This window comes from Hyphobacterium lacteum (genome assembly GCF_036330345.1).
GTDB classification, from domain to species: Bacteria; Pseudomonadota; Alphaproteobacteria; order Caulobacterales; family Maricaulaceae; genus Hyphobacterium; species Hyphobacterium lacteum.
On the sequence record NZ_JAZDRP010000001.1, the window covers coordinates 228,239 to 285,909 of the forward strand.

A 57,671-nucleotide genomic window follows, 5' to 3' on the forward strand; every position below is an offset into this window, starting at 1 on the left:
GACAGGGCAGGGCTGGAATTGCGCAAATCCTATCTGCTGACCGCGGACCGGGACAATATCTTCTCCAATCTGCATGTCGCAGCCTGGCGGATCGGAATTCTCTATTCCGGCTTCGCAGCGGTAACCTGCCTCCTGCTCATGGCCATGAGCGTTCCCGCATTTGAAGCGATCTGCCTGGGTTTGTCGGCGATATCCACCAGTGGATATGAGGTTTCGTCGGGACCGCTCAACCATCTGTTGGGTAATTGGGCGATCGCTATTCTCGCGCTGGCCTGCTTCCTGGGTGCCACCAATATCGCTTTTATCCGGGCCATTGTGGTCGAGCGCGAATTGCCGGCCGAGACGGACGTCCTGGCAATGATCCTCATGGTATTGGGGCTTGCTGTGCTTTTCCTGATCGGAACCGGCGGCCAGACAGGCCCGCTGACCCTGATCGCGGACTCAGTCTTTATCGTTTCGACTAGTGGCTACACCGTCGATAATGCTGCAGGGCATGTTCCCTTGGCGGCGGTCCTGGCGGCGATTATCGGTGGCGCTGCGACATCGACGGCTGGTGGCCTGAAGATTTCCCGCCTCGTCATTCTCTCAAAAAGTGCTCTCGTGGAACTGGCGCGCATGGCGCACCCATCCGGCGTGGTGAGCGTAAAGCACCGGGGAAGGACGGCTGACAACACGGCGATGCTGGCCTTGTGGGCGACGGTCCTCGGTTATATCGGCCTCATTGCCATTGCCGTGGTCGCTTTTGCACTGGCGGGCGAGCCATTTGAAGCGGCATGGAGCGCCGCCGCGACGTCCCTGTCGAATTCCGGCCCGCTGCATGATCAATTATCACCGTCACACCTGTGGTCGGACCTTTCGCCGGTCTCGAAAACGATCACCATATTCCTGATGGTACTGGGACGGCTTGAAGTCCTGGCTGGGCTGGCGGCCATCGCCGCACTTTTCCGGAGGTTCTGACCCGATGTCACGACTGGCCTACGTCAATGGCAGTTTTGTTCCACACGCGCATGCGGTCATCCATATCGAGGATCGGGGCAATCAATTCTCCGACGCTGTTTACGAGGTCTGGGGCGTGATTGATGGGGAACTCACGGATTTTGACGGGCATCTGAAACGTCTGGACCGCTCGCTTTCCGAGCTGCGTATCCGGCGGCCCATGACGGACAAGGCGCTGGCCAGCATCCTGTTCAGAATGGTCGAAGTGAACCGGATCCGGAACGGGCTGATCTATCTGCAGATCTCGCGCGGCACAGCGCGTCGCGATCATGTCTTTCCCACGGACACGGTGCCGCCGAGCATAATGATCACGGCCAAATCCATGTCGCCCGAAAAAGCCGAGGCGAGGGCACAAAAAGGAATTGCCGTCATCACCCAGAAGGATATCCGCTGGGGCCGGCGGGACATCAAGACGGTGTCGTTGTTGCCGAATGCGCTGGCCAAACAGGCAGCCAAGGAGGCCGGTGCGGCAGAATGCTGGATGATTGATCCGGACGGCTTCATTACCGAAGGCTCGGCCGCGAATGCGTGGATTGTCACGAAGGACGGCGTTCTGGTGACCCGGCCTGCGACCAATGACATTCTGAATGGCATTACGAGGCGGATCATTTTCGATCTCGCATCACGTGAAGGCCTGACCTTCGAGGAGCGGGCTTTCACGCGCGATGAAGCTCTGGCCGCGCGCGAGGCCTTCATCACTTCGGCCACATCATTCCTCACGCCCGTGGTGGAAATAGATGGCAATCCGGTTGGTAACGGGCATCCGGGCAGTTTGTCCTTGCAGCTGCGCAAGAGTTATGTTGCAACGGCGAAAGAGCGTTCCCGGAAACGTGAAAAGCGCGGGTCGATCTGGCTGGTTGCGCGTTAAGCCGAACGCCCTTTAGACTGTCGATACGGTTCGGTTCAGAAGAAGAACAAAAATTGGAGCAGGCCATGTCGGGCGACCGCAAAAGCAATAATCTGCAAGACGTCTTTCTCAACTCAGTCCGCAAGACCAAGACACCGCTCACCATCTTTCTGGTGAATGGTGTGAAGCTGCAGGGCGTCGTGACCTGGTTTGACAATTTCTGCCTGCTCCTGCGGCGTGATGGTCAATCCCAGCTTGTCTACAAGCATGCCATCTCGACGATCATGCCGTCGGCTCCGGTTTCCCTGTTCGAGGAAGAACAGGACAGTGGAGACGATTCGGATTGATCGAAACCGAAACGCCCGCAGACAAGGTCCTGGTAATCAGGGCGAGGCTGGGCGCAGACGATCCTGAGGAAATCGCACGACTGGAAGAAGCGACCGGCTTGGCCGAAGCGCTCGGCCTTGATGTGCTCGATTCTCTTTTCGCTCCGGTCCGGAAAATCGACCCCGGCCGCTTTTTCGGCAAGGGAAAGCTGGACGAGCTGGGCGCCCAGATCGCCGCGCTGGAAGCGAATGTGGTGGTCGTGGATGCGGCCTTGTCGCCTGTCCAGCAGCGCAACCTCGAGAAAGCCTGGAAGGTGAAGGTGATCGACCGTACCGGTCTGATCCTCGAGATTTTCGGATTGCGTGCGCGCACCAAGGAAGGCCGGTTACAGGTCGAACTGGCGCGGCTCGCCTATGAACGCTCGCGCCTTGTGCGGACATGGACCCACCTTGAGCGCCAGCGCGGTGGTGTCGGTGTGATGGGCGGTCCCGGTGAAACCCAGATCGAGGCTGACCGCCGGATTCTGGCCGACAAGATTGCCAAGCTGCGCCGGGAACTGGATGAAGTCCGCCGGACGCGCGCCCTGCATCGCAAGACCCGCAAGGCAGCGCCTTTCCCCATGGTTGCGATTGTTGGCTACACCAATGCTGGCAAGTCCACCCTGTTTAACAAGATCACCGGGGCAGGGGTGTTCGCCAAGGATATGCCGTTTGCCACGCTGGATACGACGATCCGAGGCTTCATAACGCCTGCAGGAACGCAATTGCTCCTGTCAGACACGGTCGGCTTCATCACCGATCTACCAACCGAACTGGTAGCCGCCTTCCGCGCCACGCTGGAGGAGGTGCGCGAAGCCGATATCATTGTCCATGTCCTGGACGTATCAGCCGCGGATTTCGACGTGCGGCGGCGTGAGGTTGAGGCCATCCTCGATGCACTGGATGCCGGTGCGGAACACGGTCAGCCCGTGATCGAGGTCTTCAACAAGATCGATCTCTGGAAGGACGAGTTTGACCCCGCTGATCTCGCTGATCTGCCTCGAAAGAGCGATGAAGCACTTGCAGCCATTACAGTATCTGCGCAGACGGGAGAGGGGATCGATCGGCTTTTGGCGGCCATCGACGAGGCTCTGGCCAAGAAATCCGTCGTGCTGACCGTGAAGGCGACCGCTTCACAACACCGGGCGATAGCCTGGCTGCACGAGCATGGGGCGGTCATATCCGAAAAAGTCGACGAACACGGCACCACAACAGCGCGGACACGGCTGTCACCCGAGGCTGCCGGTCGATTTTCCGCTCAATTCCCCGATCTGGCACCGGATCTCGAAGATGCAATCTGATTATTCGTGGCTTTTGGCCTCGACCCAGAGAGCTTCCATCTCTTCCAGACCGGTTTCGCGAATATCCTGTTGGCGGGCTTTCAATGTCTCTTCGATATATCGAAAACGCCGTTCAAACTTGGCGTTTGCGCGCCGCAAAGCCGCCTCGCTATCCACTTTCGTTTTTCGCGCCAAATTAGCGCAAACAAACAATAAATCGCCAATTTCATCCTCGATCTCATCGCTATCACCACTGGCGATGGCCTCACGGACCTCGGACACTTCCTCGTCCAGCTTTTCCAGGACCCGCGCGGCATCCGGCCAGTCAAAGCCTACTGTACCGGCGCGCTTCTGAAGCTTGTGTGCCCGTTTCAGGCCGGGAAGGGCGAGGGGTATATCGTCCAGCAGCCCGTCAGAGCCTGTCTTTTCCTTGCGTTCTTCTGCCTTCAGCTCTTCCCAGCCCTGGATCTGGGCTTCGCTGTCGGCATAGCGGTGATCGCCGAACACATGCGGGTGACGACGCACCATCTTGTCGGAGATCGCATTGGCCACATCGTCGAGGTCAAAGAGGCCGGCTTCCTCGGCCATGCGCGAATGGAAGACGACCTGGAGGAGGAGGTCGCCCAGCTCGCTCTTCAGCTCGTCCATATCGCCGCGGCGGATAGCATCGTCGACTTCGTAGGCTTCCTCGATCGTGTACGGCGCGATGGTTTCGAAGCTCTGCTCTACATCCCAGGGGCAGCCGGTCTCCGGATCCCGCAATTGTTCCATGATCGTGCGCAGGCGCTGGAGGGGAGTCGGCTGGGTCATTTGGCATGATCCCGCTGGTCGTCTGATATATTATACGCATAATGTATATTATGAGACATATTATATATCATTGTTATCATTGTTGATATTTCGGCTATCGACCGTCATCCCGTCATATGCCGGTGTCACAATCTCAGGAAGCCGTTCCGACAATGCTGCGTAATCCAGATCAACATGCAGATTGGTCAGGATGCCCTTCCCGGCCATTGACCGTTCCAGCCAGTCCAGAGCGTCGCTGACACTGGCATGAGTCGGATGCGGCGTCTCACGCAGTGCATCCACGATCCAGCACGGAATATTCCTGACCAATGCAAAGCTGGCATCCGGAATGCCGCTGACATCCGGCGAATACGCAAACGGACCGAAGCGATACCCGGCCGCAATGATACCGCCATGCTCCAGTCGCGCCATTTGCACCGGCATATCACCACCGGGACCCGGAATATGGAAATCCTGGTGTTCTGCATCCACCAGTGTCAGATCGAGAATGGCCGGATAAGGCGAGCCTTCGCGCGCCGTGAAGATATATTTGAAGCGTTTGGTCAGGCTGCTGGCGGTTTCCGGGAGCATCCAGACCGGCATACGCTTCCGCGCGCGTAGGACATAAGGCCTCAGATCATCAATTCCGTGCGTCTGATCGGCGTGATCATGCGTGAAAATCACGCCATCAAGCCGTTTAACGCCAGCCGACAGCATCTGTTCACGAAAATCGGGAGATGTATCAACGACAATCCTCGTGCGTTCTCCGGTATCGAATTGCGCATCGGTGTCGGCATATTCGACCAATATGCTGCAGCGCCGGCGCCGGTTTTTCGGATTCCCGGGATCACACGCGCCCCAGTCGCCATCCGGACGTGGAACGCCGCCAGACGAGCCACAGCCGAGGATTGTTACCTTCCAGACGGGCTCCGGACTCATGACGGACGCTCCGCTTTGGAAAACAGCCGGAAGAAGGCCTCGGTGGTTTTTGCTTCGCCTTCATCTGGCGTCCAGCCCAGCGTTTCACAGACGCCGGTCAGAACGTCTGGCAGATAAGATGGCTCATTGCGTCGCCCGCGGTGTGGAACGGGCGCCAGATATGGGCAATCGGTCTCGATGATGATGCGGTCTTCCGGAATGTCATTCCTGAAAACCTGTCGGACATCCTCTGCCTTCTTGAAGGTAATAATGCCCGACGCGGCAAAATAGGCGCCGAGTTTGGCGGCCCGTTTGGCCAGTGCGCTGCCACCCGTATAGCAATGCAACAGAGCCCGGAAGGCCCCCTGCTCCATCTCGGATTCAAGGAAATCCGCCATTTCGTCATCGGCATCGCGTGTATGCAGGATCAGTGGCAGATCGATGCGCCGCGCCGCTTCAACATGGGCTCTGAGGCTCCGGAATTGCTCTTCCCGGGGTGAATAGCCGTAATGAAAGTCCAGTCCCGTCTCGCCAATCCCGATTACCTTGGGATGCCTCGCAATCTCGACCAGCTCGTCTGGCGTGATGTCTGGCCGGTCCTTGGCATGGTGGGGATGCGCGCCGATTGTGCACCAGATATTGTCATAGCGCTCGGCAATCGCCGAAACCTCTTCGAAGTCAGACAGCCGGCAGCAGATCGCAATCATGCCCGAAACATTGGCCTCGCGCGCCCGTTCGATGACCGCATCAAGGTCTTCGGCATAGGTCTCGCCATGAAGATTGGTATGGCTGTCTATCAGCATGATTTACCGGGCTGCGGCCCGGCCCGCCTGTTCGATTTCGGATAAGGCCGCAAGGGCCGCCTGCTTTGGATCGAGATAGATCGCATCGGCCTCTCGGGAAAGCCCCTGCAGGCGGCGCCAGGCATCCAGCCAGGGCTCGGGGGCTCGACCCTCCTCCACTGCCGATCGCGCTTGGGCAGCCGAACGCCGGATCAGCGAGGCGTAAAAATGCGGCCGAAGGCTTTCTCCGGCTTTGACGGACAGCTTCGCTGCCAGCCGCCGAGAGGCCTTTTCATCCCATTGCGGCAAGCGATCGATCAGCCCGGCTATATCCTTTTCCAGCCCCAGAGCCCCCGAACGCTCCAGCGCCAGGGCCCGGCCGGGTGCACCATCGGCCATGGCGATCGCGATATCGGCATCGGCCGCGCTGACACTGTGTGTCGCGGTCAGCCAGGTGCGGGTTTCATCGGTCGGTGGGACCCGCAGATCCAGACGCCGGCACCGGGATCGGATGGTCGGCAGCAACCGGCCCGGAGAATGGGTCACCAGAAACAGGATTCCCTTGTCCGGCGGCTCTTCAAGAGTTTTCAATAACCCATTGGCTGAATTGATGTTTAATTCATCCAGGGAATCGATAATGGCGATCCGCCACCCAATTTCGCCAGCTTTGCGCGAGAAGAAATCCGGAACCCTGCGGATCTCATCCATTGTGATCTCGCCGCGCCATTTCTTGCGCTTATCATCCCAGGGACGGCGGATCACCAGAAGATTCGGATGCGATTGGGCGCGGATCCGGGAATAGGCGCCCTCTCCCAGCAGATGACCAGCCAGAAGATAGGCGAGACTCGCCTTCCCGACACCCTTTGGGCCCGTCAGCATCCAAGCATGGTGCAAGCGCCCCGCCCTGTGAAGCGCGTCGAACGAGGCGATCGCCTCATCATGGCCGATCAGCTGCTCGATCTCTCTCGGTGGCGGACACCCCGCTTCGCAATCCGGTTCGAGCTCGGCTTCACTCATTCCGCCAGCGTCCTCTCGATTGCGGATATTGCGATTTCGGCGAGCTCGTCCGGCGGCAATTCACCGTCCAGTACGCAGAAACGGTCAGGTTCGGACGCAGACAGTTCCTTGTAGGCTGCGCGCAATCGCTTGTGAAACGCCAGCGCTTTTGATTCAAACCGCGCCTCGGAACCGTCGCGCTCTTGCGTCCGCGCCAGGCCTGCATCCGGATCGAGATCGATCAACAGAGTCAAATCAGGCTTGAAATCGCCCAGCACCAGTGCGTGAAGCTGCTTCAGCTCGTCGAGCGGCACCCCGCCAGCCGCGCCCTGATAGGCCATGGTTGAATCCGAAAAGCGGTCACAGATCACAATCTGCCCTGCCTCGATGGCCGGGCGGATCACCTTTTCTACGTGGTCAGTCCGAGCCGCATAGAACAACAAGGCCTCGGTCTTCGCCGACCATCGGCTGGCATCCCCGCAGACCAGTAATTGGCGAATCTGTTCGGCACCGGGCGTACCCCCGGGCTCGCGCGTCATGACAACGCTGTGCCCGGCCGCGCTCAGGGCCTCGTCCAGCGCCCGGGCGAGTGTGGACTTCCCGGACCCCTCCCCGCCTTCCAGCGTGACAAACAGGCCGCTCGCCATCTCAGTTGAAACCGAACAGGCTGCCCAGCCCCGCCAGCGCCCGGCCCATCAGGCCCTGCCGATCCACATCTTCTGCGGCTTCCAGTTCATAGCGCCGCGTTTCAACGCCCGGAGCTGAAACTTCCAGCATGGCGATGACATCGCCTTCCGAGATTGGCGATGGCAGCGGGCCGTCATAGACCACGACAGCTTCGATATCATCGCGTGCATTGACGTGAAGCCCCAGGCGCACATCGCTGTTCAGGCGCAGCGCGACGGTTTCTGCTTGCCCGAGGAAAACTTCGGCCTCGCCCACCACATCACCCGCTTCTGCCAGATCAATAACGTCAAAATCTGTCAGGGCCGCTCGCATCAAGCGCTCGCCTTCATTGGCCCGCGCACGTTCGCTTTCCATGCCATTGTAAACGACGATCCGGCGCGTGCCGTTCCGCACTCCTGATGCCACCAGCCCGTATCCGCTTTCCTGAGTATGGCCGGTCTTCAATCCGTCAACGCCATCGACCGTGGATAACAGCGGATTGCGGTTGAACTGGCGTATGCCGTTATACGTGAACTCGCGCTCGGCAAAGAGTTCGTAGAGTTCCGGATGGTCGCGAATAATGATGGCTGCAATCCGCGCCAGATCGGCTGCGCTGATTTGCTGCCCCGGATCCGGCCAGCCGGTCGAATTGGCAAAGCTGGCGGATGTCAGACCCAGCTCTCGCGCCCTTGCGGTCATGTCGGCCGCAAAGGCCGCTTCAGAGCCTGACAGGGCTTCAGCGATGACAATACAGGCATCATTGCCCGACTGGATGATGATCCCCCGCAGCAGGTCCTCGACCCGGGCACGTGAATTTACCTCAAGGAACATGGTCGACGATCCGGAGGCCGCACCACCCGTCCGCCAGGCATATTCGGAAACCGGCAATTCATCGTCCAGAGACAAGGCGCCACGATCGATAGCTTCGAAGGCCATCAGGATGGTCATCAGCTTGGACATGGATGCGGGCGGCATCGGAACGCCGCCATTCTGATCGAACAGGATTTCTCCTGTCTCGTAATCCAGGATCACGGCATGGGTCGCAGTGGTCTGGAAATCCTGCGCATTGGCAAAAGGCGCAGCGTAAATCAGGAATAAAAGGGCGATTATGCGCACGCGCATCTCTCCATCACGGAATCAGACAGCCATCAGGACGTGAGATGAATTGAAACGCGTGGGCGGTCTGCCCGCAAGCCCGCAATCAGTTCAGGGCCACAACCGTTGCATCATGCACGCCATAGCGTGACAGGCGGCGGCTCATCCGGTCGGCCTCGCTGCGGGTCATGTCATCCCCGACAAACACCCGGAAGATGCGGCGCCCGTTGACGTTCACAGTCTGGATCTCGGCATACCCTTCATCGGCCACACGCCGGCGCAGGGCTTCGGCATTCTCGCGCCGCGAAAAGGCACCAACCTGGACGCGGAAGCGGCCGTTTGACTGGCTCACAGTGCGAATTTGACTGTCTGCAACAGTCCCGGCAGGCGCCACGCCATCGGGCGGGCCCAGATAGCGCACACGGACCTGTGTCGTGCCCTGCTCCAGGAAGCCGAGCTCGACAGCGGCGGCGCGGCTGACATCAAGAATACGGTCATGGGCAAATGGGCCGCGATCATTCAGCCGCAACACTGCCGTACGGCCATTTTCCAGATTAGTCACTTCGATCATGGCCGGAATGGGCAATGTCGGATGCGCGGCGGTCATCAGATTTTGATCGAACAGTTCGCCATTCGCCGTCTGGCGCCCATGAAAGTTGGGGCCATACCAGGACGAAATGCCGACCTCGTCATAATCATCGTCGCGCGCCGGGACGTAGGTCCGGCCATTGATGGTATAGGGACGTCCGATCTTCTGCTCACCGCTGCCGCCCGACCAGGCTGAACTGCTGCTCGTGGACCGCGTTGTCACCGGTGATGACGTGTCGATTCCCCGGACAATATAGGCAGATGGCGACGAGCAAGCCCCAAGCAGGGCCGAACAGGCGAGCGCTGCGATCACAATTGATCTCCGGCGAAGTGCTCTCACGGGTTTGCTCCATTCAGAATGAACCGGCAAGGATTTGTAGTTAAAAACTGTGAAACAAGCGTAAGCAGCGCCCGGCTTGCCTAATGCGGTCCGTCACCGCTATGTGGGCAAACCATCTGCGGAGGAGTGGCAGAGTGGTCGATTGCGGCGGTCTTGAAAACCGTTGAACCGCGAGGTTCCGGGGGTTCGAATCCCTCCTCCTCCGCCAGATCGTTTTTGCTTTCCACGCAAAAACAGTAGCATGGCTTTCCCGAGCATTATTCGGCCCACATCCGGCAGCGGAAAATGATGGAAAGCCATGCACCTGACACATGATCCTGCTTCACATTCCGCGGAAGAAACCGAATTCGACACCTTCCTGAAGGTCGATGTACGCGCCGGCCGGATCGTGCGAGCGGAAGCTTTCCCCGAAGCACGTAATCCGGCCTACAAGCTGTGGATCGATTTCGGACCCGGAATTGGCGAGAAGAAGAGCGCAGCCCAGATCACCGAGCATTATGCGCTTGACGATTTACCCGGCCAAACAGTCATGGCCGTGGTTAATTTCCCGCCGCGCCAGATCGGCCCGGTGCGATCGGAAGTCCTGGTATTGGGCTTCGCCGATCAAGACGGCGCTATCCGCCTGGCCCGGCCTGATGGCGATGTGCCGCTGGGCGCGCGCCTTTCCTGACTATACGGCTTGTGCGGCCCGCCGCTCTCCGGCCTCGATGGCGCGCAAGGCTTTTGAGTCGGAAGACAGGCCCTTCCACAGGCTGAAACAGCAAACGATCAGCACAATCGTGAAAGGCAGACCGGCCGCAACGGTACCGGCTTGCAGGGCCTGAAGTGCCTGCGCGCCACCGCCGTACAAAAGAACGGCTGCCACTAATCCCTCAATCGTCGCCCAGAATATCCGCTGCGGTATCGGGGCGTGCAGCTTGCCGCCCGCAGTGATGCTGTCGACGACCAGCGAACCGGAATCCGACGAGGTCACGAAGAAAACAAGCACCAGAATGATCGCCACAAAGGACATAATTGATGCCAGCGGCAGGCTTTCAAGCAGGTGGAAAAGGACCAGCGAGACCTCGTCCACGCCATTGGCCAGCTGGCCGACGCCGTTCTCATTCTGCAGCAGGGCCACTTCGCCGAATGTGGTGAACCAGATGACAGTGATGATCAGCGGCACGAAGATCACGGCAAACAGGAATTCACGTACCGTCCGCCCCTTCGAAACCCGGGCTATGAACATGCCGACGAAGGGCGACCAGGAAATCCACCACGCCCAGTAGAAAATCGTCCAGCCGTGGAACCATTCCGTGTCTTCCCGGCCGATCCAGTTGGAGAGCGGCAGGAAGTCCCGCGCATAATTCAGCGTGTTCTCGAAAAAGCCGGTGGCAATCATCAGGGTTGGGCCAACGGCAAACACGAACAACAGGAAAAGCCCTGCCATCACCATATTGATATTGGACAGGACTTTAACGCCGCCATCGAGCCCGCGGACAACCGAGACAATCGCGATCGATGTGATGAAGGCGATGATGCCGATCTGCAGATAGACGCTGGCATCCAGTCCGAACAGGTAATGCAGGCCACTGGCGACTTGCTGTGCCCCGAGCCCCAGAGATGTCGCCAGACCGAACAGGGTGGCGATGACGGCCAGAATGTCGATGACATGGCCCGGCCAGCCCCATATCCGTTCGCCCAGCAAGGGATAGAAGGCCGAGCGTATGGTCAGAGGCAAGCCCTTGGAGAAGGTGAAGTAGGCCAGTGCCAGCCCGATCACCGCATAGATCGACCAGGCATTGATCCCCCAGTGAAACATGGTCGCGCTGAGCGCCAGACGCCTCGCCTCTTCACTGCCCGATTCGGCATTCAGAGGTGTACCGAACCAGTTGGTGAAATAGGCCAGCGGTTCAGCGGCTCCCCAGAACATCAGCCCGATGCCGATGCCGGCGGAAAACAGCATGGCAAGCCAGGATTTGGTCGAGAATTCCGGCCTTGCATCGCGGCCGCCAATCCGTAACCGGCCCAAGGGTGAAATCATGACGAACAGGCAGAACAGGAAAACGAAATTCACCGAGACGACGAACAGCCAGTCAAAAGTATTGATCACCCAGCTGCGCGCGGCGCCGAGAAGTGCACTGGCGCTTTCCGGGAAGATCAGGGTCAGCGCGATGAAGGCGATAACGGACACTGCGGCGATGAAGAAGACAGGATTGTGCACGTCGAGCCCGAGTATCTCGACATTGTGCTCACCGGTCCTGTGGTCCGTTTTATAAAGCCTTCGGGGCATGAAGCGTCCTTACGTTTTTGCGAGTTCCGGTCCCAGTGCCGCCTTGAGCGGATCGAGCCAGGGTTCAAAATGGCGCCATTGCTCGACGCCGTCCTTGTAGATGGGCTGGCGCACCTGCTCGGAAGAAGCGGTGCGTACGGCGCGCTGTGTCTTGTGAAAGTCGATACAGGCCTGTTCGAACGGCAGGTCGCAGAAATCGAGAATGCGGTGAACCTGTGTTTCAAGGTCGTCGACGACATCCTCGTGGCGCACGCGGAGGATTTCACCGGGCAGCACGCTGTCCCAATGCTCCATCAGCTCGACATAGCCCCTGTAATAGCGGCCGATCTCGTCGAGCCCATAGGTGAATTCCTGGCCCTCGGCGAAAAGCTGTTTGAAGCCGGAAAAACAGCACGCCATGGCGCCGCGCCGCGCATCGATGATTTTCGCATTCGGCAGGATCAGCTTGATCAGGCCGATATGCCGGAAATTATTGGGCATCTTGTCCGTGAAGAAAGCCGCGCCCTGCCGGTGGATCCGGGTGTTTTCGATATAATCCTCACCCAGCTCGCGCAGCTTTCCGGCATCCAGATCACGCAGGATACGCGGATAATGGGTGCGGTCGCTGACCCGTTTCCGGCCGCGCAATCGGTGAGACAGGGCGAGAATATTCGGGAGCTCCAGCGTACCGTCGACCTGGCTATGGGATGCGAGAATCTGCTCGACAAGTGTCGAGCCCGCCCGCGGCAGGCCAAGGATGAAGATCGGATCGGGGGCCGGGCACCCTTTCCCGGACTGCTTTTCAAAAAGCTCACGCGTACAGATGGCAGCCTGCGCCTGTAACTCCTCTTCCATCTGATCGGATTTGTAGCGCGTCTGTGCCCGCTTCAGATCATTACCGCGTTCATAGAAGCGGAAGGCATTTTCATAGTCCTTGCGATCCTCGTAGGCCTTGCCGAGTGCAAAGCAGAGATAGATCCGGTCCTGAAAGCCGAGATCGCTGCCCGCCTCCTGTTCGCGCATGGCCAACAATTCATCATCGCCAAACCGGTAGGTCTTCAGATTGGCCAGCGCATACCAGGCATCACCATGATCCGGCTTTGCCGTCACAGCCGCATGATAGGAGTGCACCGCCCTCTCCTGCTCGCCCAGCGTCTTTAATGCGTGTCCTCTGGAGGTCAGCGTGGCGGCATCCTCGGGAACCGCCGAAAGCACGGTCTCGAAGAGTTCCAGTGCCCGGTCATAATCGCCGGTCTGCATGGACTCGATAGCCAGATGGGACTGGAAGAGCGGATTTTCCGGTTCGCGCTCATAAAGCGCCTTCGCCTGTTCAAGAGCCGCTTCGAATTTCTGGCGCTTTCGCAGAATCTGGATGAAATCGAGCCGGAGCTGGATGTTTTCGGGATCCAGCTCGATCGCTGTCTCCAGCAGAAAGTCGGCATCTTCCAGCACGCCGAAACGATTGCCGATCTCGGCCAGCAGACGCATGCCTTCAACATCGCGCGGATGCTTTTGCATATAGGCGCGGCAAAGCTGCTCGGCCTTCAACAGCTTGCCTTCGTAAAGAAGGTGCGTCACCGCAATCAGCTCTTTTGGCAATGTCTGGAGGCGATTGGCCTGGGCAGTCGCTTGCTGCGCCTCGGCAACCCTGCCCGCTGCATTCAGCAGTTCGGCCTGCGCTTGCCAGCTGGCGATCAGCGCCGGGTTGAACTGACATGCGCGCTGGTAAGCCTGGATAGCCCGCTGGGCATCCCCCAGGGCTTTGAAAAGGTGCCCTTCTTCCTGATAGGCCCGGCCAAATTCCGGGGCGATCCGTTTAAGGTCCTGCAGATCAGCCAGCGCCGCACCGCTATCCTTCTGATAGCGATGACAGACCGCGCGCAGATAGAGTGCGTCAACTGATTCCGGCTCTTCTTTCAGTGCAGCATTGATCAGCGATAGCGCAGCGGAAAAATCACCGGCATACATCAGTGGCTGAACGCGCTGCCCGAGATCGGCCTGGCTTTCATTGCTGTCGGGCAAAACCTGTATCCTCGAAATAAAGTGAGCGCTCTGCCGAAAACAGAGCGCCCACCTTAAGGATCATAAGAGTTGAGCCAAGAGCGGGATCAGTAAGTGACCCTCACCCGGAAGCCCCAGGTCCGAGGACGCGCAACTGTCACGCGCTCACGGTCGTAGACGAAGTTATTGGACAGCTCGGCCCGTTCATCGGTGAGATTGTCGACGAAGGCCTCGACCATCCAGTTGTCCCGGCTCACGCCAGCGGACAAATGCGCCATCGAGTAGCCTTCCAGATCAACCTTGTTGATCTCGATGACATCGCTGACAGAGTCTCCGGATACGATGATCTGCGGCTGGACATGCGCCAGCATGCCGTTTTCCAGATCCCACTCATAGCGGGCGCGGATATTACCCTGGAAGTTCGGCGCGAAGGCCAGCTCTGATCCGACCAGCACATCGTTGGTCGGGGTCAGGACTTCCGTGATCTCGGTGTCGAGAATCGAGAAGGCACCCGATACCGTCAGGCCCGGCATGTCCGCCGGGACCCAGGTGACCTCACCTTCAACCCCGCGGATTTCAGCGTTGGCCGCATTATCCGAGAAGAAAAGATTGGTGATTGACGGGTCGAAAATCGTCGTTTGCAGGTTCTGGATATCCACGAAGAAAGCGTTGCCGTTGAAGCGCAGCTGATCATCGAGCAGGTCAAGTTTCCAGCCGATTTCGTAATTGGTCACTTCGTCGGTATCGAGCGCAAACGGAACGGTGAAACCGTTCGGACCGGCGGCGCCACCCGGACGGTTCAACAGGCCGGGACGGAAACCTTCCGAATAGGTCGCGTAGAGCAGAATGCCTTCAGCCGGCGTCCATTCACCCGTTGCTTTGAAAATGAAGCCATCGGTCCGTGCAGCGTCGGGAGCGGAAAGCGCAGCCGCCACCGAAGCCGGAATGCCCGGCGTGTTCGGATCCGTATAGGTGATGTGATCAGCGGTATTACAGCTGCCGCGGAACGTGACCGCGCCATCACCATTATAAAGGTCGGAGATGTCCGTACCGTAGGCATTCGCATCCGCCTGGAAACCATTACAGAAGGACGCATTGGCGCTGCCTTCAAGGTCGACCTCGATATCGTAATAACGCGTACCCAGTGTGATCGCGAACTGATCAGTCACGTCGAAAGTTGCTTCACCAAAAATGCCCATCTGGGTATCGGTTCGAAGCACGTCATTGCGGAAAATCACGCCCGGCGCAAACGGCCCCGGATCCGAGATATAGCCCGTCATGAACGGATAGTTGGGCGAAAAGCCGGTCTGACCGAACAAAACCGCATTGACCGACCCCGGATAGGTGAAGTCGTTGCGCTCGGCCAGTTCAAGATCCGAGAAGAAACCACCGAAAGTCGCCCGGAAGCGCCGGTCTTCCGGCGTGTTGAACCGCAGCTCCTGAGTGAAGACTTCGGTATTGGTCGAAGAACTCACAAACAGGTTCGGCGCCTGACATGTGCCGGACGGGTTGGCGGCTCCCGGATAGGAAACCGAGCCGTCACAGATGTAATACGGCAGGTACTGACCAACGAAGAGATAATCCGAATAGTCGACGCGCTGATCGGTGTCCCGGTCCGTATAGGCACCGGTATAAAGCACTTCTAGCATGCCCAGGCGGCCTTCCAGCGTCCACGCCGTATTATGGAAGGCATCCTCCAGTTCATCGTCTTCGTAGCGCTGGATCTCCAGATCACCCAGAGTCGGATCGGAGAAGAATACACCCTCACTGTCCAGGCTTTGCTGGGCATGCGTAACCCGCAGGCTCCAGTCCGGCGTGATGTCCCAGAGACCGCTGGCGCGGAAACCCTGATAGCTGGTGTCGTTGAAATTGTCCTCGATCAGGCCGGAGTTATTGGCCGGAAGGAAAGTGACGTTGGAAAGATCGGCTCCGGCCTGGAAGCCGGCCCGGTTGCTGTTTACAACAACGCCGTTGGAACGAACCGTCCCCTGAGGACGGAAACGGGCGCTTTCCTGTGTCGTACGAACGCCGGAGACATTATCGATATAGCCACCCTGGTTATCGACATAGACAACAGCGCGAAGCGCGAAAGTGTCGCCAAAAGGCATGTTCACCACGGCTTCGACATTGTTATTCATTTCGCCGCCTTCCGTGAAAGACGTACCGAAACTGGCCGAAGCCTCGAACTCGCCAATCACCGGTTCATTGGTGATCATGCGAACCGTGCCCGCCTGGGAACTGGCGCCATACAGGGTGCCCTGTGGTCCGGGCAGGACCTCGACCCGATTGATGTCCGCAGCGTAAACATCCAGATTTCGGCCGGGCTGAGCCAACGGCTGCTCATCAAGATAAAAAGCCACATTGGGCGCCAGACCAGCGACGCCTGCCGTCGTCAGGTTCGGCGTCGTCGATGCGATACCGCGAATGTAAATCGTGTTCTGACCCGGTCCTGAGCCCCCTGCGGTGACCCCCGGCAGCTGCTGCAGATAGTCGGTAAACACCTCAACCCGCAATTCATCGAGTGTGCGTTCACCCAGCGCGTTAACGGCCACAGGAATGGTCTGTGTCGTCGCTTCGCGGCGGGTCGCAGTAACCGTCACCGTATCGACCTGCGCTTCAGCGATAGCTGCGGCGGCAGATGCGATCGCGACGGAAGTCAAAAACGTACTGGTCAGCGCTTGCTTTTTAAGCATGGCGTGAAGGCCCCTCTCATTTGCTTAGATGTCGAAGGGTTTAGGTCGATGGTTACCGCAAGGCCAGTAGCCAAGCTGCATTCCGGCTCCGGTTTTCCGCAGGAACCGGAAACGAAAATTAGAACACTCTAATAATTCGCTAAATGCCAATGACTTAGGTGTTGTGTAACATTAAAATCACGCTGATTTCTGTTTTTGACGTCGCACCGATATCTCACGCCTCCCTCTGCATCCGAATACTTCGAAAACGAATCTTTCTTCAGAATTGTGCAGATTTTCGACCTGGCTTAAAACCTTCGTCGAAAGGGTTTCCCATTGAACATCCAGGACGACATTCTTGTAGCTCTGCGCCGCATTACGCGGGCGATTGACCTGCATTCCAGAAAGGTGCTCAAGGCATCCGGGCTCACATCGCCTCAACTCGTTGTGCTCCAGGCCCTGAAGAAAAACGGCGACCTCTACCCGTCCAGCATTGCACGGATTGCATCCCTCAGTCAGGCCACGATCACCAGCATCCTTGACCGGCTTCAGGCGCAAGGCCTGATAACCCGTCAGCGCTGTACGGAAGACCGCCGCCAGATATTGGTTAGCCTGACGGTGCAAGCCCATGAGCGATTGAGGGACGCGCCGGAATTGCTTCAGGCCGGATTCCTCAGGGAGTTCGACAAGCTGGAAAGCTGGGAGCAGCTTCAGCTGCTAGCGTCTCTTCAGCGCCTTGCTGAATTGATGGACGCAGAGGATATCGACGCCGCCCCTATCCTCGAGGTTGGCGATATCGCCAAAAATTGATCGCCCTGCCCCCCAATGAGCCTGGCTCTTCGAGTTATTCGATGCGGGTCCAGTGCTGGGTTTGACAGACAGGGCCAATGCAGCCTTTCACTTCCAAACGGCCATCGTCCAGCAATCGGATTCGGGCTCCATATGTGCGATCAGCCGAGGGGCTGTAGATCGTTCCCCGCCGCCAGTCATTCCTCGCTCGTTCCAGCCCCTCAAGGATGACCATACCGAGCACCGGCTCTCCGGTTGAGCGCGCCATGACTTCCTCGGGCGTTCGTCCATCATCGATGGAAGCGGGATCTATCCATACGACTGTGCCGCAGGGCGTTCCGTCCCCGCAATCGGATATTACGACATGCGAATTGCCGTCCTCGACCGCATACTGGCCAAACACGTCATGCGGATCAGCAAGGGCAAGCGCTGGCATAGCCAGGGCAGCGCCCAGGCCAATCAGAAGATGTTGCATCATCATTCCCCCGGTTCTTGGAGCTTTCCGAAAGCTCCTCAAGCCATAATTCTACAGCAAATCCGGTCAGGAATCGCCCGACAAAAAAGCCCGGCTCGAAAGCCGGGCTTTAATGGCGCAAACTTATACCTGCGCTATTCGGTCCGCACCGCCACACTGGTGGCACCAACCGGCTGTCCGCCGACCGCAAAGCGGACGAAGACGCGGTTATTGGCCGGGTCATTGGCGATGGCAGAGCCATTACCGGCCACAAAGATCCCGAATGTGGCCGTACCGCTGGCCGGAACATTCAGCGTCTTGGTGGTTTCCAGCGCGTCCGTGCAGGCACCCGTTCCCGGATCGGTCTGGCACATGGTGATCGTAGTGATGGCCAGTGTCTGTGAGCCGGTATCAACCGATACCGTTACATCACCGGTAACACCCACATTCGAGATCGCCACGGAAAACACACCGGTCATGCCACCGGTTGTCGGCACCACAACGTATCCCGGCGCCGCCGGAAGTGTTGCTGCCAGGGCGATGATATCCGTCGGAGCTGCTGCGGTTGAACGGAAAATCAGGGAATTCAGCCCGAGTGTGTACTCGGCTGACCGGCGATTGGTACAAAACGCCTCGATGAACAATTCCGTCTCGTTGTTACCAGATGAAAAGCCTCCGGGCGTGTTGACGTTGTCATCGAAATCGGCGGCGCTGGTTACCGAGAAAACATAGTTCTGTGTTCCGCCGGAGGCGATATCCACGGCCGTGTTGGCTGTGCCCGACAAGGCGTTGGCCGGGGTCGTCGTCTGATAGGAGAACTGGGCTCCTGTTGCGCCTGGCAGACGCAAACCACACCCCGTTGCCGTTCCGTTGCCGGCCGGATTGATGATCGACGCAAAAGCCGTCGCCGTGCTCCCCGTCTGTACCGTCCGGGTAATCGGCAAAACAGCCGAGACAATCCCCGGCGTTTCAGGCCGGAAGCTGGCAATGTTGAAGCTTTCCTCGCGGGCCGCACGGGCATTGTCCGCCGGATCATCCGTCATCGGCGAGTCAATTCCGCCAATGCTGAAATCGCCAGCGGCCGCAATACCGCAAGCCGCTCCCCCCGGACACAGATTGATATCAGGGTTGGAGAAATAGTTCACACGCGATTCACCCGTCGAAGAGGCATAGGACATGATGGTTCTGAATTCGCCATCAACGCGGTGACCATGAGCAAAGTCCCGTACGCCCATACCAATACCACTAGAGGCATTCTCCACATTATGGGCAAAACCCATATTGTGACCGACCTCATGCGCGAACGTATTGTTTCCGCAGAATGTGAATCCACCGGACGGCGTATCCGTGTCGCGGATCCAGTCAGCACTCACGGAATAGCCCAGATGGTCGTCAGCGGTCGGCGAAATATCATCGTCCGAGCCCCCAATGATCCATGCTACGCCGCAGCTGTCCTGTCCGGTTTGGGAACGCATCACAATGGCGGTCAGATCGGCACCGAAGGTCGTGCGAGCCGTCCGCAAGGCACCCAAATCCTGGGTTACGCTCTCGCCGGATGGCGCCAACCCGGTCAGATTGTAAAGCGTTTGGGCCAGATCGGCGGTTTCGGTTGTCACGCTGACCGGACCGGTGTGGACAAGGCGCGCCCGGAGTCCGGTGTCAGAATCGATCAGCGCCTGATCCAGAATGGCCATCAGGAACTGGATGCGGCCACCGGTGGCCAGCCCCCAACGGGTCACGAAACTGTCGGAATAGAATACCGCAACATCCATCGTGCCATTGGCGCCCACCGCGACATGGGATTCGCCGACCGACTCAAGCCGGCCCTGGGCAATAGCGGTATCGATGACGGTCTCGACCGAAACGATTGGGGGCGTCAGCCCATCATTCGCTGCTTCCAGGGCGATCGCATCGTCGGGAATGCGCATGATCTCATGGCCGTTGCGGCCCGGATAAATCCAGTAGGTCGCATCCGGCGCCATGATTTCACCAAAGGTGAACCCATTCGTCTGGGTGATGATGACGCGATTGTTGATGGAATGATCAGCAATCCGCCCGACCCAGACCTGCGCCCCCATCTCCTGAGTGCCGATCCGGTCGAGTTCGGCTTCATAGCCCCGCCCGAAATTTAGTGTTACCCGATCACCGACCGACATCCGCATGACGTCCGGATCAAGATTGTCAAACAGGACATTCGACGATCCGCCGTCTGCTGCCAGTGTCTGCACACCGCGGAACATATCGTCCGCAAGGGCCATGGATGGCAAAAGCGCCATCGCTGCACCGGCAATCAAAAATCTGTTCATCTGGATCTCCCCAAGCACAATTGCCTGCCAAAGCAGGCGTGAACACAAAGCGTCCCGTCGCTTCTGAGGCGAAAGCCTAGATGCAATTTCCCGTCAGACATAGTGAAACTATGGCGCATTCGGCTTTTTCTGTGGAAGAGCGAGCATCCATAGATACAACCTTTCGATGTCCCACATCGGAAACGTTAAATTGACATCCGCCTCAGGCTGGTCTTGCGTCGGGGCCAGTCAGCACACCGGATTCCCTTTTTAAGAAGGGAGAAAACGGCGTGCGGTTCGGAATCCAACGGGGAGAATATGATGAGAAAATGGATGCTGGGAACGGCCAGTCTGGCTCTTCTTCTGGCAGCCTGCTCGCAACAGGCGGCCGAAAACAACGAAAGTCCGGAAACAGCTTTTCCGGGCACAGATCAGACTGACGCGGCACCTGTAAATGAAGCAGGCGAAGTCACCGTCGCCGACGCAGCCGCTTTCCTCGAGGACGCCGAAGCGCGCCTGCTCGAAGACTGGAATTACACGGCGCGGGTATTCTGGGTGCAAGCCAATTTCATCACCGACGACACCAACTGGCTGGCCTCGCGCGCTGGCGCTGCATCCACGGAACTGGCCGTAGAATTGGCCAATGAAGCCGCCCGATATGCGCATCTGGACTTGCCGCCTGACATGGAACGCAAGCTGAACATCCTGCGCAATGGTATCACCCTGCCGGCTCCATCGACCGAAGGCGCGGCGGCAGAGCTATCCGAAATAACAACCCAGCTGGGCAGTATGTATTCGACCGGGACTTATGATGTTGACGGCGAGCCGGCTGACCTCGAAGTCCTGTCGGACATCATCGAAACATCACGCGATCCGGAAATCCTGCAGGATGTCTGGCAGGGCTGGCGGACGAATTCTGTCGAGATGGCGCCGCTCTATGCGCGCATGGTCGAGATTGCCAACGAAGGCGCCAACGAGCTCGGCTTCGATAATCTTGCTGACATGTGGCTGTCGAATTACGACATGCCACCTGCAGAGATGGAAGCCGAGGTCGAACGCCTCTGGAGTCAGGTGGAGCCGCTCTACGAACAGCTTCACTGCCATGTCCGCGCCGGTCTGAATGACGAATATGGCGATGCCGTCCAACCGGCAACCGGGCCGATCCGCGCCGACCTTCTTGGCAATATGTGGGCCCAGCAATGGTCCAATATCTATGACCTTGTCGCGCCGGAAGGCGCCGCCGATGACGGGCTGGATGTGACCGCCCTGCTCGAGGCCCAGGGCTACACCGCCGAGGACATGGTCCGCACCGGTGAGGCCTTTTTCTCGTCGCTGGGTTTCGACCCGCTGCCGGAAACCTTCTGGACTCGCTCACTGATCACCCAGCCGCGTGATCGCACAGTTGTGTGTCACGCCTCGGCCTGGGACATCGATGCCGTCGACGACATTCGCATCAAGATGTGCACGGCGGTGAATGGCGAGGATTTCCAGACCGTCCACCACGAGCTGGGTCATAATTACTATCAACGCGCCTACTCCACGCAGGACTTCCTGTTCCGCGGAGGCGCCCATGACGGTTTCCATGAAGCCATCGGCGACTTTGTCGGGCTCTCGATCACGCCGGAATACCTGCAGGCCATCGGGCTGATTGACGAGGTGCCGAGCGCAGATGCCGATCTGGGCATCCTGATGCGCCAGGCGCTGGACAAGATCGCCTTTCTGCCCTTCGGCCTGATGATGGACCAGTGGCGCTGGGGAGTTCTGCGCGGGGACACACCGCCGGAAGAATATAATTCCTCCTGGTGGGAACTCCGCACACGGTATCAGGGCATCACACCTCCCGGCGGAAGCCGGCCCGGCGATGCCTTCGATCCGGGTGCGAAATATCACATCCCGAACAACACGCCGTATCTGCGTTACTTCCTGAGCTTTATCATGCAGTTCCAGTTCCATCAGGCTGCCTGTGAGATGGCGGGCTGGGAAGGTCCGCTGCATCGTTGCTCGATCTACGGCAATGAGGAAGTCGGACAGCGCTTCCTGGCGATGATGGAAATGGGTCAGTCGCAGCCCTGGCCGGACGCTCTGGAAGCCTTCACCGGCACGCGCGAAATGGATGGCTCGGCCATTATCGCCTATTTCGCACCGCTGATGGAGTATCTCGAAGAGCAGAATGCCGATCGCCAATGCGGCTGGTAATCTGAACGGATTGCTGAATCAAAGGGCGGCTCACGGGCCGCCCTTTTTGTACCGGGGCCGCAGATACCTGCTTCCACCAGCTCCATCTGCAAAAGCCTTGGCTGGCACCTTCCGGTTTGTCTCCTGACTGACTAGTTTGGCCTCAGCGGGGAGCAAGCAAGTTCATGACCGATTCCATCAGCACATCTGTCGACCTGTCCGGCGAGGACGTTCACTGGTCACCCGAGGGCGGATTGTCCTACGGCAAATACCTTCGTCTCGATGACGTGCTGAACGCGCAGGACCCGCTGACGGCAGAGCATGACGAGATGATGTTCATCATCATCCACCAGGCATCGGAATTGTGGCTAAAGCTGTGCGTTCACGAGCTCGATGCCGCGATCGAATGTCTTCAGAAAGGAGAGTTCGGTCCTGCCTTCAAGATGCTGTCGCGCATTGCCCGCATCCAGGAGCAACTGACCCAGTCCTGGTCAATCCTGGCGACCATGACACCGGCGGATTATCTCAAATTTCGCGATAAGCTGGGCCAGAGCTCCGGCTTCCAGAGCTATCAATACCGCATGCTGGAATACCGGCTGGGTAACAAGAATGCCGCCATGGCGCGTGTTCATGGCAAAACGGATGCCGCGATCGCCGTCAGCAAATACCTCAATCTGCCAAGCATTTACGACGAAGCCCTGAAGCAACTGGCCTATGCCGGATTCGACATTCCGGCCGACCGGCTGGACCGGGACTGGTCGAAGCCTTACCAGCCCTGCGCCGAAGTCGAAGCCGCCTGGAAGGCCGTCTATTCCGATACCGAGAAATACTGGGCGCTCTATGAGCTCGCCGAAAAGCTCGTGGATGTAGAACACAAATTCCAGCAATGGCGCTTCAATCACATGAAAACCGTCGAGCGGATCATCGGCTATCGCCGCGGAACAGGCGGAACGGGAGGCGTTTCCTATCTGGTTAAGGCCCTGGACCTGCGTTTCTTCCCGGAACTCTGGACCGTCAGGACCAGCCTCTAGGCATGGCCGGTCGCGTGATTGATATTTCGCAAACCCTGAGGCCCGCCCTACCCGTCTGGCCGGGCGATACCGCCTTCAAGCTCGAGCGCACATGGCACATCGAACCCGGTTGCCCGGTGAATGTTTCGCGGCTGACCCTGTCGACACACTCCGGCGCGCATGCCGATGCGCCCCTGCACTATGACGAAAACGGTAAGACCATCGATCAGGTCGATCCGGCCATCTATGTCGGCCGGTGTTTTGTTTTCGATGTCCGCGAAGCGCGCGATGCGGTCCGTCCGGAGCATTTTGAGCTTTCCCGTGCAGAGGGCGCTGAACGCATCCTGTTCCGGACATTTGAAAGCTTCCCTCACGATCGCTGGGTATCGGACTATGCGGCAATCGCCCCGGAAACCATCGACTTGCTGGCGGCCTCCGGCGCGCAGTTGGTAGGCATGGACGGACCGTCTCTGGATCCCGAAACCTCAAAAACTCTGGACGCTCATAATGCGGTCCGTCGAGCCGGTATGGCCATTCTCGAAGGCCTCGTGCTGGATGATATACCGCAGGGTCACTATGAGCTGATCGCAGCGCCCTTGAAGATTGAAGGCGCAGATGCTGCACCGGTACGGGCCCTATTAAGAGAGATCGGATGAGATGACGGATATCGCCGCACTTGATGCAGCCGACCCGCTGGCCGGCTTTCGCGACCGCTTCGAGATACCCGACGGTCTGGTTTATCTCGATGGTAATTCGCTGGGCTGTCTACCGAAGGCGACGAAGGCGCGTCTGGCTGATGTTGTCGAGCGGGAATGGGGCCAGGATCTTATCCGCTCCTGGAATACAAATGACTGGATCAATGCGCCCCGGCGGATCGGCGCCAAGATCGCCCGGCTGATCGGTGCTCACGATGATGAAGTGATCGTAGGTGATACGACTTCGATTAATGTATTCAAATGCCTGAGCGCATCTCTTCAACTCGATTCGAGCCGGGTAGTGCTTTTATCGGAGACCGGAAACTTCCCGACGGACGTCTACATGATGGAGGGACTGGCCGCGATTGCACCGGACCGGATTTCGCCGCGCCTGGTCGAGCCTGAACGAATACACGAAGCGCTGGACGATGATGTCGCTGTCCTGCTTCTGACCCAGACCAACTACCGGTCCGGCCGTATCCGGGACATGAAGGCGATCACCGAAGCCGCTCATGCCCGCGGTATTCCGGTGATTTGGGACCTTTCCCATTCCTGCGGCGCACTTCCCGTTGATCTTAATGGCTGTAATGCCGATTTCGCCGTGGGTTGCGGCTACAAATACCTGAATGGCGGCCCGGGTGCGCCGGCCTTTACCTTCGTTGCCCGCCGTCATCAGGACAGCGTCTTCCCGGCGCTGTCTGGCTGGCTGGGCCATAAAGTCCCCTTCGAATTCACCGATGATTATCAGCCGGCTCCGGGCATTGACCGCTTCCAGTGTGGAACACCGGGCATTCTGGGATGCGCAGCGCTGGAAGTGGGCGTCGATCTCCTGCTGGAAGCCGACATGTCGGACATCCGCCGGAAATCGTCGGCACTGGGTGATCTTTTCATCGCCCTCGTTCATGAACATTGCGCCGACCACGGGTTCAAACTGGCCAGCCCCGGGAATGCGGATGAGCGCGGCAGTCAGGTAAGCTTTCATCACCCGGAAGGCTACGCCATCATGCAGGCCCTGATCGCACGAGGCGTGATCGGTGATTTCCGGGCTCCCGATATCCTGAGATTTGGCTTTGCCCCGCTCTACAATAGCTATGCAGATGTCGAGCAGGCTGTCGCGACTTTGACGGAGATCATGGAGACCGGCAGCTGGGACACTGAGGAATTCAAGCAAAAGGCAGCGGTAACATGAGTGATATCGTAACCAGCGAACAGCGCGGCGACGTCCTGATCATCAGGGTCAACAATCCGCCGGTGAATGCGCTGGGCATTGCTGTGCGCGAAGGTGTCACCAATGCGTTGGCAGATGTCGGCAATGCCAAAGCGGCTGTCCTGCACTGCGAAGGCCGGACATTCTTTGCCGGCGCCGATATCACCGAGTTCGGCAAGCCGCCCCAATCCCCGTCGCTCAATGACATGATCGAGGCTCTCGAAAACTGCCCCATCCCGGTGATCGCCGCCATGCACGGCACATCGCTGGGAGGTGGGCTGGAAACCGCGCTGGGTTGTGATTACCGGATCATCGATCGCAAGGGCCGCGTCGGTTTTCCGGAAATTGAATTGGGGATTTTCCCCGGCGCGGGCGGCACGCAGCGCTCCCCTCGCCTGTGCGGTATTCCGGAATCCTTGAAAATGACCCTGGATGGCAAGCCGATTACGGCTGCCCGCGCTGTTGAAATCGGACTCTGTGACGAGATTAGCGACGGCGACATCCTCGAAAATGCAATCGCATTTGCCGAGACCAAAACCGAAAAGCATGTGGTCAGGGATTTGCCCGTTCCCGCTTGTGATCAGGCCGAGCTCGAAAAGGTGCTCGCCGCCGCTCAAAAGTCCCGACGAGGCCAGATCGCAGTAGAGAACGCCACCAGAGCCGTACTCGCGTCTGCGGAAATGGATTTCGACTCCGCCATGGAAAACGAGCGCAAGCTGTTCATGGAGCTTTTGAACGGGTCACAGGCGCGCGCCATGCGGCACATGTTCTTTGCCGAGCGCCTTTCAGCCAAGGTCGACGGGCTTGATGCCCAGCCCGGATCGCTTGGCCTGATCGGCGTTGTCGGGTCTGGAACAATGGGTGGCGGCATCGCCATGGCGTTTGCCAATGCAGGCTTTGCTGTCCGCATTCATGACGCCAATGCGGAGGCATTGAAAGCAGGCCTGGAAAAGATTCGCGCGCTATATCTGGCGTCAGCGTCCAAGGGGCGCATCAGTGAGGCCGAGGCGCTTGACCGCTTCGACCGGATCCAGCCGATCGACAGCTGGGACGGATTTGCAGCCTGCGATCTGATCATCGAAGCCGTCTTCGAGCGAATGGACGTCAAGAAGGCTGTTTTTGCCGAACTTGATGCCGTCGCGCGGCCAGATGCCATAATCGCAACCAACACCTCCTATTTGGATGTCGATGAGATCGCGGCTGGAACGAAAGACCCTGCCCGCGTCCTCGGCATGCATTTCTTCTCGCCCGCCAATGTCATGCGCCTGCTGGAAATCGTCCGCGGCGCCAAGACATCCGGCAAGGCCCTCGTAACAGCTCTTGATGCGGCCAAGCGCATCCGGAAGGTGCCGGTTGTCTCAGGGGTCTGCCACGGATTTATCGGAAACCGGATGTTGAAAGGCTATGGACGCGAAGCCGGCCTCTGCATGATGGAAGGCGCGGCGCCGCAAGACGTCGACAAGGCGCTCTATGATTTCGGCATGCCGATGGGACCACTGGCCATGGGAGACCTCGCTGGTCTCGATATTGGCTATGATAACCGCCGCTCCATGGTGGCAGGCGAAGACTATGAGCCCCTCGCCTCGGTTTTGCAGGACCGCCTCGTTGAAATGGGCCGCAAGGGCCAGAAGACCAGTGCCGGAATCTACAAATATGAGGCGAGCTCACGCGCACCAATCCCCGACCCGGAAGTCGACGCGCTGATTGAAAACATCGCGCAGGAACAAGGCGTCGCCCGCCGTCCGGTCAGCGCCGATGAAATAGTCGAGCGCTGCATGCTGGCCCTGATCAATGAAGGGGCACGCATCCTCGAGGAAGGCATTGCCCAACGCGCCAGCGACATTGATGTTGTCTATGTCAATGGATATGGCTTCCCGCGTTATCGCGGCGGGCCCATGTTCTACGCAGATGAGCTTGGTCTCGCCCATGTGCTGGAGCGGACCCGGCATTACCAGGAAAAATTTGGACCGAAATGGTGGACGCCTGCGCCCCTGTTGGAAAAACTGGCAGCGGAAAACAGCAGCTTTGGCGCCTGGAAAAAAGGATAATCACGATGGGACATCTGGACGGAAAAACTGCGGTTATTACAGGGGGTGGCACCGGTATCGGTCTCGCCATCGCCAAGCGCCTCGCCGATGATGGCGCCAATTGCGTCTTGATGGGCCGAAACCTTCAAAGGCTCGAAGACCAGGCCAAGGGCATTGCCCGCGCCCGCGCCGTGCAGTGCGATGTCACCGATGCTGAAAATGTGCTTGCGGCTTTTGCCGATGCACGCGGCGACGGGGCCATTACCGTTCTGGTGAACAATGCCGGCATTGCCTCATCGGCCCCTTTTCATCGGATGAGCGAAGAGGAATTCCTGAGGATCCAGGACGTCAACGTCACCGGCGTTTTCCGCTGTACGCGGGCGGTCACGGATGACATGCGCGCTGCGGATTATGGCCGCGTGATCAATATTTCCTCGATCGCCGGGCTGTCCGGCGGACCTTATATCTCGCACTATTGCGCCTCCAAACATGCCGTGATCGGCATGACCCGCGCGCTGGCCGCGGAGTGGGCAAAGACCAACACCACTGTCAACGCGATTTGCCCGGGCTATGTCCGTACGGAAATGGCCGAAGGAGCTATCCGGACGATCATCGAGAAAACCGGTGCAACACGCGAGCAGGCCGAGGCCGAGCTTTCCAAGAATAATCCACAAGGCCGCCTCCTCGAAGTCGAGGAAGTCGCCGAGATTGCCGGCTGGCTGTGTCATCCCAACAGCCTTGGCATCAATGGTCAGGCAGTTGCGTTGAATGGCGGTCATTCCATGTAGGAAGGTTACGGCATTCAATGTAGTGAGACGTTGAGCAGCTCGGGAATTGCAAAGCGCGTGTTCTACTCATTCGGCATATGCCACATCGGCGATAGCTTCTAGCCATGCATCTCAGCGTCTTCGATCTCTTCAAGATTGGCGTAGGCCCCTCCAGTTCTCACACTGTAGGGCCGATGAAGGCTGCCAGCCTGTTTGTGCAGCGGTTGAAAGACGAACACACGCTTGCGCCCCTCTGGCGCTTGCAGGTGGAGCTTTACGGATCGCTTGCCTTTACCGGGGTCGGCCATGGCACAGACACCGCCGTCTTGCTGGGCCTCGAAGGTCATGATCCTGCCGAGATCGATCCGGATGTAATGGCGCCGCGGATAGCCGCCATCCGGGAAAGCGGCGAATTGCTTGCTGCCGGAGAAAAACCGATCCGCTTCAACCACCGCGAGGACCTGGTTTTTGACGGCGGAACCCGCCTTCCTTTCCACTCGAATGCCATGAAATTCAAGGCCTTCGACGAGACAGGAGAATCCCTGCGCGAGGAAATCTGGTATTCGATTGGCGGTGGATTTGTCATCGATGAATCCGAAGCCGGGCGCAATTCTGCGGTGGGCGAACAGACCGGTGAACCCTATCCGTTCAATTCCGGGGCCGATCTGATCGAGATCGGCGAAAAGCACGGCCTCACCATTCCCGAAATCATGCTGGCGAACGAAAAGCACTTCCGCAGCGAGGAAGAGATCCGCGCCGGCGTACGTCAGATATGGATGGCCATGGAGGGATGCATAAATCGCGGTCTTCGCGAGGATGGCATTCTTCCGGGCGGATTGAATGTCAAACGCCGTGCGCCGCGCATACATCGTTCGCTTCTTGAAAACCCCGAAAAGGCCGAGGCCGACCCCCTGACAGCAATGGACTGGATCAATCTCTGGGCCATGGCTGTGAACGAAGAGAATGCGGCAGGCGGACGGGTGGTCACAGCTCCGACGAATGGGGCCGCCGGAATCATTCCGGCTGTTGTCCGCTATTATGACCGCCATCACTGGAAATCCGGCGATACAGACGCCATTCTCCGCTTCTATCTGACTGCCGCCGCCATCGGCGCGCTCTACAAGAAGAACGCGTCTATATCCGGCGCAGAAGCCGGCTGTCAGGGAGAGGTTGGCGTGGCCTGCTCAATGGCCGCTGGTGGTCTGGCGGCCGCCTTGGGCGGTAACAACCAGCAAATCGAGAATGCGGCAGAGATCGGCATGGAGCACAATCTGGGGCTCACATGCGATCCTGTTGCTGGCCTCGTGCAGATCCCTTGCATCGAAAGAAACGCCATTGGTGCGGTGAAGGCCATTGATGCGGCCCGGCTCGCACTCTCCGGTGACGGCCAGCACAAAGTGTCGCTGGATCAGGTCATCAAGACGATGAGCGATGTCGCCCGCGACATGTCCGATAAATACAAGGAAACCTCGCAGGGCGGCCTCGCTATCAACGTTCCGGTCTGCTAGTTCGAATTGCCTCCGGTCGCGGCGCCACTATTGGATGCTGTATCCTCGAGAATATTGACGGTCTGTCCCGGTGTTAGCCGCTCTGCACCCCGAACGACCACACGGTCCCCCGCCGACAACTCCCCCGTCACAGCCACAAGATCACCGTTCCGGGAACCGGGCACCACACTCACCTGCTGTGCTGTGTTGTCGTCACCGACAATCCAGACATGGGACCCTGCCGAACGCAGCACAATGGCATCCTGCGGCACGGCGACCACATGTTCACTGGCCGCACGAGGCAAATAGACCCGCACACCGGCTCCGGCAATCCACGGCGAATCCTCAAGCGCCACGCGGACCTCGAAGGTGCGCGTCGTTGAATCACCAACCGGAATGATGGCGCGGATCGGCGCATTGATCCGGCGCTCGCCATCGCCAACTTGCACAGTGTCACCAACGGTCAGAAATGGCGCAACGGAAATTGGCGCCTGGCTGCGCGCCTCCAGCGAACCGGTGTCGACCAGGCGAACAATGTCACGCCCCGGCGTTGAATACTCTCCCACCTCGATGAGGCGCTCGACGATCCGCCCTGAAAACGGCGCCAGGATCTCGGTCCGGTCCAGCTCCAGTTGCGCACGCTGCACGGCACTTCGGGCTTCGGTTTGTTCCTGAATGGCGAGGTTTCTGGCCAGCTCGACTTCACGAAGGCGCGTCTCAGGCGCCGTACCAGCGGAAACCAGCCGCGACCATCGGTCATATTCCGATGACTGATAGTCGGCATTGGCGCGCAAGCGGGCCAAACGCGCCCGGGCCTCGCCCAGCTGCAAACGGGCCTGTGTATCATCGATCCTGGCCACAGGTTCGCCCGCCTCGATCAGGTCTCCGGGCTCGGCCACGAACACAATCCGTCCTGATGCCTCGGCCGCGATCTCGGAGTCACGCCGGCTTAATACTGTCGCCGGACTTTGGATTGTCGGCGCCATATCCGCTTCGACAACATCAGTGACCCGTACATTGGCCGGAGGTGGGCCCTGCTGAGCCATAGCGCCTGCAGAAAGCATCACTGCCAACACGGCTGAAGAGACAAATCGGAACATGGGTTTACTCCGCTGGAAGGGTCTGGGCAGCGACCACCGGGCGCGGCTGTCTTGCCTTGCCGATCCGCAACAGGCTGGGGATCAGGACGAGTGTGAAAATGAGGCTGACGCTCATTCCGCCGACAATGGCGGCTGCCAGACCCCGATAGATTTCGCTGCCGACACCCGGGAACAGAAGCAGCGGCAACATGCCCAGAATGCTGGTCAGCGTGCTCATGAAGATCGGCCGCAGACGCATGCGCAGAGCCTGATCCACAGCATCGCGGCGGGAAAGCCCCTCGCGCTCGCCCTGACGGGTCTGGTCGACAAGCAGGATGGCGTTATTGATCACCAGCCCCAGCAAGATGAAGAAGCCCATCATTGTCAGGAGATCGAGAGGCTGATCGCTGAACAGGTTCAGGATCTGCAGCATGATGACGCCGCCAATCCCGGCCAACGGGATCGACACAAGAACCAGGATTGCATCCCAGATCGAGCGGAACATTCCTGCCAGTATCAGGAACAAAATCACCAATGCCATGGCGATATTCGAGAGCATGGTCATTTGTGCTCGCGCCAAGCTGTCAGCACTGCCGCCATAGGTAATGGTTCCATCGACAGGCAGAGCCGCCTGGATCAATGGCGCGACCTCGTTCTGAACAACCTCGAGAATTTCTTCCAGGGACTGCCCTTCAGGCTGATTGAGATTGATGGTGATCGTGCGGCGGCGATCAAGGCGCTGGATATTTCCGATACCGACCTCTTCCCGGATCTCGACCAGGTCATCGAGTGGCACGACAGCGCCAGACGGCGTCACGATCGGGATTCCGGCCAGCTCGTCAGGCGTGCTCCAGCCTTCAGACCGCAGAATGATGTTCATCCTGGACTGACCATCGAAATACTCTCCGATGAACTGGCCATCACCCAACATCGATATCATGCCGGCAACATTCCGCCGGGCCCAACCGGCTTCCTGAATGCGGCGGTCATTCGGGATCATCGTCAGCCGCGGCTGAGTGGCCTGCGGCGGTGGATTGGCATTGATGTTGATACCCGGGAAACGCTCCCGTAGTGCCTGGAGGCCGATCTGGGCAGCTCGCGCACGCGCCTCCGGGTCTGCCGACTGGATATTGATCTGGACGTTGCCGCCCTGCGCAAAACCCCCAAACAGATCACCTTGCTGAGCAAAGCCGAACACATCGGGAATGCCGACAATGATTTCGTTACGGACGATTTCTTCGAGTTCGCGAACCCGGCTCTGATCCTGCACCCGGATACCCGCGGTCGCGCCGCTGCCACCCGGGAAGGTTCCGAAGTAATAATTGCGCAGTGCCGGTTCGCGTTCGCCCGACATATAGGGCTCCAGCCGCTCTATCAGCGTCGCTGCCACCTCGGTTTCAATCCATTCCAGATTGGAGCCGGGCGGAAAGGCAAAGAAGACATCCACTGCATCCCGCTTCACTGGCGGCAGGTAATCCATGGGCGGACGCAGAACCAGTGAAAGCGCAACAGGCACAGCCAGCAGGACGGCGATCGTTCCATACCTCAGGGCCCGGTTATCGGTGAGCGCCATCACCTTGTCGGCAATCAGGCTCATGATCCGCTGGCGAGTGGCGTCTTTCTTGTCGCGAACAAGGTGTTTGACCGCCACTGGCAAGACCGTGACGGCCACGATCATGGAAACTCCGACCCCGACAGCAATCGTGATGGCGAGATCGGCAAACAGCTGACCTTCGACATCGCTGACGAAAATAAGCGGCAGGAAGATCGCGACAGTGGTGGCTGTTGAAGCCAGTAGCGCGCCCCAGACCTGGGTTGCGCCTTTCTCCGAAGCGGTGTCCGGATCCTCGCCCATTTCACGTCGCCGGATAATGTTCTCCAGCACCACAATCGCGGCATCCATCACCATCCCGGTGGCGAAGGCCAGGCCCGCAAGCGAAATCACGTTTAGCGTTCGCCCGAACAGAAAGAGCACAATCAATGTCGCCAGCAGGCTGATCGGAATCGTCAGCGAAATGATCAGCGTTGCACGGGGGCGTCTCAGGAAAAGCCAGAGGCCAACAATTGCCATGGCGATGCCAATCAAAAGATTGGTCCGCAAAAGGTTGATCGCCCGCATAATGAACACGGAGGCATCAAACGATGGCGCCATAACCAGATCGCGTTCGGCGAGCAGCGTCCGGTTTATCTCCTCGACCTCGGCCTTCACCGCATCCAGAGCCGCCAGCACATTGGCACCGGCTTGGCGCCTGATCTCGATACCCATCGCCGGATTGCCGTTCTGATAGGTGAAATTGTTGCGCTCGCCATAGGTCACATCGACGTCGGCGACATCGCGCAGATAGACCGGACTGCCCTCCCGCCAGACAATTACCAGATCGTCCAGCTCTTCCGGCTCGAACTCACCTTCGAAGCGCATCTGGTAGGATCGCCGGCCAATTTCCGCATTGCCTCCCGAGACATCGGAATTATTGACGATCGCTGCCGAGATCTGCGGCAGGGTTACGCCCAGTTCCGCTGCCCGGAACGGGTCGACCGTGACCCGCAGCTCCTGAGGCCGCAAACCCCAGCCAATATTGACGCTCGCCACACCGGGAATCGATTCCAGGCGTGGAATGATCACATCATTGGCAAAGGTCGAATATTCATGGATTTCGTGCGGATTGCCCGGAAGCGCCTGCAGGAAGAACCAGATCAGACTTTGCTGCGCATCGCCTCCGAAACCGCCAATATTCGGACCTACTGCATCGCGCGGAAGCGGCGGCACCTGAGACAGGCGATTGGAGATATCAATCGCTGTCTGGGTCATATCGGTATCGACCGAGAAGGTCAGGTTTACAAATGCCGCGCCTTCGGACACGAACACGCGCATTTCCTCAAGCCCCGGCAAGCCGGCCAGGGCCTGTTCCTGCGGTTCGACAATTTCCGATTCCATTTCAAGCGGTGACGCCGAGCGCCAGAACGTTGCAATATTAACCGTCGGCCGATCGGTATCCGGGAATAGCTGGACCGGAAGCCGCGTAAGCGCAGCCGCCCCCATCAGCACGATCAGGGCAATACCGACAAATACGGCAGCTGGATTATTCAGTGACAGCCGGGTCAAAGGCATGCGTCATCTCCCTCGCATGGAGGGACCTAGCCTCGCCCGGTGGCGATCACCTAGTTAAACAATGGTCACGCCGCTCACACCCTCGTGAAAGGTTATGTGATCAAGCAGCCAGCCCGTCGGCCACTTTAAAGCTGGCTTCGGTACATCCGGCTATCTCATCGACGGTCACATCAGGTGCCAGCTCAACCAGGAGCAACCCGTCCGGCGTGACGTCAAAGACACCCAGTGTCGTGATAATGCGATCGACCACACCGGTGCCCGTCAGGGGAAGCGTACAAGCCTTCAGAAGCTTGGGATCACCGGCCTTGGACGTGTGATCCATGATAACGACGATCCGTTTCACGCCCGCGACCAGATCCATAGCGCCACCCATGCCCTTGACCATTTTGCCGGGGATCATCCAGTTGGCGATGTCGCCTTTCTCGGAAACTTCCATGGCGCCAAGGATGGACAGGTCGATATGCCCGCCACGGATCATGCCAAAGCTGTCAGCCGACGAAAAATAACTGGTGCGGCGCAATTCGGTGATGGTCTGCTTGCCAGCATTGATCAAATCGGGGTCCTCGTCGCCCTCATACGGGAACGCTCCCATACCCAGCATGCCGTTTTCCGATTGCAGCGTGACATCGATTTCTTCACCGATGAAATTGGGAACAAGGGTTGGAATACCGATGCCCAGATTCACATAGAAGCCGTCTTCCAGTTCCTGTGCGGCGCGACGCGCCATGTCTTCGCGTGTCCAGGCCATGACTAACCCTCCCTCGCCCGCGTCGTGCGCTGCTCGATCCGTTTCTCGAATTCACCCTGGATCAGGCGCTGTACGAAAATGCCCGGTGTATGAATATTGTCCGGGTCCAGCGAGCCGACCTCAACGATCTCCTCGACTTCGGCCAGCGTCACCTTACCGGCCGTAGCCATCATCGGATTGAAGTTCCGCGCGGTCTTCCGGTAGATCAGATTGCCTTGCGTATCGCCCTTCCAGGCCTTCACGATGGAAAGATCAGCCTTCAGCCCGGTTTCCATGATGTAGGTCTCGCCGTCGAATTCACGATGGTCTTTGCCTTCGGCGATGACGGTGCCGACACCGGTCTTGACGTAAAAACCGGGAATGCCTGCTCCGCCAGCGCGGATGCGCTCGGCCAGCGTGCCTTGCGGGTTGAATTCCAGCTCCAGTTCGCCGGACAGGAATTGGCGCTCGAATTCCTTGTTCTCTCCGACATAGGAAGACACCATTTTCCGGATCCGCTTGGCATCAAGAAGCTTGCCGAGCCCGAAACCGTCAACACCGCAATTATTCGAGATGATCGTCAGATCCTTGACCCCGGATTCAAGGATGGCGTCGATCGCATTCTCCGGAATGCCGCAGAGACCGAACCCTCCGGCCATGATCGTCATGCCGTCAAACAGCAATCCGTCGAGCGCAGTTCCGGCATCGGGAAAAATCTTGTTCATGGGCTATCCCTGCTTGAAGCGGATCAGTTGGCGCTAGGTATATCGTTTCCGCCCATTTTGACCAGTCATCCACGGCGGTGCATCACAGCCTTCTGACGGCGATCAACCTCAACAGCGACGGCGCCGCCAAAGAAGACCGCATAGGAACCCCAATAGATCCAGAGCAGGAAAACGATCAACGCACCGATAGAACCATAGGCCGTTGGCCTCACCCAGCTGGCCGTATAGATCGAGAAGCCTGCTGACAGCAGCAGCCACAGCAGTGTCGCTGTTGCGGCGGCAATAATTGATGCTGCCCAGGTGATCCCGCCCGCATGGCGCATCAGATACCTGTAGAGTAAGGCCAGCGCTGTAATCATGGTCAGGGCGACCGCCGTCCACTCGTTGAAGAAGCTGTTCAGACCGGTGATCTCTATCCCCAGAAATTCCGCTGCAGGGCGGACGATGGTGGGGATCGTCAGAACAATCACATTGGAAATGAACAGCAAGGCGCCGCCGATCAGAACCGTGAAGATTGCATAGACATTGAATTTGAAAATATTCCGCAAATCGCCAACGCCGCCAATCTGGTTCAGACCGGCAATCAGAGCTTTGGCACCCCGCGACGCTGCAAACAGCGAGATGGCCAGAGCGATTAGCCCCTGGACAGAAAGGGAAGCGCGCGAGGCCTCGGCGATGGGTGATATCTGGGATTCTGCGAAAGCGCGCGCGGAATCCGGCAAAACTGTCGACAAGCGGCCAACCTGTTGAGCCGCGTCATTGACATCAAACAGCAGGCCGTAAATCGCAACACCGGCCGCCACCAGTGGAAAGATTGCCAGCAGCGTGAAGAAGGAGACACCGCCGGCGAACAGCATCACTTCGCGTGCCATTGTCCTGCTGACCGCGGCGATGAGGATAGCCAGCGGAGGCCATGTCAGAACGGGCCGCACCAATGCATGCACTCGCCGGATATGGGAACGCAGGATTTCCATGTTGACGGCATAGCCCGAAAAACACCCGTGTAAAACAAAAGCGCCAGCCTGTGGGTGCAGGCTGGCGCATCTGGGATTGGGTAGCCGGCGAGCCGGCTGAGACAGCGAACGTGCGAGGGACAAGAAGGGTGTCCGCTGAACTCGAGATCAGGTCTATCGATCGCTGCTTGAACGATGCATGAACAAAACCGTTCATCTTCGTTCACCTGTTTCCAGAATGTATTTTTTGTGACAATTTGCCTGAAACGCCCTCGGGGGAAGGCATGACACGAACGCTGACCATCGCATTGGTCGACGATGATCACGATCTGATTCTGAAGCCTTCGGATCTCGAAGTCTTCAGCGTCAAAGCTCAGATTACCGCCCCTGACAGTCCAGTCTCCCCGGAACAGATCGACGCTGTTGTGATCGCCGCCTCTGATGTCGGACGAGCACGCGAACTGGCGCTCCTGCATGCGGGCAATGGCAAAGCCCGGCCACCGGTCATTCTGATTTCCGACACCAGCACCCCGCCTGAAGGGTTTGATGGCTGGCTCCGGCGCCCTGTTTCACCGGTACAGTTAGCAAACCGTATTCAGTCACTACGCCGGCTCTGGGTCATGGAAGACATCGCACGCCGCCGCAAAGCGGCCTGCCAGGTATTCGGCCATACTATTCATGATGATAGCCTCGGCGACAGGCAGCCGACCGTTTTGTTTGTCGGGGAAGCAACAGCACGCTTTATGGCGATCCGTCATGCCCTCGCGGCCAATGGCACGGGGATGATTGCGGCGTTTTCCTCATTTTCAGCATTTGATTACCTTCACGAACGTCCCTTTGACGCTGTCATCCTCAATGCGCTCGAGAAGCAGGATCTGGCCTTCACGATTTCCTCGGCTATGCGCCGGAATGCCCGCCTGTATCACACGCCGGTCCTGTTGCTGACACCATCAGGTCGTTTCGAGGCGGCCGACGAGGCCTTCGCTCGCGGCGTATCCGACATTCTTCCGGCGGAAGCTGAGCCTGAAGAAATCAGCGGCCGTGTGCTTCGCCTGGCCGAAGAACGCAGGCGGCGCCGGCATGCCAAGACGATCCTTGAAAACTGCCGGGCGCGCGCAACCGTTGATCATGAATTCGGGCTTTTCCGGAACCGTTTTGCATTGGCGCATCTGCAGGAACTTCTTGTTTCCACAAATCAGAACCGGAAATCGACCGGCCTTGTCCTGATGGCTATCGAGCCACCCGACAACACGATCAGCTGGGAACGCTTTCATGCCGCCCAGCAACAATTTGCCTCCATGCTCCGCCACCTGTTGCGTGCCGAAGACTTTCCCGCCCAGTTAAGGCCGAATCTTTTTGCCGCCGTATTGCCCTATACCGGCCGCGAAGGTGCGCTTTGCGTCGCGGAGCGGATCACGGCCGTCGCGGAATGCACAGCCTTTGACAGTGACGACCCCCTCCACCCCTTCAGACTGAATGTGAATTGTGAGGCTTTGGAGGCTGCCGGCGAAGAAACGGCCGAAGCGCTGGTCGAGCGGGGCATGCAATTACTGAATTCGAACCGGATGGAAGCCGTCTAGGCGGCTTCACGGCGTGCCAGATCCGCCAGCCGCGCAAGCGACCGCTCCATCCCTTTCAGACGTTGCCGAGCTGTCGGCCAATCGCCGGCGATGAACAGTTTCTGGTCTGGCCGAACCCTGAATTCGTTGGGATTGCCGGTGATCAACTGCACCAGACCCGCCGGGTTCGCGAACTGATCATTCCGGAACTGAATCGTCGCGCCCTTCGGCCCCGCATCAATCTTCTGGACGCCCGCCACCTTGCAAAGCGTCTTGACGGCCATCACTTGCATTAATTGTTCGACTTCTTCCGGTAAAGGCCCGAAACGGTCGATCAGTTCGGAAGCAAAAGCCTCCCGCTCGGCCTTGTTGGCGAGCCCCGACACACGACGGTAAAGCTGAAGGCGAAGATCAAGATCGGCCACATAGGATTCCGGTATCAGGACGGCTGCACCGGCATTGATCGCCGGCGACCAGTCCCGGTCCTCGTCAGACCCGTCATGCTTCAGCGAAGCCACCGCCTCTTCCAGCATGGATTGATAAAGCTCCACACCCACGTCGCGGATATGCCCGGACTGTTCTTCACCCAGCAGATTGCCGCCACCGCGAATATCGAGGTCGTGACTGGCCAGCGAGAAGCCTGCACCGAGCGTGTCGAGTGAATGCAGAACCTGCAACCGGCGTTCGGCCTGCGCGGTGATCTGTTTCTGCGGCGCTGTCGTCAGATAGGCATAGGCCCGGGTCTTGGAGCGCCCGACGCGGCCCCGGAGCTGATAGAGCTGGGCCAGGCCGAACCGGTCAGCCCGGTAAATCACCATCGTATTGGCGGTGGGGATATCCAGTCCCGATTCAACGATCGATGTCGAGACCAGCACATCGTAACGGCCTTCGTAGAAAGCAGTCATGATGTCTTCGAGACGTGTCGGGGCCATCTGACCATGCGCCACCACGAATGAGACTTCCGGCACCTGCTCGCGCAGATATTCCGCCATGGATTCCAGATCAGAAATCCGCGGGGCAACGAAGTAGCTAAGTCCGCCACGATATTTCTCACGCAGCAGGGCTTCCCGGACGGTCACCGGATCAAAGGGCGACACATAGGTCCGCACCGCCAGCCGGTCGATCGGAGGTGTCGCAATAATCGAGAGATCGCGGATTCCGGTCAGGGCCAGCTGCAGAGTGCGCGGGATGGGCGTCGCCGTCAGCGTCAGCACATGAACATCAGCACGCAATTCTTTCAGGCGTTCCTTGTGTTTCACACCAAAGTGCTGCTCTTCATCAACGATGAGCAGGCCAAGGTCGGAGAATTTCACGCCATCAGACAACAGGGCATGCGTACCGACAACGATCTCGACCTTGCCTTCGGCCAGTTCCTTGCGTGTGGCCGAGGCTGCCTTCGCCGGGACCAGGCGAGAGAGATGACGGACCTTGATTGGCCAGTTCCGGAACCGGTCTGAAAACGTCTTGTAGTGCTGCCGCGCCAAAAGCGTCGTCGGCGCCACGACGGCAATCTGCCGGCCTTCCATGGCGGCAATGAAGGCCGCGCGCAAAGCGACTTCGGTCTTGCCGAAGCCAACATCCCCACAGATCAGTCGGTCCATCGGACGACCGCTGGAGAGATCGTTGAAAACATCCTCGATGGCCGACAGCTGGTCGTCTGTCTCGACATACGGGAAAGCGGCACAGAATTCATCATAGGTGCCGCTGGGCGGGGTGATGACATCAGCCGTTTTGGCATTCCGCTGGGCGGCAATCCGGATCAGCTGCTCTGCCATGTCGCGCAGGCGCTTCTTGGCCTTGGCCTTGCGCGCCTGCCAGGCAACGCCGCCCAGCTTGTCCAGCTGGACCCCCTCGCCCTCATTACCATAGCGGGAGAGCAGCTCGATGTTCTCGACAGGCAGGTAGAGTTTCGATCCGCCGGAATATTCGAGCTCCAGGCAATCATGCGGCGCTTCATGCACATCCAGCGTCTTGAGGCCGAGATAGCGCCCCAGCCCATGATCGCTATGAACCACCAGATCGCCGGTCGACAGCGATCCCGCCTCCATGATGACCTCGGCACCCTTCTTTCGCCGTGGCCGGGACAAACGATCGCCGAGCACATCCTGTTCCGACAGGACAACAAGGCTTTCAGTCTCGAAACCATGCTCCAGCGGCAGCACCGTTCTCGCCGGTCTGTTGGGCGGCAAGTCAGACAGCTTGTTCCAGCCGGTCAGCAATTCCGGTTTCGCCAGGCCATGATCACCAAGCACACTGCCCATGCGGTCTGAAGCGCCTTCCGACCAGGAGGCGATCACGACGCGCTTTCCCTCTTTCAGGCAGGTCTGGACATGCTTCGCAGCAGCATCAAAAACATTCACACCTTCGGCAGCGCGTTCGGCGGCGAAAGTCCGGCCCTGGCGGCCACCGGCATTGACGGCGTCGGGCTCATCAAAGGGCGTGAAACGGCGCAAATCGAATGATTTGAGCTGAGCCTCCAATACATCGGGGGAAACATACAGCTGGTCCGGCGGCAAGGCCCTGTAAACCGGTGCCTTGATCCCGCCCTTGGCAACACCGGCAACCGCTGTCCGGGCGTCGTGATAGTCCGTGACCAGCTCGTGGCGCTGGCGCACGGCATCCATGGCCAGGTGATCCACCGCGACAAGGGCGTCATCTCTCAGGAAAGCGAGCGGGCTTTCGAGTTGCTCATGGAACAGGGGAAGCCAATGTTCCGCACCTTGCGGCTTGATCCCCTCGCTAACCCCTTCATAGATCGGGTCATCATCGGTAATGGTGCCAAAGGCTCCGACATAGCCCGCGCGGAAACGCGAAATGCTGTCCTGATCGATGAAGATTTCACTGACCGGCGAGAACGATATGGATTTCAGCTGCCGTGTTGAGCGCTGTGTTTCGGGATCAAACGCCCGGATCGATTCCAGTGTATCGCCGAAAAGGTCGAGCCGGACCGGTTCATCCATCTCGGGGGGAAACGCATCGATGACGCCGCCACGGATCGCGAAATCACCGGGCTCTCGTACGGTTGTCGTACGCGCATAACCATTGCCCGTGAGATAGGCTTTCAACCCATCGAGGTCGATGATTTCACCGGGGCGCGCTTCGAACCCCCTCGCTGACATCACATCTCTCGGCGCGCATTTCTGGGTAACGGCGTTTACGGTAGCGAGAACCAGCAGCGCCCCATTGGACTTTTCGCCTGCGCTCGCCAACCAGGATAGCGTCGCCGCCCGACGCGCCGCGACACGCGGGCTTGGAGAAACCCGGTCATAGGGCTGGCAATCCCATGCCGGTAAACGGACACAGGGGATATCCGGCGCAAAGAAATTCCAGGCGGCCTCAAATGCTGCAGCACGAGAATCATCGCGGGCAATGAACATGGCCTGCCCGCTGCGCTGACGCAGGCTTTCTGCGAGAACAAGTGCATCGAAGCCTTCAGGCGCACCACCAACTGTCAGCCCGCCAGCTGACATCGCTATCCGGTCCAGCGCCTGCATCACCTACGTCCGGGAAACGGCATGCGCCGATTTTGCCAGCGCACGGAAAACCGGGCCATTCACATCCTCGGGCGCCTCCTCGCGGCTAACGACCCACGCATAGAGATCCTGATCAGGAATTTCGAGAAGCGCCTCGAACTCGTCGAGCTCGGATTCCGTCATGGATTGGAGCCGCGCGCGTGCAAAACCGCCGATCACTAGATCGGCCTCCTTGAAGCCTCGGTGTTCTGCGCGAAACAGCAGTCGGCGACGGCGAATGGCATGGGGATCAGACATGGCTCCGCCATATAGGCCGCGTCAGCGCTGGCGTGAAGGCGCGATGTGCCGCAATCTGCACGTCATGCGCCCGGAGATTCTCTTTCCGCTCTTCAAGGAGACAACAACTCTGCCCGGCCTGGGACCGAGGCTGGCGGCACTTGTCGAGAAAGTCGCCGGGCCACGCGTAGGAGATATTCTGTTTCTGAAACCGACATCGGTCGTCGATCGGTCCAGCAGGCCAACGATCGAGGCCGCACGGGAAGGCGAGATTGCGACCATAAAAGCCACCGTCGAGGCGCATATCGAACCACCCCGCAACCGCTTCATCCCCTATAAGGTTCGCCTGTCAGATGAGACCGGGTTTCTGCATCTCGTCTATTTCAAGCCGCGTATCCCCTATCTGCAAAAAATCCTCCCAGAAGGCGAGATCCGCATCGTCTCTGGCAAGGTGGAGCGGTTTGGCAGCGAAAAACAGATCACCCACCCTGACCTGGTAATGACCGAAGCCGAAGCGGCCGACATGGTGGGCCTGGAAACAGTCTATCCTTTGACCCAGGGATTGAGCCTCAAAGTTATCCGGAAAGCGATCAAGGCCGCGATGAAGGATGTTCCGGACTTGCCCGAATGGCATGACGGGGCTGTCCGCCATGACCGTCACTGGCCAGGTTGGAAATCCGCGCTGCACAGCCTGCATTTTCCGGAAACGCTCGCGGAAACAGACCCGGCCCACCCAGCCCGACAACGATTGGCTTTCGACGAGTTATTTGCCCGGCAACTGGCCTTGCAGCTCGTTGCGTTCAGACGCCGCCGGAAAAGTGCAAAACCCCTGAGGGGAAATGGCGAGCTTGTGGAGAAGGTTCTGGCTTGCGCACCCTTCAAGCCAACCAGCGCCCAAACCCGTTCCTTCGAGGAGATATCGCGGGATCTTGAATCAGGCCGGCGGATGATGCGATTGCTTCACGGCGATGTTGGCGCAGGGAAAACCTTTGTCGCAGCACTTGCAGCAGCCCGCGCTAAAGAAGCCGGCGCCCAGACCGCCATAATGGCGCCAACGGAAATACTGGCCCGTCAGCTGGCCCGTACGATCTCGGCCTTCCTGGGCCCTGCCGGGATCACTGTCGACGCTTTGACCGGACGGGACAAAGGCAAGAAAAGACAGGAAATTCTTGATCGGCTGAAGACCGGAGAAGTGGACGTCATCTGTGGAACGCATGCGCTGTTCCAGGAAGGCGTGGAATTCGATCAGCTGGGTTTGGTGGTGATCGACGAGCAGCACCGGTTTGGTGTTTCGGACCGTCTGAAATTGTCATCCAAGGGTCAGCGCCCCGAGCTGCTGGTCATGACCGCGACCCCCATTCCGCGAACACTGGCACTCTCGGTTTACGGCCATATGGACATGTCGCGTCTCGACGAGAAACCAGAAGGCCGCAAGCCGCCAGATACCCGAACCATTTCCATGGATCGCATGGACAGTGTGATCAATGCGGTTGGTCGTGCCATAGAACGAAAAGAGCGGGTCTACTGGGTTTGCCCGCTTGTGGAGGAATCCGACGTCTCCGAGCTATCAGCCGCCGAGGATCGCTTTGCACAATTATCCGAAATCTACGGCGGGAATCGCGTAGGCCTTGTACACGGGCGGATGAGCGCACAGGAAAAAGATGAAGCGGCCGTCCGTTTCCGCAATGGAGACATCGATATACTTGTCGCCACAACAGTTATCGAAGTCGGGATCGATGCTCCCGATGCGACCATCATGATTATCGAGCACGCCGAACGCTTCGGGCTGGCCCAATTACACCAGTTGCGAGGACGCGTTGGCCGGTCTGACAAAGCGTCGACCTGCCTCCTGCTCTATCAGGGCCCACTCGGCGAAATCGCCCGCAAGCGGCTGGATATCATGAAACAAACCGATGATGGTTTCGTCATCGCCGAGGAGGACTGGAAGCTACGCGGCGCCGGTGATCCGCTGGGCGTTCGCCAGAGCGGCCTGCCCGATTATCGCCTCGTCGATATCGAAGCGCATATTGACCTCATTCCTCTGGCCAATGAAGCAGCCCGCAAGGCGGTATATGAAGACCCGGACTTCAAGGGTGATCATGCCGAAGCCCGCCGTATCCTGCTCTATCTCTTCGAACAGGATGAAGGCATCCGATTGATCGAATCCGGCTAATCCGGTTTTTCGGATTTCTTGATGGCTTTCTTGACCTCGTCGGGCATATCCGCCCGCGCCAGCCCCTCGGGCGTGACCAGACCGAACGAGATGATCATTTTCGCCGCTTCCTCGACCGACATGGAAAGCGGCATTACACGGGATCGCGGCGTGTACAAAAGAAAGCCCGAGGTCGGATTTGGCGTGGTGGGCACAAACACGCCGATCGCATCTTCAGAAACATCGTCCTGAATCTCGCCGCGCGCATCCGCAGTCACGAATCCGACCGCATAGGATCCCTTGGTTGGAAACTCGACCAGAACCACCTCCTGGAAGGATTGCTGGCGGCTGGAAAAAACCGTCTCTGCGATCTGTTTGACCGCACCATAGACATTGCGGACGAGTGGCACAGAGTTAAGCAATCGCTCACCAATGCCGATCAGCGAGCGCCCGAAAAAGTTCGCGGCCAGGGCACCCAACAGGGTCAGACCGACGACGGCAACAACCACACCCAGCCCCGGCAGGGCAAACGGCAAATAGGTTTCCGGATTATATTGCTCGGGAATGAGCGGCTTGATCACCCGATCGACAAAATTCACGAAGGTGTAGATGAGCCAGACCGTGACGGTGACCGGCAGAGCCACGACGATACCGGTCAACAGACTGTTTCTTAGCCAGCGGAACACGCCGCTTCTCCTTTATTATTGCCAGACAGCCAATCTGGTTGATTCTCGCCCAAACTCGGCAACACTACGCCTCAGTTCAACGCGCGCCAACATGTCGAGAGGCAAAATTGACGGATCCAAAGCGGAAATCGCCATCCCGGACACGCTTCGCCCTGTGGACCATTCTGGCAATGGCCGGCGCCTTTCTTGTTCTCGTGATGATTGCGGCCTGGATACTTCGCGACCAGATCTACCAGTCGTTTCTCGATCCCGGCGAGCCTTATCAGACATATTCGGTGCCCGAGCCTCCGGACTATACAAGTGTGTCCAGCTGGTATGCCCGACCGTCAAACCCGCCGGACGGCGTGGCGGTGTTCTTCGTCCATGGCACGACCTATCCCGGTGGCAGCGATTGGAACGCCGCCATAGACGCCGAGGAGCCAGCAAATCTCGTCATCGAAGAACAATTGCCAAATTTTGCGGCACCGTTTTCGGGACTGGGTGAACTTTACGCCCCCCGCTACCGGCAAGCGGCACTGTATACCTTCATGAATCGCCGCGAAGACGGTGTGTCGGCCAGAATGACAGCAACGGCTGATGTCCGAGCGGCATTTGCAGAATTTCTGACGCTTATCGGCGATGAAACACCCTTCTTTATTGCGGGTGTCGGTCAGGGCGGCATGCACCTTGTTGCCGTACTGATCGAAGACATCGCGCCCGCTGAATCCATACGCCGCCGCCTGATTGCGGCCTATATTCAGGAAAGTCAGGTGCCGCTGGATTTGCTGCAGGGTCCGCTGGCGGAAATTCCCGCTTGTGACACAGCTGACTCCATTCGTTGCATCCATAGCTACGTCTCATCTCTCTCGGAGAATGATGACCGCATTCGGATCCTGACCGAAGTCGGTCTGGTTTGGCAGCCAGGCGGTGGCTATGACTATGTCGAGGGCCGCGGCCTGCTTTGTGTCAATCCGATCCTCGGCGCACGAACCACGGATTATGCCCCCGCTCGGATGCACCGCGGCGGAGCCCAGGCCTCCGGTTTCAGGGAAGGTGCCAGCCCGGCTGCCCTGCCCGCGCAGACCGGCGCGCAATGCATGGATGGTGTCTTGATGACCGAGCTCCCCCGATCCCGGTCGCTGCATCGCCCGCGGCGCCTCGCCGAGCCGTATCGCCTGCCGCCCTACAATCTTTTTTATGAGGATTTGAGAGCTGATGCGACGCATCGCCTCGCGAGTTTCCTGCCTGTTTTCAATGCTGAAAACGCAATGGCACCGCCGCTGGGTTCGCCCGAAGAAATTGAAGATGCGCCCGTTACGCCGATTCCCGACCGTGCCGGCGGTGGCTAGGGCTTTTTCAGCTGGTCAATAATTCCGGTCGTGGACTTGCCCTCGACTAGAGGGATCAACTGGATCTCCCCACCGTAGGATTTCACAATGCGGCCGCCGAGCGGCAGCAATTGTTCCTCCGTGTAATCCGCGCCTTTCAGGTAAACATCCGGCCGCAAGGCATCTAGCAGCGATTCCGGAGTGTCCTGCTCGAACACGACGACCTGATCAACAGACGCCAGCCCCAGAAGCACGGCAGCGCGCGCCGCGGCATCATTCACCGGCCGGCCTTCGCCTTTCAGCCGGCGAACGGAAGCATCGGAATTCAGACCGACGATGAGGCGGTCACAGGCTGTGCGTGCCTTTTCCAGATAACTGACATGCCCGGCATGAAGGATATCGAAGCAGCCATTGGTGAAGCCGATCTTCAAGCCATGCGCTCTCCAGCGAGCCACCGTTTCAACGGCCTCCTCCAGCGGCATGTCCTGTGTCGAACGCCCTCCGCCCGCCGCACTGACAAGATCAGCCGGCGTAACGGTCGCCGTGCCAACCTTGGTCACCACTTCACCGGAAGCATGCACCGCGGCTTCCATCGCCGCGCGCAGATTCGCACCGGCACCGAGAGCCACTGCGAGCATTGCAATGGCCGTATCGCCTGCGCCCGAGACATCATAGACCTGACGCGGGCGCGCGCGGACGTGAGAAACCGCATCCCCGTCGGTAATGCTCATACCTTTCGAGCCGCGCGTCACGATCAAATGGTCGACATTCGACAGCTTACGAAAAACCGCATTCAGCGCTTCGGCTGCCGAACCGTCATCGACAGGATCAATGCCGCTTTCCTCGTAAAGCTCGAGAGCATTGGGCTTGATCAGATGGGCGCCATCATAACGGGTAAAGTCCCGTCCTCTCGGATCGACACAGACCCGTTTGCCTGCAACGCGCGCAAGCTTCATCAATCCCGAACTGATTTCCGGTGTCACCAGACCGCGGCCATAATCGGACAGGATGACAATGTCGGCATCTGCCAGACAGGTTTCGATCTGCTCCAGAACGGCCCGGACCGTTGCTGTATCGATCCTGGTTTTCGGATTCCGGTCGACACAAAGCATCTGATGGCCATTGGAGACGAACCGGGTTTTGACCGGCGTCGGCCGATCCGGCGAAACCACCATATGGTCCCCGGCATGTTCTGATCTCAAGCGCTCACTGACCTCCCGGCCTTCGGCATCATCACCGACCAGGCTGACAAGGCTCGCCCTCGCCCCGAGAGCCCGGAGATTGCGGATGACGTTACCAGCCCCACCGAGCATGTGTTCCACAGAATCCTCATCAAGGACCGGAACCGGGGCTTCGCGTGACACACGGTGTGTACCTCCGTATACGAAGCGATCCAGAACCACGTCGCCGACGCACAACACTTTCAGGCCAGCAGCCTTGTCGAGAATGTTGGAGAGTGACCGGATATCCATATCGCCCTGCCCTTATCGGAGGCTACCAGCCCTTGGTCAGCTGATCATATTCCAGAAGCCGTGCGACCAGGCCTTCGAACTGATCGAGAGGCACCATGTTTGGTCCATCGGACGGAGCCTTGTCCGGATCGGGATGGGTCTCCATGAAGACGGCCGCAACACCGACGGACACCGCCGCCCGCGCCAGTGTCGGAACAAACTCGCGCTGTCCGCCGCTGGTGCCGCCCTGCCCGCCCGGTTGCTGCACCGAATGTGTGGCATCAAAAACCACCGGGCAGCCGATATCGGCCAGCACCGGCAAGGCCCGCATATCCGAGACCAGGGTGTTGTAACCGAAACTGACGCCCCGCTCGCAGGCCATCACATTGGGGTTGCCGGCACCTGTCAGCTTGGCGATCACATTTTTCATGTCCCAAGGCGCCAGGAACTGACCTTTCTTCACATTGATAACCTTGCCGGTCCGGGCTGCCGCAATCAGCAAATCGGTCTGCCGGCAGAGGAAGGCCGGAATCTGAAGCATATCCACGGCTTGCGCCGCGATGGCGCACTGTTCGGCTGTGTGAACATCCGTCAGAACCGGAAGCCCCGTCGTTTCGCGGATTTCCGAAAAAATCGGCAGCGCCTGTTCCAGCCCAATGCCCCGCGCACTTGATAGGCTGGTGCGGTTCGCCTTGTCGAACGACGTCTTGTAGACAAGCCCGATACCGAGGCGATCAGCAATTTCCTTCAGCTGCGCGGATACCTCCAGCGCATGCTCGCGGCTTTCCAGCGCGCACGGCCCCGCCAGCATAACCAGTTTGCGGTCCTGACCGATCTCGATCACGCCTCCGCCCGGCTTTTCCATGCGGATTACGGAATTGGGTTGGCTGTCAGCCATTGTCTGTCTTTCCCGGTCTGCTCACTGCGGATCCGGTTGATCCGCTTTCGGTCTGCTTACGTAGTAATCCCGGAAAAGAATAGAAGGCTGCTGTAGTTTTGTCCCCCCCGACCTCTCCCGTCATTGTCTGGTTCCGTCAGGACCTTCGCATCAAGGACAATCCTGCCCTCTCCGCGGCAGCGGAATCCGGCCGTCCCGTCATCCCGGTTTTCATTCTCGATGATGAATCGCCGGGAAAGTGGAAAGCCGGCGGGGCCAGTCGGTGGTGGCTGCACCACAGCCTGACCAGCCTGGCATCGGACTTGAAGGCGCTAGGCGCCCCAATGGTATTGCGCTCCGGCCATTCGGCGTCCGCACTGGACCAGCTGGTCAAGGAAAGTGGCGCTGGAGCCGTTTTCTGGAACCGATGTTACGAACCTCACGCACGCGAACGGGATGAAGACATCAAGTCTTCACTGAAAGCGCGCAATATCGATGTCCAATCCTTCAACGCATCGCTGCTGGCTGAACCCTGGACTGTCAAGAACAAGTCCGGAGATCCCTTCCGCGTGTTCTCGCCCTTCTGGCGCAGTGTCCGCTCTGAACTTGACCCCGGCACACCTCTTGAAGCCCCGTCGTCGCTCAAAGCCCCGGATGCCGCTTTGCCTTCCGAAAATCTCGGCGACTGGGGCTTGCTGCCCACCCAACCGGACTGGGCGAAAGGCTTCGAGCCCGTCTGGACACCCGGCGAAGCGGGCGCGCGCGATCGGCTGATCGGCTTCTTTGATCATGGCGCAAGGCACTATGCCGGTGGGCGCGACCGTCCGGACAAGCCCTATACATCGGCACTATCGCCGCATCTTCATTTCGGCGAGATCAGCCCGCGGCAGATTTTTGCCGCCATCCAGCTTGTCCGTGACGAGATTGGCGAAAAGAACGCCGAGAAATTCCTGAGCGAAATCGGCTGGCGCGAATTTTCAGTCAACCTGCTTTTCCATTTCCCGCACTTTCCCGAGCGCAATTATCAGGACAAGTTCGACAACTTCCCCTGGATCGATAACCAGGCCGCGTTGAAAGCATGGCAAACCGGTCAAACCGGCTATCCGATTGTTGATGCCGGCATGCGTGAACTGTGGACGACAGGCTGGATGCACAATCGCGTCCGCATGATTGTCGCGTCCTTTCTCATCAAGCATCTGCTGATTGACTGGCGCGAAGGTGAGAAATGGTTCTGGGATACGCTGGTTGATGCCGATCTGGCGAACAACTCGGCAAGCTGGCAGTGGGTCGCCGGATCCGGTGCAGATGCTGCCCCCTATTTCCGCATCTTCAATCCGATCACCCAGGGCGAGAAATTCGATCCGGATGGCGACTATGTCCGGAAATGGGTTCCGGAAATTGCTCGCTTGCCCAACAAGTATCTGAATCAGCCCTGGGAAGCCGGCCCGCTAATCCTCAAGGAAGCGGGCATCGAACTTGGCAAAACCTATCCGGAACCGATTGTCGATCACAAAGCCGCCCGTGACCGGGCATTGATGGCTTTCCAGAGCCTAAAGGATGCTGCATGAGCCCGATCATCACGCCGGACTTCGTTCGCCGCAAGAAAATCGCCATTATCGGTGCGGGCATTTCAGGACTGGGTGCCGCCTGGGCGTTGCGAAATGTGCACGACATTACCCTGTTCGAAAAACGGGACCGGCTCGGCGGCCACGCCAATACCGTCGATATTGACTATGACGGAACGCCTATCGCGGTAGATACGGGCTTTATTGTCTTCAATCCGTTGAACTATCCCAACATGGTGGCTCTGTTTGATGAGCTGGGCGTTGAAAGCTTCGAATCCGACATGAGTTTCAGCTTTTCGCTGGACCGGGACATCGAGTGGTCATCCAACGGTCTATCGGGGTTGTTTGCCCAGAAGCGGAATGCAATTCGTCCGTCATACCTCGCCATGTTGCGCGATGTGTTGCGTTTCAACCGCCTGGCCCAAAGGGACCTCGACGCAGGCAATCTGTCCGGGATCGGCCTCGGTCATTATCTGGAAAAGCAGGGGTTCGGCGACCGCTTCGTGACCAACTATTTGCTGCCGATGGGCGCAGCCATCTGGTCGGCCAGCGAAGAGGAAATGCGCGCCTATCCTGCCGAAGCCTTCGTCAAATTCTTCCAGAACCATCGCCTGATGCACATGGCCCGCCCCCAGTGGCGAACGGTTAAAGGCGGAAGCCGCGAATATGTCAGCAGGATCGCGGCAGATCTGCAGGGAAAGGTCAGCCTTTCCCAACCTGCTACTGCGGTATGGCGGAACGCTCATGGTGTTCTGATCGAAACCGAGGACGGCAAAGTTCGTGAATTCGACGAGGTGATCCTCGCCTGCCACTCCAATCAGTCCCGGAAATTGATCCGCGATCTCGACGCTGAAGAAGCCAACCTGCTTGGCGCGATCGGATACTCCGCAAATCGTGCTGTGCTCCATCGCGATGAAAGTCTCTGCCCTGGCAGGCACAGTGCCCGCGCTGCTTGGAATTACTGCCGCGATACGAAGGACGGTCCGGCCAGCGTGACGTACGACATGAATCGCTTGCAGGGCATCGATCCGTCAAAACCGCTCTTCGTGACATTAAATCCGCATCGCGAGCCGGATCCGGCCAAGGTCTTCGGCGAATTCCAGTACGACCATCCCCAATTCAACACGGCCGCACTGGCCGCTCAAAGGATCTTTAACCGGGTTCAGGGCGTTCGACGGACCTGGTTTGCCGGGGCTTGGCTGGGTTATGGCTTCCATGAAGACGGGCTCCGTTCAGGCCTGCGCGTCGCGCTTCGCCTTGGTGGTCAGATACCATGGGATTTTGCCGAAGGCGACATTACGGGCGGCCGCTGGGGCGAACGGCCGGATACTGCAATACCGGCCCTGACCGCTGCCGAATGATCAATGCACTGTCCATATGGCGAGGGAGCACGACCCATACGCGTGTAAAACCCTTCCGGCATCACTTTCGCTATCCCGTTGCAATGATCGGTCTGGACCTCGACCGGCTGGATGAAGCCCGCCGGCAGACGCGCTGGTTGAATGTGAACGCCCGGGGCCTGTTCAGTTTCCACGAAGCCGATTTCGGACCAGGAGACGGTTCGTCTGTGAAAGCCTGGTCTCTGGACCGCTTTCGGCAGGCTGGAATTGAAGGCATCGAAAAAATCGTTCTGGTCTGTCAGCCGCGCATTCTCGGCTATCAGTTCAACCCGATATCGCTTCATTACGGCTATGATGCGACCGATGAACTCAAGGGTATCATCTACGAGGTTCACAACACATTCGGCGATAGCCATGCCTATGTCGCCCCCGTAGAGCCTGGCCCTGCTGCCCGGCATAGGACGGCAAAGCGCTTTCACGTTTCGCCTTTCTTCGATGTTTCAGGCCGATATGCCTTCACCCTGCAGCGTCCCAACGAAAACCTGTCTCTCGGCATCCGGAAGCTCGACGATGAAGGCAAGAATTTCACCGCGGCGATGATGCTGCGCCGCCATGTGGCCACCGATGGCGCTTTTGCCCGCTGGTTTTTCACCTTTCCGCTTTCCACGCTCTTCACCATCGCCGCTATCCATGTCGAGGCTCTGAAGCTCTGGATAAAAGGCGCGCGTTATCACAGCCGCCCCGCTCCGCCGGAAGAACCCGCCACGCATGTTCTGGAAAATCCGTCCTGGACAGATTAAGGTTTCATTATGAACTGGATTGCCGAAACGGCGCTGCCCCGCGCGACGCCGCAAGCCATTGCTGAGCTGCACGACATTCCTTTCGGAATGCGGAGCGCGCTGAAGATATTCCTGAAACTGCCGATGGGGCGGCTCTCTGTACTTTTCCCGTCGGGCGAAGGACTAGTCTTCGAGGGTAGCGAACCCGGTCCCGAAGCCACGCTGAAGATCAACGATTTCCGCTTTGTCCGACGCGCGCTTTCAGGCGGAGATGTCGGGCTTGGCGAAGGCTATATGGCCGGCGAATGGGAAACGCCCGATTTGACGGCCTTGCTGATGTTCTTTGCCGAAAATCTCGACAGCCGGCCGGACATGGTCGCGGGCGGACCACTCACACGTTTTGCTCACTGGGTTTATCACCAGCTGCGCGCCAATACCCCGTCTCAGGCCCGCAAGAATATCGCGGCGCACTATGATCTCGGAAATGCCTTCTACGAAAAATGGCTGGATAGCTCGATGACCTATTCGGCGGCACGGTTTGATCAGCCGAACCAGCTGCTGGAGGATGCCCAGCATAACAAATATCGCGCATTGGCTGACTCCATTGGCCTCAAGGAAGGCGACCATGTCCTTGAAATCGGTTGTGGCTGGGGTGGGTTCGCAGAATATGCGGCCCGTGAGCGCGGAGCGAAGGTCACCTGCCTGACACTGTCCACCGAGCAACGGGCCTATGCCATCGAGCGTATGGAAAAGCTTCAATTGGGCGATCGCGTCGATATCAAACTCCAGGATTATCGCGACGAAACCGGCACTTACGACAAGATTGCCTCCATCGAGATGTTCGAGGCAGTCGGACAGGAATACTGGCCGTCTTTCTTCCAGAAGGTTCATGATTGCCTGAAGCCGGGCGGTCGCGCCGGCCTTCAGATCATTTCCATCCGGGATGATCTGTTCGACACCTATTCGCGGCGGGCTGATTTCATACAACGCTATATTTTCCCGGGCGGCGTTCTGCCCAGTCTGGAAAAACTGAAAGACGAGTTTTCCCGTGCCAGCCTGCAACTGGAAAAACTGGAAGCCTTTGCCATCGATTACGCGGACACGCTGGCCGAGTGGATGAAACGCTTCACCCATGCCTGGGACGATATTCGCCCGCTCGGATTTGATGATCGCTTCCGGCGCATGTGGAAATTCTACCTCGCCTATTGCGAAGCGGGTTTCCGCACTGGCCGCATTGACGTCGCGCAATATACGCTCAGCCGTTAGGCAATCCCGATATCCCGGAAAAACCGCCGGCTGTCCTGCAGGATAGCTGCACGCTTTTCGTCGTCCATTTTCGCCAAGTTACGATAGGGCATGGCGAGGCGCTGATTGCCCTTCAGCCTGTCCTCATTCTCGATCAGGAAATTCCAGTAGAGATAATTGAAGGGACAGGCCTTTTCGCCATTCTTCTTGCTGACTGAATAGGAACACTGGCTGCAATAATCCGACATCCGGTTGATATAGGCGCCGCTGGCGGCATAAGGCTTTGTCGCCATCATCCCGCCGTCTGCAAACAGTGCCATGCCATGCGTGTTGGGCAATTCCACCCATTCATAGGCATCGGCGTAAACCAGAAGATACCATTCCTCGACCTGTTTCGGATCGATTCCGGCCAGCAGTGCAAAATTGCCGGTGATCATCAGCCGCTGGATATGATGGGCATAGGCATGGCGGCGCGTTGTCGTCACCACATCGCGCACGCAGGCCATTTTCGTTTTTCCGTCCCAATAGAAATCCGGCAGCGGCCGATGGGCCTCCAGGAAATTGGTTTCCGCATAGTCCGGCATTTTCAGCCAGTAGAGACCGCGGACATACTCCCGCCATCCGAGGATCTGGCGAATGAACCCTTCCACAGCGTTGATGGGCGCCCGCCCTTCCCGGAACTCGGCTTCTGTGGCTTCACACACGGCGCGCGCGTCCAGCAGCCCGGAATTGAGGTACATCGAAATGACGGAGTGAAAGAGAAAGGCCTCACCGGCCGCCATTGCATCCTGATAGTCACCGAATTGCGGCAGGCAGGTCTTCAGGAAGAAGGCAAAGTCGGCTTCAGCGCCTTCGCGTGTCACGGCATAGCTGAAAGGTTCAAGATCGCCGAAATGCTCCGCAAAACGCTCACCGACAAGCGCCAGAACGGCCTGCGTGACATCATCCGGCTTGTGCTGGATCCGGCCTGGCAGGCTGGTGCCCGCGGGCAGGCGCTTGCGATTGTCATGGTCATAATTCCACTGACCGCCAACTGGCTTGTCACCATCCATCAAAATGCCGGTCTCGCGGCGCATTTCGCGATAGAAATACTCCATCGTCAGACGCTTGCGGCCCGAGGCCCAGTCCTCGAACCTCTGATGCGTGCAGATAAAGCGGTCATCGCTGCGGATTTCGACCGGCAGCTCAAACCGCCCGCTCCAGCTATCCATTTCCTGTTTAAGCCGGAACTCACCCGCCTCTGTCACGATCACCCGGTCAAAGGGCCCGCACTCTTCGAGGGCGCGCTCCACCTCCCCGCCGAGGGATCCGCAATTACCGGCATCATCCAGCTGCACATAACGTATCGTCAGGTCCCGGCCGCGCAATTCATCGGCAAAGTGCCGCATGGCCGAGAACAGGAAAGCAATCTTCTTTTTGTGGTGGCGGACATATCGGGCTTCCGCCATGACTTCAGCGATCAGAACGACATCATCCGCTCTGATATCCTTCAGAGACGCGATATCCGGTGACAGCTGATCACCAAGAACCAGCCGCAGGCTTCGACCAGAGCCGCTCAAAGATTGCGGCGTACGTAAGTGATGTCCTGACCGCGTGCGGAGAACTGACAGCGCAGCCATTCACCATCGGGACCATACCAGAGATCCAGAGTCAGTGACCCTTCGACACGAACATGCTGTGCCTCGATTTCCTGACCGCCAATTTCCAGCGTCTGTCTGCCCATATCCAGAACCGTCACCGGCATTTCCTCTCCGGTTTCGGTATTCAGAATGATCTGTTGATCGGGGCTGTATCCCTGCCAGTGACTGGATGGAACAAGGCTGATCGGATGCACCAGAGACAGGCTGTTCCCCTCTCCGTCTGTTCCACGCCCGGTGAACACATCCCCGTCGCGCTGCAGATCCACGATCAACCGCTCGCCATCCTTCAGCGTCTCGGCTTCCAGGCGCGTCAGCTCGCCATTCAGATAGGTCTCGACAGAATCGTGCTCATAGCGGAATACCGTCAGAGGGCCGATGCGGACACGGAGATCGACATCCGACACTACCCGCAAAATGTCACCGTCCTGCTGGAAACGTAGGATATGTGTGCCAAACGACGAATTTCCGCGATAGACCTCGAACTCGATCGCGCCTGATTCCGGTATTGCAGCGATGTCCGCAGCAGCCCCGAGGGCTGGCATGGATAAAGCCAGGAATAGTGAGGTCAGAACGTGTTTCATCAGGTCAGCCATTTTGCCGCGATAGACATGAGCGGATTGCGAAAGCGGTAGCCCCCGATCGAAACAGCAAAGCAGATACAAGGCTCGCCTTCGAGTCCGACGGGCGTATGGGGCTGTCCCGCCTGACCGTAGCAGACATCGCCGCGATGATAGCGGCCGACTTCGTCGGAGAAGCCGCCCTGCAAAACCAACGTCAATTCCTCGCCGGCATGATCGTGATGGGGAATGGCCGATCCGGGCTGAATTTTCAGAAGGCGAGCATCAATTCCAGGCTCACAAAGCCGGTTGATTTTCCGCCCCTGAACACCGCCAAGCTGGCTTCTCCAGGGTTCTTCAGCAACGTTGAAGCCCCATCTCGCCAGCGCACGCGGATACAATTCATCTGTTGACGGGTCGGGGATGGAAAAGTCCTCAGCGGGCGACGTTTCCGGCACAGCGCTCGTCGCCGACCAGAGGTCCGCCAGGACAAGCGAGCTCCCGATTTTCTCGGCGGAATCCAGCTGATCACGAACCACGGGATTCAATTCGGCCGCACTCTCCACAAGCACGCGCACCGCCAGCGGTGCCGCACCGCTGGCGCAATCGAGAATCCATTCATCCTGCAGGGCCGGAACCATGCAAGCACTCTCCTATTCTATCCGGCTATCTTTACGCACCTGCAGCACAAACGGATCACCTTGCCACAAGGCGCCTTGCAGCATGGCCGGGAGCTTCCTAGCTTCAGTGGAAAGCAACGGAGCAAATCATGGACCCCGCGACCAGCGTGATCGATCTGATCGGCAATACACCCCTGCTCCGACTTAACAGGGCTTCCGAAGAAACCGGCTGCGAAATTCTCGGCAAGGCGGAATTTCTGAACCCCGGCGGATCTGTCAAAGACCGCGCCGCTTTGGGCATCATCCGGGAGGCTGAACGCCGGGGAGAGTTGAGGCCCGGCGGCACAATCGTGGAAGGAACCGCCGGCAATACCGGGATCGGTCTTGCCCTGGTCGGTGCTGCGCTGGGCTATAGGGTTGTCATCGTCTTTCCGCGAACCCAATCGAAAGAAAAGAAGGATGCCATCCGGCTGCTCGGCGCCGAGCTGATCGAGGTGGATGCCGTTCCGTATTCAAATCCCGCTCATTACGCGCGTTATTCCGGCCAGCTAGCGGCGGAACTGGCAGCCAGTGAGCCCAATGGTGCGATCTGGGCCAATCAATTCGACAATACCGATAACCGCAAAGCGCATTACGACACCACGGCACCGGAAATCTGGAACCAGCTGGACGGCAAAATCGATGGGTTCATCTGTGCCGTGGGTTCCGGCGGGACACTGGGCGGCGTTTCCATGGCCCTGAAGGAGCGAAATCCCGCAATCCGGATCGGACTCGCCGATCCCGGCGGCGCCGCCCTGTATGGCTTCTATGCGGAAGGCGCACTTTGTGCCTCTGGAACATCAATCACCGAGGGTATCGGGCAGAGCCGCATTACCGGCAATCTCGAAGGGGTCGAGGTCGATCACGCCTTTCGGATTTCTGACGAGGAAGCCTTGCCCATCCTGTTTGACCTCATTCAGAAGGAAGGCCTGTGTCTGGGTGGGTCTTCAGGCGTGAATATCGCCGGCGCCATGAATCTGGCGAGAGAACTTGGGCCCGGCCACACCATTGTGACATTGCTCTGCGATCACGGCTCCCGCTATCAGAGCAAGCTCTACAATCCTGAATTTCTGAAAGAAAAAGGCCTGCCCGCGCCGGACTGGATGTGATCAGCGGAAGGGTGGCGAATACAACAGACCACCCTCGGTCCATTGCGCATTCAATCCGCGCCGCAATCCAAGCTCGGATCCGGATCCGAGATTACGATTGAAGATGTCGCCGTAATTACCGGTCGCCGCAATCATCGTCACCGCGAAATCAACCTCGAGACCGAGTCGCGATCCGAAATCATCCTGACCGCCCAGCATCCGCAGGACTTCGCGGTTGCGGCTGTTCTGCGCCAGTGCGGCGACATTGTCAGAGGTCACACCGAATTCTTCGGCCGCAATCAGCGTATAGAGCACCCATTGTGCAACATCGTGAAAATGTGAATCGCCCGACCGGATCACCGGACCGAGGGGCTCCTTGGAAATGACATCCGGCAAAAGAATGTGTTCGGCCGGATTGTCCAGGCTGACCCGAAGCCCGGCGAGTGACGAGAGGTCATTCGTATAGACATCGCATTCACCGCCGACATAGCCCTCAAGCCCGCCCAGAGCAGTGTCATACTCGATGACATCCACATCCAGATTGTTGGCAGCGATGTAATCATCGAGGTTCAGCGCCGTTGTCGTGCTGGCCTGTACGCAGACCCTGGCGCCATTGATATCCCGCGCGCTGGAAATACCAAGGTCGGCCGGAACCATGAATCCCTGCCCGTCGAAATAGGCGATCCCGGCAAAATCAAAGTCCTGGCCGACATCCCTTGCAAAGGTCCAGCTTGTGTTGCGCACCAGCAGGTCGACTTCGCCGTCGGCGAGCATCTGGAAACGTTCAACCGTCGTCACCGGCACGAAGCGGACATCATCGGGATCGCCAAGTATGGCAGCCGCATAAGCGCGGCAAAGATCAGCGTCAAAACCGACCCAATCGCCATCATCATTCTGGCTGGAAAATCCGACGAGATTTCCGTCGACACCGCAGATCAGCTC

At 58.6% G+C, this 57,671-nt stretch carries 47 protein-coding genes and 1 tRNA gene (2 of these 48 running past the window's edge); 22 read left to right on the forward strand and 26 right to left on the reverse strand.

From position 1 onward, the window contains the following. The 4 genes from V0U79_RS01095 to hflX all read left to right on the forward strand — a co-directional run. Positions 1-957: the 3' portion of a potassium transporter TrkG gene (locus tag V0U79_RS01095; protein ID WP_330197611.1), read on the forward strand. It extends 429 nt beyond the left edge of the window; only the last 957 of its 1,386 coding nucleotides appear in the window; its start codon lies off the left edge, out of view; it ends in the stop codon at positions 955-957. Positions 958-961: 4 nt separating this feature from the next. After that, on the forward strand, positions 962-1,864 hold the full coding sequence (locus tag V0U79_RS01100) for a D-amino-acid transaminase (RefSeq protein WP_330197612.1): 903 nt from the start codon (positions 962-964) through the stop codon (positions 1,862-1,864). A gap of 65 nt (positions 1,865-1,929) precedes the next feature. Continuing rightward, positions 1,930-2,190: an RNA chaperone Hfq gene (gene hfq / locus V0U79_RS01105; RefSeq protein ID WP_330197613.1), complete on the forward strand. Its 261-nt coding sequence runs from the start codon at positions 1,930-1,932 to the stop codon at positions 2,188-2,190. Beyond that, the gene (hflX, locus tag V0U79_RS01110; RefSeq protein WP_330197614.1) at positions 2,187-3,509 is read left to right on the forward strand and encodes a GTPase HflX; all 1,323 of its coding nucleotides are present in this window, start codon (positions 2,187-2,189) and stop codon (positions 3,507-3,509) included. Before hfq ends, hflX begins: the two co-directional genes overlap by 4 nt. On the opposite strand, the gene mazG is transcribed toward hflX, so the two are convergent. From mazG to V0U79_RS01145, 7 genes are all read right to left on the reverse strand, one after another. Further along, positions 3,510-4,298 (reverse strand): nucleoside triphosphate pyrophosphohydrolase, encoded by a 789-nt coding sequence (mazG, locus tag V0U79_RS01115; RefSeq protein WP_330197615.1) that lies wholly within the window; start codon positions 4,296-4,298, stop codon positions 3,510-3,512. Positions 4,299-4,358: 60 nt separating this feature from the next. Continuing rightward, the gene (locus V0U79_RS01120) at positions 4,359-5,216 is read right to left on the reverse strand and encodes an MBL fold metallo-hydrolase (protein ID WP_330197616.1); all 858 of its coding nucleotides are present in this window, start codon (positions 5,214-5,216) and stop codon (positions 4,359-4,361) included. After that, complete coding sequence (locus tag V0U79_RS01125; RefSeq protein ID WP_330197617.1) at positions 5,213-5,998, reverse strand: TatD family hydrolase; 786 nt, start codon at positions 5,996-5,998, stop codon at positions 5,213-5,215. Before V0U79_RS01125 ends, V0U79_RS01120 begins: the two co-directional genes overlap by 4 nt. Before the next feature lie 3 nt (positions 5,999-6,001). After that, a complete protein-coding gene (locus V0U79_RS01130) occupies positions 6,002-6,994 on the reverse strand; it encodes a DNA polymerase III delta subunit-related protein (RefSeq protein ID WP_330197618.1) in 993 nt (330 codons plus the stop codon). Next, positions 6,991-7,620 (reverse strand): dTMP kinase, encoded by a 630-nt coding sequence (gene tmk, locus V0U79_RS01135; protein ID WP_330197619.1) that lies wholly within the window; start codon positions 7,618-7,620, stop codon positions 6,991-6,993. Before tmk ends, V0U79_RS01130 begins: the two co-directional genes overlap by 4 nt. A gap of 1 nt (position 7,621) precedes the next feature. Continuing rightward, positions 7,622-8,761 carry a D-alanyl-D-alanine carboxypeptidase family protein gene (locus V0U79_RS01140; protein WP_330197620.1) on the reverse strand — a complete coding sequence of 380 codons (1,140 nt, stop codon included), beginning with the start codon at positions 8,759-8,761 and terminating at the stop codon, positions 7,622-7,624. Positions 8,762-8,840: 79 nt separating this feature from the next. Beyond that, the gene (locus V0U79_RS01145) at positions 8,841-9,635 is read right to left on the reverse strand and encodes a septal ring lytic transglycosylase RlpA family protein (RefSeq protein ID WP_330197621.1); all 795 of its coding nucleotides are present in this window, start codon (positions 9,633-9,635) and stop codon (positions 8,841-8,843) included. A gap of 147 nt (positions 9,636-9,782) precedes the next feature. Here V0U79_RS01145 and V0U79_RS01150 point away from each other — a divergent pair. Then, positions 9,783-9,870, forward strand: a tRNA-Ser gene (locus tag V0U79_RS01150). A gap of 90 nt (positions 9,871-9,960) precedes the next feature. After that, the gene (locus V0U79_RS01155) at positions 9,961-10,332 is read left to right on the forward strand and encodes a tRNA-binding protein (protein WP_330197622.1); all 372 of its coding nucleotides are present in this window, start codon (positions 9,961-9,963) and stop codon (positions 10,330-10,332) included. On the opposite strand, the gene V0U79_RS01160 is transcribed toward V0U79_RS01155, so the two are convergent. The 3 genes from V0U79_RS01160 to V0U79_RS01170 all read right to left on the reverse strand — a co-directional run bounded on the left by V0U79_RS01160 (position 10,333) and on the right by V0U79_RS01170 (position 16,607). After that, a complete protein-coding gene (locus V0U79_RS01160; RefSeq protein ID WP_330197623.1) occupies positions 10,333-11,934 on the reverse strand; it encodes a BCCT family transporter in 1,602 nt (533 codons plus the stop codon). 9 nt (positions 11,935-11,943) lie between these two features. After that, positions 11,944-13,881 (reverse strand): tetratricopeptide repeat-containing sulfotransferase family protein, encoded by a 1,938-nt coding sequence (locus V0U79_RS01165; protein ID WP_373696422.1) that lies wholly within the window; start codon positions 13,879-13,881, stop codon positions 11,944-11,946. A gap of 140 nt (positions 13,882-14,021) precedes the next feature. Further along, complete coding sequence (locus V0U79_RS01170) at positions 14,022-16,607, reverse strand: TonB-dependent receptor (RefSeq protein WP_330197625.1); 2,586 nt, start codon at positions 16,605-16,607, stop codon at positions 14,022-14,024. A gap of 315 nt (positions 16,608-16,922) precedes the next feature. Between V0U79_RS01170 and V0U79_RS01175 the strand changes: the two genes are divergently transcribed. Continuing rightward, a complete protein-coding gene (locus tag V0U79_RS01175; protein WP_330197626.1) occupies positions 16,923-17,396 on the forward strand; it encodes a MarR family winged helix-turn-helix transcriptional regulator in 474 nt (157 codons plus the stop codon). Between the two features lie 34 nt (positions 17,397-17,430). On the opposite strand, the gene V0U79_RS01180 is transcribed toward V0U79_RS01175, so the two are convergent. Continuing rightward, positions 17,431-17,850, reverse strand: coding sequence for a DUF2147 domain-containing protein (locus V0U79_RS01180; RefSeq protein WP_330197627.1), 420 nt, complete (start codon positions 17,848-17,850; stop codon positions 17,431-17,433). 134 nt (positions 17,851-17,984) lie between these two features. After that, positions 17,985-20,135, reverse strand: a complete 2,151-nt coding sequence (locus tag V0U79_RS01185; protein ID WP_330197628.1) for a reprolysin-like metallopeptidase — start codon at positions 20,133-20,135, stop codon at positions 17,985-17,987. Between the two features lie 300 nt (positions 20,136-20,435). Here V0U79_RS01185 and V0U79_RS01190 point away from each other — a divergent pair, with 300 nt between their 5' ends. The 7 genes from V0U79_RS01190 to V0U79_RS01220 all read left to right on the forward strand — a co-directional run bounded on the left by V0U79_RS01190 (position 20,436) and on the right by V0U79_RS01220 (position 29,503). After that, positions 20,436-22,310 (forward strand): M2 family metallopeptidase, encoded by a 1,875-nt coding sequence (locus V0U79_RS01190; RefSeq protein ID WP_330197629.1) that lies wholly within the window; start codon positions 20,436-20,438, stop codon positions 22,308-22,310. A gap of 164 nt (positions 22,311-22,474) precedes the next feature. Continuing rightward, positions 22,475-23,320, forward strand: a complete 846-nt coding sequence (locus tag V0U79_RS01195) for a tryptophan 2,3-dioxygenase (protein ID WP_330197630.1) — start codon at positions 22,475-22,477, stop codon at positions 23,318-23,320. A 2-nt stretch (positions 23,321-23,322) separates the two neighbouring features. Next, complete coding sequence (gene kynB, locus V0U79_RS01200) at positions 23,323-23,955, forward strand: arylformamidase (protein ID WP_330197631.1); 633 nt, start codon at positions 23,323-23,325, stop codon at positions 23,953-23,955. A 1-nt stretch (position 23,956) separates the two neighbouring features. After that, a complete protein-coding gene (kynU, locus tag V0U79_RS01205) occupies positions 23,957-25,183 on the forward strand; it encodes a kynureninase (RefSeq protein WP_330197632.1) in 1,227 nt (408 codons plus the stop codon). Continuing rightward, a complete protein-coding gene (locus V0U79_RS01210; protein ID WP_330197633.1) occupies positions 25,180-27,249 on the forward strand; it encodes a 3-hydroxyacyl-CoA dehydrogenase NAD-binding domain-containing protein in 2,070 nt (689 codons plus the stop codon). Before kynU ends, V0U79_RS01210 begins: the two co-directional genes overlap by 4 nt. A 5-nt stretch (positions 27,250-27,254) precedes the next feature. Continuing rightward, positions 27,255-28,016: an SDR family NAD(P)-dependent oxidoreductase gene (locus V0U79_RS01215; protein WP_330197634.1), complete on the forward strand. Its 762-nt coding sequence runs from the start codon at positions 27,255-27,257 to the stop codon at positions 28,014-28,016. A 104-nt stretch (positions 28,017-28,120) separates the two neighbouring features. Further along, entirely contained in the window at positions 28,121-29,503 is a 1,383-nt protein-coding gene (locus V0U79_RS01220) for an L-serine ammonia-lyase (protein WP_330197635.1), read from the forward strand. Here the strand turns inward: V0U79_RS01220 and V0U79_RS01225 are convergent. The 5 genes from V0U79_RS01225 to V0U79_RS01245 form a co-directional block, all read right to left on the reverse strand. Continuing rightward, positions 29,500-30,582, reverse strand: coding sequence for an efflux RND transporter periplasmic adaptor subunit (locus tag V0U79_RS01225; protein ID WP_330197636.1), 1,083 nt, complete (start codon positions 30,580-30,582; stop codon positions 29,500-29,502). The two genes, V0U79_RS01220 and V0U79_RS01225, sit on opposite strands and share 4 nt — an antisense overlap. A gap of 4 nt (positions 30,583-30,586) precedes the next feature. Then, entirely contained in the window at positions 30,587-33,670 is a 3,084-nt protein-coding gene (locus V0U79_RS01230; protein WP_330197637.1) for an efflux RND transporter permease subunit, read from the reverse strand. 100 nt (positions 33,671-33,770) lie between these two features. Continuing rightward, positions 33,771-34,418 carry a CoA transferase subunit B gene (locus V0U79_RS01235; protein ID WP_330197638.1) on the reverse strand — a complete coding sequence of 216 codons (648 nt, stop codon included), beginning with the start codon at positions 34,416-34,418 and terminating at the stop codon, positions 33,771-33,773. Positions 34,419-34,420: 2 nt separating this feature from the next. After that, entirely contained in the window at positions 34,421-35,122 is a 702-nt protein-coding gene (locus tag V0U79_RS01240) for a CoA transferase subunit A (protein ID WP_330197639.1), read from the reverse strand. Between the two features lie 65 nt (positions 35,123-35,187). Continuing rightward, a complete protein-coding gene (locus V0U79_RS01245) occupies positions 35,188-36,219 on the reverse strand; it encodes a YihY/virulence factor BrkB family protein (protein WP_330197640.1) in 1,032 nt (343 codons plus the stop codon). 140 nt (positions 36,220-36,359) lie between these two features. On the opposite strand from V0U79_RS01245, the gene V0U79_RS01250 reads away from it, so the two are divergent. Continuing rightward, positions 36,360-37,655: a PleD family two-component system response regulator gene (locus V0U79_RS01250; RefSeq protein WP_330197641.1), complete on the forward strand. Its 1,296-nt coding sequence runs from the start codon at positions 36,360-36,362 to the stop codon at positions 37,653-37,655. Here V0U79_RS01250 and mfd read toward each other — a convergent pair. Continuing rightward, positions 37,652-41,128 (reverse strand): transcription-repair coupling factor, encoded by a 3,477-nt coding sequence (gene mfd, locus V0U79_RS01255; RefSeq protein ID WP_330197642.1) that lies wholly within the window; start codon positions 41,126-41,128, stop codon positions 37,652-37,654. The genes V0U79_RS01250 and mfd overlap by 4 nt on opposite strands. A gap of 3 nt (positions 41,129-41,131) precedes the next feature. Beyond that, positions 41,132-41,404 carry an FAD assembly factor SdhE gene (locus V0U79_RS01260; RefSeq protein WP_330197643.1) on the reverse strand — a complete coding sequence of 91 codons (273 nt, stop codon included), beginning with the start codon at positions 41,402-41,404 and terminating at the stop codon, positions 41,132-41,134. Positions 41,405-41,468: 64 nt separating this feature from the next. Between V0U79_RS01260 and recG the strand changes: the two genes are divergently transcribed. Beyond that, positions 41,469-43,556, forward strand: a complete 2,088-nt coding sequence (gene recG / locus V0U79_RS01265; protein WP_373696423.1) for an ATP-dependent DNA helicase RecG — start codon at positions 41,469-41,471, stop codon at positions 43,554-43,556. Here the strand turns inward: recG and V0U79_RS01270 are convergent. Then, on the reverse strand, positions 43,553-44,221 hold the full coding sequence (locus tag V0U79_RS01270) for a DUF502 domain-containing protein (RefSeq protein WP_330197645.1): 669 nt from the start codon (positions 44,219-44,221) through the stop codon (positions 43,553-43,555). The genes recG and V0U79_RS01270 overlap by 4 nt on opposite strands. 107 nt (positions 44,222-44,328) lie before the next feature. On the opposite strand from V0U79_RS01270, the gene V0U79_RS01275 reads away from it, so the two are divergent. Then, a complete protein-coding gene (locus V0U79_RS01275) occupies positions 44,329-45,549 on the forward strand; it encodes a DUF3089 domain-containing protein (protein WP_330197646.1) in 1,221 nt (406 codons plus the stop codon). Here the strand turns inward: V0U79_RS01275 and rfaE2 are convergent. Further along, entirely contained in the window at positions 45,546-47,000 is a 1,455-nt protein-coding gene (gene rfaE2 / locus V0U79_RS01280) for a D-glycero-beta-D-manno-heptose 1-phosphate adenylyltransferase (protein WP_330197647.1), read from the reverse strand. The two genes, V0U79_RS01275 and rfaE2, sit on opposite strands and share 4 nt — an antisense overlap. A 22-nt stretch (positions 47,001-47,022) precedes the next feature. After that, positions 47,023-47,877 (reverse strand): 3-deoxy-8-phosphooctulonate synthase, encoded by an 855-nt coding sequence (gene kdsA, locus V0U79_RS01285; protein ID WP_330197648.1) that lies wholly within the window; start codon positions 47,875-47,877, stop codon positions 47,023-47,025. A gap of 98 nt (positions 47,878-47,975) precedes the next feature. Here kdsA and V0U79_RS01290 point away from each other — a divergent pair, with 98 nt between their 5' ends. The 4 genes from V0U79_RS01290 to V0U79_RS01305 are packed head-to-tail and all read left to right on the forward strand — an operon-like array spanning position 47,976 to position 52,806. Then, entirely contained in the window at positions 47,976-49,424 is a 1,449-nt protein-coding gene (locus tag V0U79_RS01290; protein WP_330197649.1) for a cryptochrome/photolyase family protein, read from the forward strand. After that, on the forward strand, positions 49,421-50,782 hold the full coding sequence (locus tag V0U79_RS01295; protein ID WP_330197650.1) for an NAD(P)/FAD-dependent oxidoreductase: 1,362 nt from the start codon (positions 49,421-49,423) through the stop codon (positions 50,780-50,782). The genes V0U79_RS01290 and V0U79_RS01295 overlap by 4 nt, the downstream gene beginning before the upstream one ends. Continuing rightward, on the forward strand, positions 50,779-51,561 hold the full coding sequence (locus V0U79_RS01300; protein ID WP_330197651.1) for a DUF1365 domain-containing protein: 783 nt from the start codon (positions 50,779-50,781) through the stop codon (positions 51,559-51,561). Before V0U79_RS01295 ends, V0U79_RS01300 begins: the two co-directional genes overlap by 4 nt. Before the next feature lie 9 nt (positions 51,562-51,570). After that, complete coding sequence (locus V0U79_RS01305) at positions 51,571-52,806, forward strand: class I SAM-dependent methyltransferase (RefSeq protein WP_330197652.1); 1,236 nt, start codon at positions 51,571-51,573, stop codon at positions 52,804-52,806. Here the strand turns inward: V0U79_RS01305 and V0U79_RS01310 are convergent. Genes V0U79_RS01310 through V0U79_RS01320 form a run of 3 tightly spaced genes read right to left on the reverse strand, consistent with a single transcriptional unit; the run spans position 52,803 to position 55,623 of the window. Further along, positions 52,803-54,344, reverse strand: a complete 1,542-nt coding sequence (locus tag V0U79_RS01310) for a cryptochrome/photolyase family protein (protein ID WP_330197653.1) — start codon at positions 54,342-54,344, stop codon at positions 52,803-52,805. The two genes, V0U79_RS01305 and V0U79_RS01310, sit on opposite strands and share 4 nt — an antisense overlap. Continuing rightward, on the reverse strand, positions 54,341-55,006 hold the full coding sequence (locus V0U79_RS01315) for a DUF6134 family protein (RefSeq protein WP_330197654.1): 666 nt from the start codon (positions 55,004-55,006) through the stop codon (positions 54,341-54,343). Before V0U79_RS01315 ends, V0U79_RS01310 begins: the two co-directional genes overlap by 4 nt. Further along, a complete protein-coding gene (locus V0U79_RS01320) occupies positions 55,006-55,623 on the reverse strand; it encodes a cupin domain-containing protein (RefSeq protein WP_330197655.1) in 618 nt (205 codons plus the stop codon). Before V0U79_RS01320 ends, V0U79_RS01315 begins: the two co-directional genes overlap by 1 nt. A gap of 128 nt (positions 55,624-55,751) precedes the next feature. Between V0U79_RS01320 and V0U79_RS01325 the strand changes: the two genes are divergently transcribed. Beyond that, positions 55,752-56,750 (forward strand): cysteine synthase A, encoded by a 999-nt coding sequence (locus V0U79_RS01325; protein WP_330197656.1) that lies wholly within the window; start codon positions 55,752-55,754, stop codon positions 56,748-56,750. On the opposite strand, the gene V0U79_RS01330 is transcribed toward V0U79_RS01325, so the two are convergent. After that, positions 56,751-57,671, reverse strand: the 3' portion of a protein-coding gene (locus V0U79_RS01330) for an amino acid ABC transporter substrate-binding protein (protein WP_330197657.1). The gene runs 141 nt beyond the window's last position; the window shows 921 of its 1,062 coding nt (coding positions 142-1,062); its start codon lies off the right edge, out of view — the gene reads right to left on this strand; its stop codon occupies positions 56,751-56,753.

Bases quoted from the DNA above. Each gene is read 5' to 3' on its own strand.
- V0U79_RS01100 (WP_330197612.1), top strand. From the start codon at position 962: ATGTCACGACTGGCCTACGTCAATGGCAGTTTTGTTCCACACGCGCAT.
- hfq (WP_330197613.1), top strand. From the start codon at position 1,930: ATGTCGGGCGACCGCAAAAGCAATAATCTGCAAGACGTCTTTCTCAAC.
- mazG (WP_330197615.1), bottom strand. From the start codon at position 4,298: ATGACCCAGCCGACTCCCCTCCAGCGCCTGCGCACGATCATGGAACAA.
- V0U79_RS01120 (WP_330197616.1), bottom strand. From the start codon at position 5,216: ATGAGTCCGGAGCCCGTCTGGAAGGTAACAATCCTCGGCTGTGGCTCG.
- V0U79_RS01125 (WP_330197617.1), bottom strand. From the start codon at position 5,998: ATGCTGATAGACAGCCATACCAATCTTCATGGCGAGACCTATGCCGAA.
- V0U79_RS01130 (WP_330197618.1), bottom strand. From the start codon at position 6,994: ATGAGTGAAGCCGAGCTCGAACCGGATTGCGAAGCGGGGTGTCCGCCA.
- tmk (WP_330197619.1), bottom strand. From the start codon at position 7,620: ATGGCGAGCGGCCTGTTTGTCACGCTGGAAGGCGGGGAGGGGTCCGGG.
- V0U79_RS01140 (WP_330197620.1), bottom strand. From the start codon at position 8,761: ATGCGCGTGCGCATAATCGCCCTTTTATTCCTGATTTACGCTGCGCCT.
- V0U79_RS01155 (WP_330197622.1), top strand. From the start codon at position 9,961: ATGCACCTGACACATGATCCTGCTTCACATTCCGCGGAAGAAACCGAA.
- V0U79_RS01160 (WP_330197623.1), bottom strand. From the start codon at position 11,934: ATGCCCCGAAGGCTTTATAAAACGGACCACAGGACCGGTGAGCACAAT.
- V0U79_RS01165 (WP_373696422.1), bottom strand. From the start codon at position 13,881: ATGTATGCCGGTGATTTTTCCGCTGCGCTATCGCTGATCAATGCTGCA.
- V0U79_RS01170 (WP_330197625.1), bottom strand. From the start codon at position 16,607: ATGCTTAAAAAGCAAGCGCTGACCAGTACGTTTTTGACTTCCGTCGCG.
- V0U79_RS01180 (WP_330197627.1), bottom strand. From the start codon at position 17,850: ATGCAACATCTTCTGATTGGCCTGGGCGCTGCCCTGGCTATGCCAGCG.
- V0U79_RS01185 (WP_330197628.1), bottom strand. From the start codon at position 20,135: ATGAACAGATTTTTGATTGCCGGTGCAGCGATGGCGCTTTTGCCATCC.
- V0U79_RS01190 (WP_330197629.1), top strand. From the start codon at position 20,436: ATGAGAAAATGGATGCTGGGAACGGCCAGTCTGGCTCTTCTTCTGGCA.
- V0U79_RS01195 (WP_330197630.1), top strand. From the start codon at position 22,475: ATGACCGATTCCATCAGCACATCTGTCGACCTGTCCGGCGAGGACGTT.
- kynB (WP_330197631.1), top strand. From the start codon at position 23,323: ATGGCCGGTCGCGTGATTGATATTTCGCAAACCCTGAGGCCCGCCCTA.
- kynU (WP_330197632.1), top strand. From the start codon at position 23,957: ATGACGGATATCGCCGCACTTGATGCAGCCGACCCGCTGGCCGGCTTT.
- V0U79_RS01210 (WP_330197633.1), top strand. From the start codon at position 25,180: ATGAGTGATATCGTAACCAGCGAACAGCGCGGCGACGTCCTGATCATC.
- V0U79_RS01215 (WP_330197634.1), top strand. From the start codon at position 27,255: ATGGGACATCTGGACGGAAAAACTGCGGTTATTACAGGGGGTGGCACC.
- V0U79_RS01220 (WP_330197635.1), top strand. From the start codon at position 28,121: ATGCATCTCAGCGTCTTCGATCTCTTCAAGATTGGCGTAGGCCCCTCC.
- V0U79_RS01225 (WP_330197636.1), bottom strand. From the start codon at position 30,582: ATGTTCCGATTTGTCTCTTCAGCCGTGTTGGCAGTGATGCTTTCTGCA.
- V0U79_RS01230 (WP_330197637.1), bottom strand. From the start codon at position 33,670: ATGCCTTTGACCCGGCTGTCACTGAATAATCCAGCTGCCGTATTTGTC.
- V0U79_RS01235 (WP_330197638.1), bottom strand. From the start codon at position 34,418: ATGGCCTGGACACGCGAAGACATGGCGCGTCGCGCCGCACAGGAACTG.
- V0U79_RS01240 (WP_330197639.1), bottom strand. From the start codon at position 35,122: ATGAACAAGATTTTTCCCGATGCCGGAACTGCGCTCGACGGATTGCTG.
- V0U79_RS01250 (WP_330197641.1), top strand. From the start codon at position 36,360: ATGACACGAACGCTGACCATCGCATTGGTCGACGATGATCACGATCTG.
- mfd (WP_330197642.1), bottom strand. From the start codon at position 41,128: ATGCAGGCGCTGGACCGGATAGCGATGTCAGCTGGCGGGCTGACAGTT.
- V0U79_RS01260 (WP_330197643.1), bottom strand. From the start codon at position 41,404: ATGTCTGATCCCCATGCCATTCGCCGTCGCCGACTGCTGTTTCGCGCA.
- recG (WP_373696423.1), top strand. From the start codon at position 41,469: ATGCGCCCGGAGATTCTCTTTCCGCTCTTCAAGGAGACAACAACTCTG.
- rfaE2 (WP_330197647.1), bottom strand. From the start codon at position 47,000: ATGGATATCCGGTCACTCTCCAACATTCTCGACAAGGCTGCTGGCCTG.
- kdsA (WP_330197648.1), bottom strand. From the start codon at position 47,877: ATGGCTGACAGCCAACCCAATTCCGTAATCCGCATGGAAAAGCCGGGC.
- V0U79_RS01295 (WP_330197650.1), top strand. From the start codon at position 49,421: ATGAGCCCGATCATCACGCCGGACTTCGTTCGCCGCAAGAAAATCGCC.
- V0U79_RS01300 (WP_330197651.1), top strand. From the start codon at position 50,779: ATGATCAATGCACTGTCCATATGGCGAGGGAGCACGACCCATACGCGT.
- V0U79_RS01305 (WP_330197652.1), top strand. From the start codon at position 51,571: ATGAACTGGATTGCCGAAACGGCGCTGCCCCGCGCGACGCCGCAAGCC.
- V0U79_RS01315 (WP_330197654.1), bottom strand. From the start codon at position 55,006: ATGAAACACGTTCTGACCTCACTATTCCTGGCTTTATCCATGCCAGCC.
- V0U79_RS01320 (WP_330197655.1), bottom strand. From the start codon at position 55,623: ATGGTTCCGGCCCTGCAGGATGAATGGATTCTCGATTGCGCCAGCGGT.
- V0U79_RS01325 (WP_330197656.1), top strand. From the start codon at position 55,752: ATGGACCCCGCGACCAGCGTGATCGATCTGATCGGCAATACACCCCTG.